Annotated in this window: 51 protein-coding genes and 1 pseudogene (1 of these 52 only partly in view); 18 read left to right on the plus strand and 34 right to left on the minus strand. The window is 66.6% G+C overall.

The window, feature by feature from the left end:
- Positions 1 to 116 precede the first annotated feature (116 nt).
- Positions 117 to 1,049 (plus strand): MerR family transcriptional regulator, encoded by a 933-nt coding sequence (locus ABZ293_RS34585; protein WP_355187666.1) that lies wholly within the window; start codon positions 117 to 119, stop codon positions 1,047 to 1,049.
- Positions 1,050 to 1,092: 43 nt separating this feature from the next.
- Here the strand turns inward: ABZ293_RS34585 and cysC are convergent, their stop codons facing one another.
- The 3 genes from cysC to ABZ293_RS34600 are packed head-to-tail and all read right to left on the minus strand — an operon-like array spanning position 1,093 to position 4,782.
- Positions 1,093 to 2,931 (minus strand): adenylyl-sulfate kinase, encoded by a 1,839-nt coding sequence (gene cysC, locus ABZ293_RS34590; protein ID WP_355187668.1) that lies wholly within the window; start codon positions 2,929 to 2,931, stop codon positions 1,093 to 1,095.
- A complete protein-coding gene (cysD, locus tag ABZ293_RS34595; protein ID WP_355187670.1) occupies positions 2,931 to 3,863 on the minus strand; it encodes a sulfate adenylyltransferase subunit CysD in 933 nt (310 codons plus the stop codon). Before cysD ends, cysC begins: the two co-directional genes overlap by 1 nt.
- A gap of 31 nt (positions 3,864 to 3,894) precedes the next feature.
- Positions 3,895 to 4,782: a helix-turn-helix domain-containing protein gene (locus tag ABZ293_RS34600; protein WP_355187672.1), complete on the minus strand. Its 888-nt coding sequence runs from the start codon at positions 4,780 to 4,782 to the stop codon at positions 3,895 to 3,897.
- Between the two features lie 123 nt (positions 4,783 to 4,905).
- On the opposite strand from ABZ293_RS34600, the gene ABZ293_RS34605 reads away from it, so the two are divergent.
- From ABZ293_RS34605 to ABZ293_RS34615, 3 genes are read left to right on the plus strand one after another with little or no spacing between them, the layout of a single operon-like run.
- Positions 4,906 to 6,069 carry a hypothetical protein gene (locus ABZ293_RS34605; RefSeq protein WP_355187674.1) on the plus strand — a complete coding sequence of 388 codons (1,164 nt, stop codon included), beginning with the start codon at positions 4,906 to 4,908 and terminating at the stop codon, positions 6,067 to 6,069.
- Positions 6,069 to 6,845: an SDR family oxidoreductase gene (locus ABZ293_RS34610; protein ID WP_355187676.1), complete on the plus strand. Its 777-nt coding sequence runs from the start codon at positions 6,069 to 6,071 to the stop codon at positions 6,843 to 6,845. Before ABZ293_RS34605 ends, ABZ293_RS34610 begins: the two co-directional genes overlap by 1 nt.
- 4 nt (positions 6,846 to 6,849) lie before the next feature.
- The gene (locus tag ABZ293_RS34615) at positions 6,850 to 8,019 is read left to right on the plus strand and encodes a sulfotransferase (protein ID WP_355187678.1); all 1,170 of its coding nucleotides are present in this window, start codon (positions 6,850 to 6,852) and stop codon (positions 8,017 to 8,019) included.
- 141 nt (positions 8,020 to 8,160) lie between these two features.
- Here ABZ293_RS34615 and ABZ293_RS34620 read toward each other — a convergent pair.
- Positions 8,161 to 8,382: pseudogene (locus ABZ293_RS34620) on the minus strand (AraC family transcriptional regulator ligand-binding domain-containing protein); the annotation flags it as partial.
- 75 nt (positions 8,383 to 8,457) lie between these two features.
- The gene (locus tag ABZ293_RS34625) at positions 8,458 to 8,610 is read right to left on the minus strand and encodes a hypothetical protein (protein WP_355187680.1); all 153 of its coding nucleotides are present in this window, start codon (positions 8,608 to 8,610) and stop codon (positions 8,458 to 8,460) included.
- 139 nt (positions 8,611 to 8,749) lie between these two features.
- Here ABZ293_RS34625 and ABZ293_RS34630 point away from each other — a divergent pair, with 139 nt between their 5' ends.
- Positions 8,750 to 10,210, plus strand: coding sequence for an NAD(P)/FAD-dependent oxidoreductase (locus ABZ293_RS34630; RefSeq protein WP_355187781.1), 1,461 nt, complete (start codon positions 8,750 to 8,752; stop codon positions 10,208 to 10,210).
- On the opposite strand, the gene ABZ293_RS34635 is transcribed toward ABZ293_RS34630, so the two are convergent.
- Positions 10,191 to 10,862, minus strand: coding sequence for a PaaI family thioesterase (locus ABZ293_RS34635; RefSeq protein WP_355187682.1), 672 nt, complete (start codon positions 10,860 to 10,862; stop codon positions 10,191 to 10,193). The two genes, ABZ293_RS34630 and ABZ293_RS34635, sit on opposite strands and share 20 nt — an antisense overlap.
- Before the next feature lie 71 nt (positions 10,863 to 10,933).
- Complete coding sequence (locus tag ABZ293_RS34640) at positions 10,934 to 12,355, minus strand: MFS transporter (RefSeq protein WP_355187683.1); 1,422 nt, start codon at positions 12,353 to 12,355, stop codon at positions 10,934 to 10,936.
- Between the two features lie 71 nt (positions 12,356 to 12,426).
- On the opposite strand from ABZ293_RS34640, the gene ABZ293_RS34645 reads away from it, so the two are divergent.
- Both ABZ293_RS34645 and ABZ293_RS34650 read left to right on the plus strand, forming a co-directional pair.
- Positions 12,427 to 13,440 (plus strand): helix-turn-helix domain-containing protein, encoded by a 1,014-nt coding sequence (locus tag ABZ293_RS34645; protein WP_355187685.1) that lies wholly within the window; start codon positions 12,427 to 12,429, stop codon positions 13,438 to 13,440.
- A 169-nt stretch (positions 13,441 to 13,609) separates the two neighbouring features.
- The gene (locus ABZ293_RS34650; protein ID WP_355187687.1) at positions 13,610 to 14,263 is read left to right on the plus strand and encodes an HAD family phosphatase; all 654 of its coding nucleotides are present in this window, start codon (positions 13,610 to 13,612) and stop codon (positions 14,261 to 14,263) included.
- Here ABZ293_RS34650 and ABZ293_RS34655 read toward each other — a convergent pair.
- Together ABZ293_RS34655 and ABZ293_RS34660 are read right to left on the minus strand one after the other, a co-directional pair.
- The gene (locus ABZ293_RS34655) at positions 14,260 to 15,243 is read right to left on the minus strand and encodes a nitronate monooxygenase (RefSeq protein WP_355187689.1); all 984 of its coding nucleotides are present in this window, start codon (positions 15,241 to 15,243) and stop codon (positions 14,260 to 14,262) included. The genes ABZ293_RS34650 and ABZ293_RS34655 overlap by 4 nt on opposite strands.
- Before the next feature lie 65 nt (positions 15,244 to 15,308).
- On the minus strand, positions 15,309 to 15,902 hold the full coding sequence (locus ABZ293_RS34660) for a TetR/AcrR family transcriptional regulator (protein WP_355187691.1): 594 nt from the start codon (positions 15,900 to 15,902) through the stop codon (positions 15,309 to 15,311).
- Positions 15,903 to 15,923: 21 nt separating this feature from the next.
- On the opposite strand from ABZ293_RS34660, the gene ABZ293_RS34665 reads away from it, so the two are divergent.
- Positions 15,924 to 16,292, plus strand: a complete 369-nt coding sequence (locus ABZ293_RS34665) for a hypothetical protein (protein WP_355187693.1) — start codon at positions 15,924 to 15,926, stop codon at positions 16,290 to 16,292.
- Complete coding sequence (locus ABZ293_RS34670; RefSeq protein WP_355187695.1) at positions 16,289 to 16,795, plus strand: hypothetical protein; 507 nt, start codon at positions 16,289 to 16,291, stop codon at positions 16,793 to 16,795. The genes ABZ293_RS34665 and ABZ293_RS34670 overlap by 4 nt, the downstream gene beginning before the upstream one ends.
- A gap of 355 nt (positions 16,796 to 17,150) precedes the next feature.
- Here the strand turns inward: ABZ293_RS34670 and ABZ293_RS34675 are convergent, their stop codons facing one another.
- The 4 genes from ABZ293_RS34675 to ABZ293_RS34690 form a co-directional block, all read right to left on the minus strand.
- Positions 17,151 to 18,365 (minus strand): sigma-70 family RNA polymerase sigma factor, encoded by a 1,215-nt coding sequence (locus tag ABZ293_RS34675; RefSeq protein ID WP_355187697.1) that lies wholly within the window; start codon positions 18,363 to 18,365, stop codon positions 17,151 to 17,153.
- 58 nt (positions 18,366 to 18,423) lie between these two features.
- Positions 18,424 to 18,771, minus strand: coding sequence for a YciI family protein (locus ABZ293_RS34680; protein ID WP_355187699.1), 348 nt, complete (start codon positions 18,769 to 18,771; stop codon positions 18,424 to 18,426).
- Positions 18,772 to 18,878: 107 nt separating this feature from the next.
- Positions 18,879 to 19,682 (minus strand): ATP-binding cassette domain-containing protein, encoded by an 804-nt coding sequence (locus ABZ293_RS34685; protein ID WP_355187701.1) that lies wholly within the window; start codon positions 19,680 to 19,682, stop codon positions 18,879 to 18,881.
- Between the two features lie 73 nt (positions 19,683 to 19,755).
- Positions 19,756 to 20,427 carry an FCD domain-containing protein gene (locus tag ABZ293_RS34690; protein ID WP_355187703.1) on the minus strand — a complete coding sequence of 224 codons (672 nt, stop codon included), beginning with the start codon at positions 20,425 to 20,427 and terminating at the stop codon, positions 19,756 to 19,758.
- Positions 20,428 to 20,679: 252 nt separating this feature from the next.
- Between ABZ293_RS34690 and ABZ293_RS34695 the strand changes: the two genes are divergently transcribed.
- Both ABZ293_RS34695 and ABZ293_RS34700 read left to right on the plus strand, forming a co-directional pair.
- Positions 20,680 to 22,353 carry a 2-isopropylmalate synthase gene (locus tag ABZ293_RS34695; protein ID WP_355187783.1) on the plus strand — a complete coding sequence of 558 codons (1,674 nt, stop codon included), beginning with the start codon at positions 20,680 to 20,682 and terminating at the stop codon, positions 22,351 to 22,353.
- Between the two features lie 72 nt (positions 22,354 to 22,425).
- On the plus strand, positions 22,426 to 24,729 hold the full coding sequence (locus ABZ293_RS34700; RefSeq protein WP_355187705.1) for a LuxR C-terminal-related transcriptional regulator: 2,304 nt from the start codon (positions 22,426 to 22,428) through the stop codon (positions 24,727 to 24,729).
- A gap of 6 nt (positions 24,730 to 24,735) precedes the next feature.
- Here the strand turns inward: ABZ293_RS34700 and ABZ293_RS34705 are convergent, their stop codons facing one another.
- From ABZ293_RS34705 to ABZ293_RS34725, 5 genes are all read right to left on the minus strand, one after another.
- Positions 24,736 to 25,251 carry a DinB family protein gene (locus tag ABZ293_RS34705; protein ID WP_355187707.1) on the minus strand — a complete coding sequence of 172 codons (516 nt, stop codon included), beginning with the start codon at positions 25,249 to 25,251 and terminating at the stop codon, positions 24,736 to 24,738.
- Between the two features lie 90 nt (positions 25,252 to 25,341).
- The gene (locus ABZ293_RS34710) at positions 25,342 to 26,190 is read right to left on the minus strand and encodes an alpha/beta fold hydrolase (protein WP_355187709.1); all 849 of its coding nucleotides are present in this window, start codon (positions 26,188 to 26,190) and stop codon (positions 25,342 to 25,344) included.
- Positions 26,190 to 27,410, minus strand: coding sequence for a 3-hydroxy-9,10-secoandrosta-1,3,5(10)-triene-9,17-dione monooxygenase oxygenase subunit (hsaA, locus tag ABZ293_RS34715; protein WP_355187711.1), 1,221 nt, complete (start codon positions 27,408 to 27,410; stop codon positions 26,190 to 26,192). Before hsaA ends, ABZ293_RS34710 begins: the two co-directional genes overlap by 1 nt.
- A gap of 121 nt (positions 27,411 to 27,531) precedes the next feature.
- Positions 27,532 to 28,236: a response regulator transcription factor gene (locus tag ABZ293_RS34720; RefSeq protein ID WP_355187713.1), complete on the minus strand. Its 705-nt coding sequence runs from the start codon at positions 28,234 to 28,236 to the stop codon at positions 27,532 to 27,534.
- A 131-nt stretch (positions 28,237 to 28,367) separates the two neighbouring features.
- Positions 28,368 to 29,858, minus strand: coding sequence for an FAD-dependent oxidoreductase (locus ABZ293_RS34725; protein ID WP_355187715.1), 1,491 nt, complete (start codon positions 29,856 to 29,858; stop codon positions 28,368 to 28,370).
- Positions 29,859 to 30,027: 169 nt separating this feature from the next.
- Here ABZ293_RS34725 and ABZ293_RS34730 point away from each other — a divergent pair, with 169 nt between their 5' ends.
- Positions 30,028 to 32,457, plus strand: coding sequence for a PEP-utilizing enzyme (locus tag ABZ293_RS34730; RefSeq protein WP_355187716.1), 2,430 nt, complete (start codon positions 30,028 to 30,030; stop codon positions 32,455 to 32,457).
- 60 nt (positions 32,458 to 32,517) lie between these two features.
- On the plus strand, positions 32,518 to 33,456 hold the full coding sequence (locus tag ABZ293_RS34735) for a tyrosine-protein phosphatase (protein WP_355187718.1): 939 nt from the start codon (positions 32,518 to 32,520) through the stop codon (positions 33,454 to 33,456).
- Positions 33,457 to 33,535: 79 nt separating this feature from the next.
- Here ABZ293_RS34735 and ABZ293_RS34740 read toward each other — a convergent pair whose 3' ends face one another.
- The 4 genes from ABZ293_RS34740 to ABZ293_RS34755 all read right to left on the minus strand — a co-directional run bounded on the left by ABZ293_RS34740 (position 33,536) and on the right by ABZ293_RS34755 (position 38,176).
- Complete coding sequence (locus ABZ293_RS34740; RefSeq protein ID WP_355187720.1) at positions 33,536 to 34,165, minus strand: maleylpyruvate isomerase family mycothiol-dependent enzyme; 630 nt, start codon at positions 34,163 to 34,165, stop codon at positions 33,536 to 33,538.
- Positions 34,166 to 34,448: 283 nt separating this feature from the next.
- Positions 34,449 to 36,047, minus strand: coding sequence for a hypothetical protein (locus ABZ293_RS34745; protein WP_355187722.1), 1,599 nt, complete (start codon positions 36,045 to 36,047; stop codon positions 34,449 to 34,451).
- Positions 36,048 to 36,176: 129 nt separating this feature from the next.
- A complete protein-coding gene (gene xylB / locus ABZ293_RS34750; RefSeq protein WP_355187724.1) occupies positions 36,177 to 37,589 on the minus strand; it encodes a xylulokinase in 1,413 nt (470 codons plus the stop codon).
- Positions 37,589 to 38,176, minus strand: a complete 588-nt coding sequence (locus ABZ293_RS34755) for an alcohol dehydrogenase catalytic domain-containing protein (protein ID WP_355187726.1) — start codon at positions 38,174 to 38,176, stop codon at positions 37,589 to 37,591. Before ABZ293_RS34755 ends, xylB begins: the two co-directional genes overlap by 1 nt.
- A gap of 67 nt (positions 38,177 to 38,243) precedes the next feature.
- Here ABZ293_RS34755 and ABZ293_RS34760 point away from each other — a divergent pair, with 67 nt between their 5' ends.
- Complete coding sequence (locus tag ABZ293_RS34760; protein ID WP_355187728.1) at positions 38,244 to 38,759, plus strand: hypothetical protein; 516 nt, start codon at positions 38,244 to 38,246, stop codon at positions 38,757 to 38,759.
- On the opposite strand, the gene ABZ293_RS34765 is transcribed toward ABZ293_RS34760, so the two are convergent.
- The 5 genes from ABZ293_RS34765 to ABZ293_RS34785 all read right to left on the minus strand — a co-directional run bounded on the left by ABZ293_RS34765 (position 38,756) and on the right by ABZ293_RS34785 (position 44,167).
- Positions 38,756 to 39,787, minus strand: coding sequence for a glycoside hydrolase family 172 protein (locus ABZ293_RS34765; protein WP_355187730.1), 1,032 nt, complete (start codon positions 39,785 to 39,787; stop codon positions 38,756 to 38,758). The two genes, ABZ293_RS34760 and ABZ293_RS34765, sit on opposite strands and share 4 nt — an antisense overlap.
- Positions 39,784 to 40,248, minus strand: a complete 465-nt coding sequence (locus ABZ293_RS34770) for a thioredoxin family protein (protein WP_355187732.1) — start codon at positions 40,246 to 40,248, stop codon at positions 39,784 to 39,786. Before ABZ293_RS34770 ends, ABZ293_RS34765 begins: the two co-directional genes overlap by 4 nt.
- A 59-nt stretch (positions 40,249 to 40,307) precedes the next feature.
- The gene (locus ABZ293_RS34775) at positions 40,308 to 41,789 is read right to left on the minus strand and encodes an FGGY-family carbohydrate kinase (RefSeq protein ID WP_355187733.1); all 1,482 of its coding nucleotides are present in this window, start codon (positions 41,787 to 41,789) and stop codon (positions 40,308 to 40,310) included.
- A gap of 27 nt (positions 41,790 to 41,816) precedes the next feature.
- Positions 41,817 to 43,229, minus strand: coding sequence for an L-fucose/L-arabinose isomerase family protein (locus tag ABZ293_RS34780; protein WP_355187735.1), 1,413 nt, complete (start codon positions 43,227 to 43,229; stop codon positions 41,817 to 41,819).
- 83 nt (positions 43,230 to 43,312) lie between these two features.
- Positions 43,313 to 44,167 (minus strand): SDR family NAD(P)-dependent oxidoreductase, encoded by an 855-nt coding sequence (locus ABZ293_RS34785; protein ID WP_355187737.1) that lies wholly within the window; start codon positions 44,165 to 44,167, stop codon positions 43,313 to 43,315.
- A 107-nt stretch (positions 44,168 to 44,274) separates the two neighbouring features.
- On the opposite strand from ABZ293_RS34785, the gene ABZ293_RS34790 reads away from it, so the two are divergent.
- Positions 44,275 to 44,865: a TetR family transcriptional regulator gene (locus ABZ293_RS34790; protein WP_355187739.1), complete on the plus strand. Its 591-nt coding sequence runs from the start codon at positions 44,275 to 44,277 to the stop codon at positions 44,863 to 44,865.
- Here the strand turns inward: ABZ293_RS34790 and ABZ293_RS34795 are convergent.
- Together ABZ293_RS34795 and ABZ293_RS34800 are read right to left on the minus strand one after the other, a co-directional pair.
- A complete protein-coding gene (locus ABZ293_RS34795; protein WP_355187741.1) occupies positions 44,843 to 45,724 on the minus strand; it encodes a glycosyl hydrolase family 32 in 882 nt (293 codons plus the stop codon). The genes ABZ293_RS34790 and ABZ293_RS34795 overlap by 23 nt on opposite strands.
- Before the next feature lie 68 nt (positions 45,725 to 45,792).
- A complete protein-coding gene (locus tag ABZ293_RS34800; RefSeq protein WP_354956184.1) occupies positions 45,793 to 46,683 on the minus strand; it encodes a LysR family transcriptional regulator in 891 nt (296 codons plus the stop codon).
- A 110-nt stretch (positions 46,684 to 46,793) separates the two neighbouring features.
- Between ABZ293_RS34800 and ABZ293_RS34805 the strand changes: the two genes are divergently transcribed.
- Together ABZ293_RS34805 and ABZ293_RS34810 are read left to right on the plus strand one after the other, a co-directional pair.
- Positions 46,794 to 47,954, plus strand: coding sequence for an iron-containing alcohol dehydrogenase (locus ABZ293_RS34805; RefSeq protein WP_355187743.1), 1,161 nt, complete (start codon positions 46,794 to 46,796; stop codon positions 47,952 to 47,954).
- A gap of 31 nt (positions 47,955 to 47,985) precedes the next feature.
- Positions 47,986 to 48,612, plus strand: a complete 627-nt coding sequence (locus ABZ293_RS34810) for an NAD(P)H-dependent oxidoreductase (RefSeq protein WP_355187745.1) — start codon at positions 47,986 to 47,988, stop codon at positions 48,610 to 48,612.
- 38 nt (positions 48,613 to 48,650) lie between these two features.
- On the opposite strand, the gene ABZ293_RS34815 is transcribed toward ABZ293_RS34810, so the two are convergent.
- The 3 genes from ABZ293_RS34815 to ABZ293_RS34825 form a co-directional block, all read right to left on the minus strand.
- Complete coding sequence (locus tag ABZ293_RS34815; protein WP_355187747.1) at positions 48,651 to 49,421, minus strand: tyrosine-protein phosphatase; 771 nt, start codon at positions 49,419 to 49,421, stop codon at positions 48,651 to 48,653.
- 4 nt (positions 49,422 to 49,425) lie between these two features.
- A complete protein-coding gene (locus ABZ293_RS34820) occupies positions 49,426 to 51,669 on the minus strand; it encodes a pyruvate, phosphate dikinase (protein WP_355187749.1) in 2,244 nt (747 codons plus the stop codon).
- Between the two features lie 422 nt (positions 51,670 to 52,091).
- Positions 52,092 to 54,371, minus strand: coding sequence for an excinuclease ABC subunit UvrA (locus tag ABZ293_RS34825; protein ID WP_355187750.1), 2,280 nt, complete (start codon positions 54,369 to 54,371; stop codon positions 52,092 to 52,094).
- Positions 54,372 to 54,435: 64 nt separating this feature from the next.
- On the opposite strand from ABZ293_RS34825, the gene ABZ293_RS34830 reads away from it, so the two are divergent.
- Positions 54,436 to 55,404 carry a YafY family protein gene (locus ABZ293_RS34830; RefSeq protein ID WP_355187752.1) on the plus strand — a complete coding sequence of 323 codons (969 nt, stop codon included), beginning with the start codon at positions 54,436 to 54,438 and terminating at the stop codon, positions 55,402 to 55,404.
- A 241-nt stretch (positions 55,405 to 55,645) separates the two neighbouring features.
- On the opposite strand, the gene ABZ293_RS34835 is transcribed toward ABZ293_RS34830, so the two are convergent.
- Together ABZ293_RS34835 and ABZ293_RS34840 are read right to left on the minus strand one after the other, a co-directional pair.
- The gene (locus tag ABZ293_RS34835; RefSeq protein ID WP_355187754.1) at positions 55,646 to 56,464 is read right to left on the minus strand and encodes an SDR family NAD(P)-dependent oxidoreductase; all 819 of its coding nucleotides are present in this window, start codon (positions 56,462 to 56,464) and stop codon (positions 55,646 to 55,648) included.
- A 15-nt stretch (positions 56,465 to 56,479) separates the two neighbouring features.
- Positions 56,480 to 57,009, minus strand: the 3' portion of a protein-coding gene (locus ABZ293_RS34840) for a glucose 1-dehydrogenase (protein ID WP_354956199.1). 202 nt of this gene lie beyond the right edge of the window; only the last 530 of its 732 coding nucleotides appear in the window; the start codon falls outside the window, past its right edge; the stop codon is at positions 56,480 to 56,482.

Raw genomic sequence — 57,009 nt, forward strand, 5'->3', positions numbered from 1 at the left:
CCGGCGTTGGCGCGCCGGACTGATCAGATCCTGGATTCGAAGATCATCCGGGAAGGTACTCCTTCCCGGTCAACCACAGGTTCTGAGCATTGCTCGGGAGACAGGAGGGTAGGGGCATGGACGGCGACACGCTTTATCCGATCGGCACCATGGCCGAACGGACCGGCCTCTCGGTCAAGACAATCCGGTTCTATGCCGATACCGGTGTCGTGCCGCCGACCACCCACAGCCCCGCCGGCTACCGGCTCTACGACGACGACGCACTCGCCCGCCTGCAACTGGTGCGAACCCTGCGCGAACTCGGCATTGATCTGCCCGCCATCCGACAGGTGCTCGAACGCAAACTGTCGGTGCCCGAGGTGGCCTCCGCACATGCCGAAGCGCTGGAATTCCAGATCAGCGCACTTCGGGTGCGGCGCACGGTATTACGAGCGATCGCCGAGCGGGGCCCGACTCGCGAGGAAATGGAACTCATGCACAAGCTCGTCGAACTCTCCGACGCCGAAAAGCGCCGACTCATCGCCGATTTCGTCGAAGACACCTTCGGCGGTGCCGATGCCAACCCCGAATTCGTCGATCTCATCCGCTCGGCAATGCCGGAACTGCCCGACGATCCGGAACCTGCTCAGGTGCAGGCCTGGGTGGAGCTCGCCGAACTGACCCGAGACCCGGACTTTCGCGCATCGGTACGCCGCATGGCTCGATACCAGGCGACCCAGCGCGCCGAAGGCGATACCACCGGTCTGCACCACGAGTTGACCGAACTCGTGCGCGATCGGGTCGGGCAGGCTCTCACCTCGGGGATAGCGCCGAATTCCGATGCGGCCGAACCCATTGTCGACGAGTTGACGGCCGCATACGCGACAACCTTCGATCGCCCCGATGACTCCGAGCTACGAGGCTGGCTGCTGGCCCGGCTCGAGGTCGCGGGAGACCCGCGCTCCGAACGCTATTGGCAGCTGCTCGCGGTCATCAATGGCTGGCCGGTCCCACCGACACTCGTGCCGGTGTTCGACTGGCTCGGTGCCGCATTGCGTGCACATCCCTGAACCGATGCCGGGCCCCCGCGGTGGCGGCCCGGCATCTGCTCGGTCAGTCCAGGTCGGCCAGCTTGGCGAGAATGGCCGCGGCCATGGCGGCCGGGTCGCCGTCCTCGGGACGCAGCACGAGTTCGGCACCGGTGGGCGCCTCATAGGGATCATCGATGCCGGTGAAGCCACGGATTTCACCGGCCCGCGCCTTGGCGTACATGCCCTTGGGATCGCGGGATTCGCAGATCTCGAGGGGGGTGTCCACGAAGACCTCGATGAACGGGATGCCGGCTGCCCCGTGGACGGCGCGGACTTTGTTGCGGTCGGCGGCATAGGGGCTGATGAGGGAAACCACCGCCACCACACCGGCCTCGGCGAACAGTCGCGCCACTTCGCCGACGCGACGGATATTTTCGGCGCGGTCCGCGGCGCCGAAGCCGAGGTCGGCATTGAGGCCGTGGCGCAGATTGTCGCCGTCGAGCAGGAAGGCGGGGCGTCCCGCCGCAACCAGACGACGCTCCAATTCGACTGCGACAGAGGACTTTCCGGAGCCGGACAGACCGGTCAACCAGACCGTCAGTCCGGTGGTCGGGCGCTCGTCGCGGCCGACGGCGGTGCCATGCCAGACGACGCGGGACGAGGGCAGGGTAGGGCCGGTGATCATGCCAGCGGCGACGGTGTTGTTGGTGGTGTCGTCGACGAGGATGAAGCTGCCGGTGGTGCGGTTGCGCCGGTAGGGATCGAAGAGCAGCGGCTGACGGGTGCGCAGCTGGATGCGCCCGATCTCGTTGAGCGACAGGGAATCCGCATTCTCATCGCGGTGCAGGGTATTGACGTCGAGCCGGTAGTCCAGGGAGCGCACCTCGGCGGTGGCGGTGCGGGTGGTGTGTCGGATCGTGTAGGTCGCGCCCGGGGTGAGTTCGCCGTCCTCGGCGAACCAGCACACCATGGCGTCGAGATCGCGTCCGACGTGCGGCCGGTTCGCCGGGCGGCAGATCAGATCACCGCGGGACACGTCGAGATGATCGGCCAGTTGGATGGTAACCGCCTGCGGCGGAAAGGCTTCCGCGATGGGTGTCCCGCCCGGACCCCAGATCGCCTCGACCGTGGTGGTGAATCCCGAAGGCAGCACCGCGACCTCATCTCCCGGCTTGAATACGCCACCGCATACGGTGCCGGCGTAGCCACGGAAATCCTCGGCGTGCCTGCGGGTTACGTACTGCACGGGGAAGCGCGCATCGATGAGATTGCGGTCCGAGGCGATGTGCACCTCCTCGAGATGGTGCAGCAGCGGCGAGCCCTCGTACCAGGGCATGCTCGCGCCGCGATGCACGATATTGTCCCCGTGCAGTGCCGACATCGGAATGAAGGTCAGGTCGGCGACGTCGAGTTTCGTTGCGAAGCCGACGAATTCCTCCTTGATCTCTTCGAACCGGTCCTGTGACCAGCCGGCCAGATCCATCTTGTTCACGCACAGCACCAGGTGCGGGATGCCGAGCAGACTGGCCAGGAAGGCATGCCGGCGGGTTTGTTCCACGATGCCCTTGCGCGCGTCCACCAGGATCAGCGCGAGATCGGCGGTGGAGGCGCCGGTGACCATATTGCGCGTGTACTGGATGTGACCGGGGGTGTCGGCAATGATGAACTTGCGCCGGGGCGTGGCGAAGTAGCGATGTGCCACATCGATGGTGATGCCCTGTTCGCGCTCGGCGCGCAGGCCGTCGGTCAGCAGCGCCAGATCCGGATAGTCGTCGCCGCGCGCCCGGCTGGTCCGCTCCACGGCGGCGAGTTGATCGGTGAAGATCGTCTTGGAGTCGAACAGCAGACGACCGATCAGGGTCGATTTACCATCGTCGACACTGCCCGCGGTGGCCAGCCGCAACAGGGTGGTGGTCGTCATCAGAAGTACCCTTCTCGTTTGCGGTCTTCCATGCCAGCCTCAGAAATACGGTCATCGGCGCGAGTCGCACCGCGTTCGGTGACGCGGGTGGCGGCGACCTCGGCGACCACCTCCGCGGGGGTGGTCGCGCTCGACTCGACACATCCGGTGCAGGTCGCATCGCCGACCGTGCGGAAGCGCACCGTGCTCTCATAGGGCTGCTCGCCATCGAGCAATTCGAGGAATCTGGTGTGCGCCAACAGCATTCCGTCGCGCTGGACCACCGTCCTGCGGTGCGCGTAGTACAGCGGCGGCAGCTCGATGCCCTCGGCGGCAATGTAGTGCCAGATATCGAGTTCGGTCCAGTTGGACAGCGGGAACACCCGGATGTGCTCGCCCTTGCGATGCCGACCGTTATAGAGGCTCCACAGTTCCGGTCGCTGATTGCGCGGATCCCACTGCCCGTATTCGTCGCGGAAACTGAAGACGCGCTCCTTGGCGCGCGCCTTCTCCTCATCCCGGCGCGCGCCGCCGAAGACCGCGTCGTATCCGCCCTCGCGGATCGATCGCAACAAAGTGGCTGTCTGCAAGCGGTTTCGGGAGGCGCGCGGCCCGGTCTCTTCGATCACCCGGCCCGCGTCGATATCCTCCTGCACACTGCCCACCACGAGTCGCAGACCGAATCGTTCCACGGTGTGGTCGCGGTATTCGATGACCTCGTCGAAATTGTGCCCGGTGTCGATGTGCAGTACCGGGAACGGCAGCGGGGCGGGCCAGAAGGCCTTGGCCGCGAGGTGCAGCATGACCACCGAATCCTTGCCGCCGGAAAACAGCAGCACCGGCCGTTCGAAGGTGGCGGCGACTTCGCGGAATATATGTGCCGACTCGGCCTCGAGCGCGTCCAGATGAGGCAGCTCGTAGGTGCTCGCCGTCGACTTTGCGTACTGGCTCACGTCACAAAACTAGAACACGTTTCGGTCGTGGTCAATGGTCTGTGCCCGGCTTGCGACCGCCCGATTGCGTGGTCACCCGGTCGGCCGCGGCCACGAGTGCCGTTCCGCGACGGTCGATTTCGGCGCCGGTGATGGACGCGCCGACGTACATCGTGAGCACCATGTTCTGCCTGCCGTCCCCGCTGTAGGTCGGCGCCGCGAGCAGGCTGACCGGGTGCTCCTTGCGCGGTCGCAGATCGGTGCCGACGTAGACCCGCTCCCCGAGGCTGGTCACCAGCTCGCCGACGAGTTCGCGCACCTCTTTGGGCAGCTCATGGGCGGCGACCCCGGCGAGCAAGGAGTACAGTCGCCGACCGGCCGCGGTCAGGCTCTCGACCAGGTAGCCGCGCTCGCGGCACTCCGCGACGACCTGGCGCAGCCGGGCCTCGTCCTGCTGTAGCGGCACCGTCGGCGGCTTGTTGAGCCAGCCGTCGAAGGCCGCATCGGTATCCCACAGCACATACATCAGCCCGACCGGGGGTGCGAAATGGTAGGCCGCACCCACCTTGACCAGGCCGGGCCCCGTGCTCTCCAACACCATGATCTGCTCGCCGACGACGGCGGAGGCCGTACAGGTGGTGCGGTAGAGCGCGGTGAGTTGCTCGAGTTCGGCGCGGGCGATGGCGGAGCTGGCGAAGCTGTCCTGCGCGATCCGACCCGCGGCGATAAGCGCAGGTCCGAGGCCATAGGTGCGGGTGTCCGCAGCGCGCACCAGATAGCCGCCCGCGGTCAGTTCGGTGAGGATGCCGAGGCAGGTCGGCTTGGCCAGATCGAGTTCGCGGGCCAGTTCGGACAGGCCGAAGCGTTTGCCGCGCTGCTCGACGAAGAAATCCAGCACTTGGACCACGCGGGCGGTCGGGGCGGATCTGCGGGCAACCATGGACAACTCCTAGAACACGTTCTAATCTTGCTCATATCGAAATGTACCAGAGCGGTACATATTTGGAACAGTGGTCAACGGTAGCGACCGCCTGTGGGTCGCTCGAAAGGATCGGAAAGCCTCTTGCTGACACAGCCGTTCGCGGAAGCCATCGCCGCCGCCGAGCAGATCATCACCGACGCACCGCATATTCGGACCGAACAGGACCTCGTCGAGGGCTATGACTACCTCGCGGGCAGTATTCGCGCCTCCATCCAGATGGCCTGGGCCTATGAGCGGGACTTTCCGTTCTTCGTCATGTCCACCGGGCCCTATACGAAGATGGGCCTGGACAACCCCGACACCCTCTACTTCCACTCGTACCTGCGTCCCGACGCCGAATATGTGGTGACCGGAACCCGCGGCACCACCCGCGACCTCAGCTTCCAGGTGCTCAACGGCAACTATTCGCCGGTGGACGTCCCCGACAGCGAGACCGCCTTCGATGCCCGCGCCCTCGATATCGCGGCCGACGGCTCCTACGAACTCCGTCTCGGCCCGGGCGCGGCCCGGCCCGGCTATGTCCATCTCGCGCCCGACTCCGCCATGCTCGTGGTGCGCGAGGTGTATAGCGACTGGGCCACCGAGCAGGCGGGCACGATTCGCATTCAGCGGGTGGACACGATCGGTCAGGCACCGCCGCCGCTGACCAAGGACCTGATGAGCAAGCGCTATGACATCGCGGGGAAGATGCTGGTCTCGCGGCTGAATACCTTCCTGGCGTTTCCGAAGTGGTTCTATCTCAACCTGCCGGTCAATACGATGACCGAGCCGCGCTCCACTCCGGGTGGACTCACCACCCAGTTCTCCTCGGTCGGCCATTACGAACTCGATGACGATCAGGCGATGATCCTCACGGTGCCGAAATCGGATGCGCCTTATCAGGGGTTCCAACTCGGCAGCATGTGGTACCTGTCGCTGGACTACATCAACCACCAGACCAGCCTCACCGCCGACCAGGCGCGCGTGGATCCGGACGGGATGATCCGGCTCGTGATCAGCGAGCGCGACCCCGGACTGACCAACTGGATCGAGCGCACCGGGCATGCGCGCGGATATCTGCAGTTCCGCTGGCAGCAGCTGTCGCGGGATCTCAAACCCGAGGACGGGCCGACGGTTGAGGTGGTCTCGGTTGCCGAATTGCCCGAGCGGCTGCCGTACTACCAGGAGGCTCGGGTCACACCCGAGGAATGGCGGGCGCGGATCGCGGCGCGTCAGGTCGCCGTGGCGGAAAGGATGCTTGGCTGATGTTGTTGCAGGACAAGGTTGTTGTGGTCTCCGGGGTCGGTCCGGGTCTGGGCCGGGCCATTGCGGTGCAGAGCGCGCGGGCCGGAGCGGATGTGGTGTTGGCCTCGCGTACCGAATCGCGGCTGACCGAGGTGGCCAAGGAGATCACCGAACTCGGCAGGCGCGCGGTGGTAGTGCCGACCGATATCAATGACGAAGCCGCGGTGGCGAATCTGGTCGAGACCGCGCAGAGTGCGTTCGGGCGGGTGGACACGCTGGTGAACAATGCCTTCGCGATTCCGCCGATCTCCGATCTGGCCGATGTCGACCTCGATGATGTGCGCGCCGGATTCGAGACCAATGTGCTTGCCGCACTGCGGTTGACGCGACTGTTCGTGCCCGCGCTGACCGAGTCGAAAGGTTCGGTGGTCATGATCAATTCGGCGGTGCTGCGGCATTCGCGGCGCACGTTCGGGCCGTACAAAATGGCCAAGGCGAGTCTGCTCGCGCTGGCGCAGAGCCTGGCCACCGAACTCGGGCCGAAGGGAATTCGGGTGAATACCATTGCGCCCGGCTATATCTGGGCCGACAACTTGAAGTGGTACTTCAACTACCTGGCCCAGCAGCGCGGGATCACGGCCGAAGAGGTGTACGCCGAGACCGCCAAGACCATCGATCTGCGCAAGCTGCCCGAACCCGATGAGATCGCCGACGCCGTCGTCTTCTTCGCCTCGCATCTGGCACGCGCGATCACCGGCGCATGTCTGGATGTCAACGGCGGCGAATACCACCACTAGGAGAATGACTGTGATCGGCAGAGACGACGTCGGAACCATCGACGATCTGCACGCCTCGGCGACCAAGGTCGTCGGGTTGAGCGATTTCGGCGACGACGGTTACCGCGAAGGTCTGCAGGTGCTGCTCGAGTCCTATGCCAAGGACGCCGAGTTGACGCCCTTCGGCAATAAGGTCAATCGGGCATTCCTGCGCGGGGCCCTGATCGCGCGATTGCTCAGTGAGTCGGCGTGGCAACGCTTTCCGGAGCACGCCGAGGTGGCGATCGAGCGCCCGATCTTCGTGACCGGACTGCCGCGCTCGGGCACGACCGCGGTGCATCGACTGCTCAATGCGGATCCGGCGCATCAGGGCCTGGAAATGTGGCTGACCGAGATGCCGCAGCCGCGCCCGCCGCGCGAGACGTGGGCGACCGATCCGGTCTATCAGCGGATCGAGGCCGCCTTCGAAAAGCATCATGTGGAACATCCGGAATTCATGGGCGTGCACCATATTTCGGCGGATCAGGTGGAGGAGTGCTGGCAGCTGCTGCGGCAGTCGGCGATGTCGGTGTCCTATGAGTGCCTCGGCCATCTGCCCGGGTACTCGGAGTGGCTGCGCGAACAGGATTGGACCGATGCCTATCGCAGGCATCGGCGGAATCTGCAATTGATCGGGCTGCCGGACGCCGGACGGCGGTGGGTTTTGAAGAATCCGAGCCATCTGTTCGCACTGGACGCGATCTTCGAGGTGTATCCGGATGCGCTGGTGATCCAGATGCACCGGGATCCGCGCACGATCATCGCCTCGGTCTGCAGTCTCAATGAGCAGGCCTCGGCGGGGTGGTCGGAGAAGTTCCGCGGTCCGGTCGTCGGTGCGGCCCAGTTGGATCTGTGGGCCAGGGGAGCGGATAGGTTCCTCGCGGATCGCGAGCGACACAACGCCGCTCAGTTCTGCGATGTGTACTACGACGACTTCGTCGCGGATCCGATCGGCACCGTCGCGTCGATCTACCGCCACTTCGATCTGTCATTGAGCCCGGAGGCCGAAGCAGCGATGACGCAGTTGCATTCGGAAAGCACCTCCGGTGCGGCCCGCCCCGCGCACCGCTACACTCTCGAGGATTTCGGCCTCACCTCGGCCCAGGTCGACACCCGCTTCGCCGAGTACCGCAATAAGCACTTCCCGGCCAGCTAGGGACGATCGAGATCGGGTGGAAGCCGTGGCGGCGCCGGTTCCACCTGATCTCGGTCGGTCAGTGGGATCGGCGGTAGCGGCCGGGGGCGATGCCGTCCCAGCGCATGAAGGCGTGGGCGAAACTCGCGGGACGACCGCGCCGATATCGCGTTCGACGAGGAATTCGCGGACATCCACAGGCGCGCTACCTCGCCCGCGCTCGGTCAGGGTGAGATGTACGAAGGCCGAGCTGAGGTCGATATGGCGCAGGCCGGTGATGATCGCCTCGCGCATCGTCGGACTCGACAGCAGCGCGAAGCCGAGGATTCCGGCGGTACCGAGGGTGTAGCGCAGGCCGGTCCCACACCCGAGGCATGGGTTCATCGCCGAGCGCCGCGAGCAGATTTCTCAGAATGTTGGCGTCATTCATGGACAGGCGCGCTACCTCGCCGCGCTGGGTCAGGGTGATATGTAGGTGGCGACGGTGAGTTCCTGCTCGGCGGCGACCTCGGGGTCGGGATCTTCGACGGAGGCCGGGGTGAGCCCGGTACCGCAAGCAGACGGCCGGGTCGCGACCGTGATCGCGGCCGGTTGCCAGCATGATGCGCACACCGTGCGATCGAAGGCCTACGCGACACCGGAGCCAAGGTCGGAACCGCAGCGAACAGCCGGATGTCCGAAAAGGTCATGAAAATGTCGGGTCGACGCATTCTGTCGGCGGACCGAGTCATAGCCTTGAAGTATGGCGGGAATGCGACGGCGCAACCCACGCGTCGCCATTATCGGGGCCGGGATGTCGGGCATCTGCATGGCCGTGATGCTGCAGCGCGACGGCATCGACGACTTCACGATCTTCGAGAAGGCCGATCGGTTCGGCGGGACCTGGCGCGACAACACCTATCCGGGATTGAGCTGCGATGTGCCCTCGCGCTTCTATCAGTTCACCTTCGCCAAGAACCCGCGGTGGTCGCATTTCTTCTCCCCGGGCGCGGAGATCCGCGATTACTTCGCGAAGGTCGCCCACGATCGCGGCCTGGCGAGCCGCACCCGGTTCGGTACCGAGGTGGTCGGGGCCGAATTCGACGGTGCGCGGTGGGACGTGACGACCTCGGACGGCGCATCGGAGCGGTTCGATTTCGTGCTCTGTGCGACCGGCATCCTGCACCACCCGCGCATGCCGGATATCGGCGGTCTCGGCGATTTCGCGGGGGCGATATTCCATTCGGCGCGGTGGGATCACGATGTCGACTTGACGGGCAAGCGGGTCGGCGTGCTCGGCACCGGTTCCACCGGTGTGCAGATCGTGACGGCGCTCGCCGGAAATGTCGCGCACCTGAGCATGTTCCAGCGCACGGCACAGTGGATCCTGCCGCTGCGCAATCGCCGATACTCGCGGCTCACCATTGCCGCGCACCGCAGATTGCCGGCGCTCGACGAATTCAGCTACGCGGTAACGCGGCACATTTTCGAATTCTTCCTCGACGCCGTCACCAAGCCCGGACTCAAGCGTGACCTGGTCGGCCGGATGTGCCGGGCGAACCTGCGCACCGTGCGCGATCCGGCGCTGCGTGCCGCACTGACACCGGATTACCAGCCGATGTGCAAGCGGCTCGTGGTGTCGAGTGACTTCTATCGCGCCGTGCAGCGTGACGGTGTCGAGATCGTCACCGATGCGATCGACCATATCGAGCCGCGCGGCATCGTCACCGCAGACGGGCGGCTGCACGAACTCGATGTGCTCGTGCTGGCAACGGGATTCGACGCGCACGCGTTCATGCGGCCCATGGGCATCACCGGAACCGATGGCCGCACCCTGGATCAGGTCTGGGCGGACGGTCCGCGTGCCTTCGAAACCGTTGCGATGCCGGGCTTTCCGAATATGTTCCTGCTGATCGGCCCGCACAGTCCGGTCGGCAACTATCCGCTGACACTGATCGCGGAGACCCAGGCCGAGCACATCCTGGGCTGGATCCGGCGTTGGCGCGACGGTGAATTCGATACGGTGGAGCCGACCGTCGAGGCCACCAGCAGCTACTACGCAGAACTGCGGGCCGCGATGCCGAATACGGTGTGGGCGACCGGCTGTCAGAGCTGGTATCTCGGCAAGGACGGCGTTCCGGAACTGTGGCCGTGGACTCCGGCTCGGCATCGCGCATTGATGGCGCGCCGACCGGACCCGGCGAACTACCGGATCACTGCTGCCCGGGTTTGAGCACGATGAACAGGCCGCTCGCTTCGGCGCAGAGCCGATCGCCGTCGTGCAGGGTGCCCCGCACGTAGACCTTGCGGCCCTCCTGCCGCTCGGCCCAGGTGTGCACCCGCAGTTCGGTGTTCAGCGGGGTGATGGACCGGTAGTCGACGGTGAGCGATGCGGTGCGGGTGACCGCACCCGCGTGCACCGCCGCGGCCATGCCGAGCAGATCATCGAAGCCAACCGCCACCTGTCCGCCGTGGGCGGCGTTATTGCCGCCCAGGTGGAAGGTGCGGAAGGTGATGCGGGCCTCGACGCCGTCCTTGCCCGCCTTGTCGACGACGAACGGCGGCAGCGTGATATTGCCGCGGGCGGGCAGGTCGACCCTGGTCCAGGTGGGCGCGGACCATTCGTCGACGACCGCCGCGTCCAGTTTGTCGTTGAGCTGTTTGAGGACGGCGATCGTCTCCAGCGCCAGCTCATCGGACGGGCAAGCCAGCCGGGCCCGATCCATCAGGCCGCGTACCTGCTCGACGAATGCGCCGTAGTGCGGCCCACCGCGGGAAATATCGAGCTCGTCCAGCTGTGCGTTGATCAACGCCGACATCGGCCGGAACCCGCCCTCATGGTGCTCCTCGCTCGGCAGCGAGTTGCCGACCTGCTGTTCGCTCATATGGAACACGTTATCGGTTGCCCGCTGAATGCTCGCGACGGGCTCAGGTGAAGTGCCCGGCGAGCGGGCCGTCAGGCCCGGTGATCGCGCGGGTGGCCGGGGCGGTAGGCAATGCCGGCGACGGTGGCCAGCGCACCGACCGCCACCATGTACAGCCACCCCAGGCGGAAATCGGACAGGTCCGGATGGGCGGTGCGGCCGATGATCGCGGTGAGGATGGCGACGCCGAGGGCGGAACTGGTCTGGCGGGCCATCATGAGGGTGCCCGATGCCAGGGAGAGCTGGTCGGCGGACAACAGGGCCGAGGCACCGAACAGCGGCGGCTGCAGCAGCGCGGTGCTCGCGCCCGCGAGGACGGCGCCGGGCAGGAACATCGCGAAGTAGTCGGTTGTCGTGCCCGCGGTCAGCGCCCACCATCCGGAACCGGCCGCGATGGTGGCGCCGCCGAGGGCGGCCGACAAGCGCGCGCCGAAGCGGTTGACGAAACGGCCCGAAAAAGGTGAGAGCACAAGGCAACTGAGCGGAACGGGCGTCACCGCCAGGCTGGCCCGCAGGATCGAGTAGTGCCAGTATTCGGTGAGAAATATGGTGGCCTCGAGGATCATGGCCGCGAAAGCCAGGTAGTAGCAGAAGACGCCGAGGGTGGCGATGCGGAACATCCTGTGCCGCAGAACGACCGGGCTCACCACGGGATTCGGATGGCGGCGCACGTGCGCGGCGAACAGTGCCGTCAGCAGTATTGCGGCGAGTAGACAGGCCAGGGTGGCGGCGCCGGTGTATCCCCAGTCCGATGCCTGTACGAACGCCGTCGTGAACGCTGCGGTGGCGCCGAGAATCAGTGCGGCACCGAGCATGTCGAGTCTGCGGTCGGCGTGCTGGCGGATATCGGGGAGCACGCGCAATCCGAAGAGGAAGGCCGCGACGGTGAACGGCACATTCAGAAAGAAGATCCAGCGCCACCCGGCCTGGAGCAGTAGGCCGCCGAGTACCGGCCCGCTGCTCGCGCCCGCGGCCGCGATGGCGGTCCATATGCCCATGACGGTCGGATGTTCGCGTTTGGCGAAGGACGGCAGTACGAGACCGAGTCCGGTCGGGATCAGTATCGCGGCGGCGATGGCCTGGACCACCCGGGCGGCTATGAGCGCGGCCAGATTCGGCGCGAGCCCACAGGCGATGGACGCCAACCCGAACAGTGCGATGCCCGCGAGGAAGCCGCGCTTGCGGCTGGTGTCGTCGGCTAGGCGTCCGGCCGGGACCAATAGCGCCGCCATCACGATCGTGTAGGCGTTGAGGACCCAGGAGACCGCGCTCACCGTGGCATTGCCGAACGCGGATTGTAGCGTCGGAAAGGCCACGGTGACCGCGAGCAGGTCGAGGATGGCCAGATATTGGGCTATGGATGCGACCGCGAGCACGCGCCAACGACGCGGATTCGGTGATTCGACTGGTGTATTCGCTTCGCGTAGCGCTTGGTCCGCGGTGATCGTTTGCATGAAATCGACTATGTGCGGAGGCGATTCACCGGACGAGTGTCAGAAATGCCAACATGCGCTAGATTACTGCCATGGAGTCGAACGCGACCGGTCCGGGAACCCTGGCTGTTGCCGTTGCACCCGGTCAGCCGGTGTTCGAGGTGGCGATCCCGTATCAGGTGTTCTTCGAGCCACCGCCGGGTGTCGACGGGGCGCGGTGGTACGAGTTCAAGCTGTGCGGCCCGCGTGACTCCCGGCATGCGACGCTGCGGGATCCGTTCGTGGCATTGACCGATTACGACTACGACGACCTGATCGCGGCCGATACGGTGATCGTTCCCTCGATCCCCGACGTGCGCCGAGACCCACCCGCCGACCTGGTCGAGGCGGTACGCGCCGCCTACGAGCGAGGCGCCCGGATCGTGTCATTGTGCTCCGGTGCGTTCATCCTCGCCGCTGCCGGATTGCTCGAGGGTCGGCGCGCGGCCACGCACTGGAAGCATGTGCCAGCGCTGATCGAGCGATATCCGGAGATCGATGTCGATCCCACGGTGCTCTACATCGATGACGGCCAGATCTGCACCAGCGCGGGCACCATGGCGGGCATGGATCTGTGCATCCACCTCATCCGCAAGGATCTCGGCTCACAGGCCGCCAATGCGGCGGCGCGAAATATGGTGGTGCCGCCGCACCGTGCGGGCGGCCAAGCACAGTACCTCGAATCCCCGGTGCCCGCCTATGCGAGCGACTCCGGCCTCGCCGCGACACTGCAATGGGCTCTGCAACGACTCGACGAACCGCTGACGGTCGCCGATCTCGCCGAACATGCCAGTATGAGCGAACGCACACTGGCCCGCCGTTTCCACGCCGAACTCGGTGGCACACCCCTGCAGTGGCTGCTGACCCAAAGGCTCATCCGCGCAAGGGAATTCCTCGAGGGCACCGACCTACCGGTCGATGCGGTCGCGGCGCGCTGTGGGTTGGGGAGTGCGGCCAATTTGCGTGCGCATTTCGGTCGCGAGGTGGGCATATCGCCCAGTGAGTACCGGCGATCGCATCGGGCCGACCGGCATGAGGTGGTGATCGGGACGGTCGAGGGTGCGTGAGGCTCGCCCGGCGCGGATGCGGTGGGCGGGTGCGCGGGCGGGGTGGCTGGCCTAAGGTGGGGGTCGTTGCTCATCAGGTCTAGGCGAAACCCCCACCGCGGGGCGGGTCGATGGGTTGGCCATCGGGTCGTCACCTGTTCGGTGTTGTCGGCGAAAGGCTATGTCCCGGATGCACATTGCGGCAGTTGTCTTCGATATGGACGGTGTTCTGATCGATTCGGAGCCGGTATGGGAGCAGGTGCGCCGCGGCTATGTCGCGGAGCAGGGCGGGCGGTGGCTACCGGATACCCAGCAGCGGTTGATGGGGATGAGCACGGGGGAGTGGTCGGACTATCTCAGTACCGAGCTCGGGGTCGGTGTGCCACCGGACACCGTGGCCAATGATGTGATCGAGCGGATGGCCGAGCGTTACGAGCAGGCCGTACCGCTGCTGCCGGGTGCGGTCGAGGCGGTGCAGCGCCTCAGCGAGCATTGGCCGCTGGCCGTCGCGAGTTCGTCACCGCGAACATTGATCAATACCGTGCTCGGCCGCACCGGGCTGATCGAATTCTTCGGCGTCACCTTCTCGACCGAGGAGGTGGATCGCGGGAAACCCGCACCCGACGTCTACGTGGCAGCCGCCGCGTTCCTTCGGCACAAGTCCACCGAGTGCGCGGCGGTGGAGGACTCCAGCAACGGGTTGCGCGCGGCACACGCCGCCGGAATGCGCGTCATCGCCGCCCCGCGCCCGGAATATCCGCCCGCCCCCGACGCCCTCGCCTTGGCCGCCGAGGTCATCGACACCCTCGACAAACTCACCCCCGAACTCGTCGCCGGGACCTAACGCCCAGCCAGTTCGGCCACCGCCTGCTTCGCGGAGACGATGTCGGTGATCCGCAGTGCGGATTCACCCGCATACAGCGCTGTCCGATCCACCCACGATCCCGGCATGCTCTCCAGTGGCGCCACCAGGCTGAACAGCGGAAGCGATGGCCGCTGCATGCGCGCCACGGACCCCGCACTGCTTTCCGGCACCAGCCGCGCCAGCGGGGCACTGCCCGCGTTGATCAGTGCAGGCAAGCGTCGAGCCGTGCCGTCCGGATGGCACCACCGCTGGGTGGCGCCATTCGGAATCACTCGATGCCGAGCGGGCCAGCCCAGCCCGAACAGCGTGGTCTCGATGGTCCTTTCCGCGGATAGCACTCGCTGCCGATAGCTGTCATGAGCCTCGGATTCCGCCGTCAGGAGGAAGCGGGTGCCAGCGACAACCCCCGACGCGCCGGCTGCCAAGGCGGCGGCAGTGTCGGCCGACGTGGCCACTCCGCCGGCAAGCAGCACCGGACGCCCCTGGGCGAGCTCGATCGCGTGCGGCAGAAATCGCAGTGCCGCAACGGTTCCCACCAGATGGCCACCGGCTTCGCGGCCCTGCGCGATCAGTCCGTCGACACCCCAGGCCACTGCATCCCGGGCTTGGTCTTCGGTGCCCACCATCATGAACACGAACACACCGGCATCTCGAAGTTCACGCACCAATCGCGCGTCGCCGCCGAAAGCGATCACCGCCGCGTCGACACCCTCGCTCAGACATGCCTCGACATGCCCTCGCCGTAGGAACTGCATCAGCAGATTGACCACCGCCGCCCGCCCCGCGGCCTCGTCCCGCACCCGCCGAATCGCGGCACGCAGTTCCTCCGGCGGATGCAACCCGATCGTCCCGAGTCCGCCAGCACTCGCGACCGCCGCGGCCAATCGGCCGCCCGAGACGCTGCCCATTCCCGCCTGCGCGACCGGAACATCCAACCGAAGCCTGTCCAGAAGATCCACGAACCGACCCTAATCCGATCCATCGCAAGCTGAAGACATCTGATTTGGGGGTTTGCGGGCGAGGGTCAGGGGCGGTAGGACTCGAGGAGGGCGCGGGCGGCGGCGGTCAGGTCGGTTTCGAGCCAGTCGGGGAGGGTGGGGGCGTGGGCATGGCGGCGCAGGGCGGCGTAGGGGAGGTCGACTACGGCGCGGCTGATGGCGTCGATTTCGCGGGCGCCGTCGCGGCCGAAGAGGGCGGCCGCGATGCGGCGCACGTGTTCGATGAGTGGTGCGTTCATGCGGTCGAGGCGGGCGCGGAATTCCGCGTCCGGTCCGCCGTCCAGTAGGTCGCTGGGGCGCAGGTTCAGCAAAAGCTTTGCGTCATCCGGTAATTCGCGTCCGAACTGGACGCTGGCCACGGCCATCGCGACTCCGGCCCCGATCGGGTCCGGATCGGTGGCGGCGGCTTTGATCCGATCCTGGAAGCGTTCGAGTGCGCGCAGCCAGGCCGCGGTCAGTACGCCGTTGCGATTGCCGAAGCGGTGGTAGAGCGTGCCGACCGGGGCCCCGCTTGCCGCCGCGATCGCCGCCACGCTGGCGGCGCGGGGACCGTCGGTTAGCACCAGGGTGCGCGCTGCGTCGAGGATCACGTCGGTGTCGTGCTTGCGGGGTGGCGCCATCTACTAGTACGTTCCTTCTATATGGAGCGATTGCCCTACATAGATGAGCATGCCAGATCGGTCGACGCGAATCGCGATCGGGCGTGGAAAGCCTTGCTGAAAGTTGTCTGCAAGGATCCACACGATCCATCGACGGCCCCGACCGGTTTCGTACTCGATGCGGCCGAGGAGCCCAGTCGGCTGGCGCTGCGGGGGCGGCACTGGTTCTCGCGCTATGCGCTGGTCTTCGAACTCGACGAGCAGGGGCCGAGCCGGACGCTGGTCCGGGCGCGCAGCTGGGCCGAATTTCCGGGCCTGCACGGCAAGATCTATCGGGCATTGGTGATCGGCAGCGGCGGTCACAAGATCGTGGTGCGCGATATGCTCCGGCGAATCGCGGCCGCGGCATGATTTCGGGATTGGTCTGGGGTGCGACCGAGGCCGAACGCGAGCATCCGCTGCCCTGTGACAATCTGCAACCCGGCGGGGTGCAGGCGGACCGGGCCATCAGTATCGATGCGCCGCCGAGTGTGGTCTATGCCTGGCTGTGTCAATTGCGCGTCGCGCCTTACAGCTACGACCTGCTCGACCATTTCGGCAGGCGGAGTCCGCGGCGGCGCGATCCGGCGCTGACCGAACTCGAAGTCGGACAGCGGTTCATGTCCGCGTTCACGCTCGTCTCGTTCATATCGTGCCGCCATATCACCCTGGTATCCGGCAAGATCTGCGTCACCTACGCCGTGCGGCCGGAGGGGACCGGCACCCGTCTGACGGTCCGAATGCATTGTGGCGGACCGTGGATCATCGCCCGCGCCCTGGCGCTCGGCGATGTGGTGATGATGCGAAAGCAACTGTTGACGCTGAAGGAGCTGGCGGAGGCCGAAGCGCGCCCTTCCAGCCTATCTGCCACCTGAGCGCTAATGCCGCCTCCACATAGCTCCTGCCGTATCCGCCTGGGTCCAGGGGCGGTCGAAGGTAGTCGAATGGTGGTTGCCAACGCGGATTCGACCGCATTATGACTACGCTGGGCGGGCCGGCGGAGTGGGTGGGGCGGCAACCTATCTGGGCGGGGCGCTGGGTTTCTGCGATCGCTGCCCTGCATTTTCGTATTCGGCGAGTTTCGTGATGGACGCACCGGCCGCGAGGATATCTGGCTGGACGTCGCGGTGATCGTGCAGCAGTTGGACGTGTAACGGGGAATGTGTCCATTGTCGGGTGTGGGTACGCGGTTTTATGTTGTCGGCGTGCGGAGTTGGCGTCCGCGCGCCCTTATTCACATTCGGCCATGCGGTCGAGTAACAGCGCCTGTTCGGCGTTATTGCCGGTCAGCTGCGCCGCGCGGGCGAATTCGGCGCGCGCCTCGTCCAGGCGGCCGAGCCGTTCGAGCAGATCGCCGCGAACGGCGGGCAGCAGGTGATAGGTGTCCAACGCGCCGGTGGCGGCCAGTGCATCGACCAGTTCGAGTCCGGCGGCCGGGCCGTGCACCATGCCGACCGCGACGGCTCGGTTCAGATCCACGATCGGCGACGGAAAGCGTTCGGCAAGAACGGCATACAGTCCGGCGATGCGCCGCCAATCGGTCTCCTCGGTGCTGGGCGCCATGGCGTGCACCGCGGCGATCGCGGCCTGCAGCGCGTACCGGCCCGGCGGCAGCCCATGATTGCGGCTGACCGCATGGGCGCGCCCGAGTGCGGCGAAACCGCGGCGGATCAATAGCTGATCCCAGTGTGAACGCTCCTGATCCGCCAGCAGGACAACGGTTTTCGTGGGTCCGATGCGCGCCGCGGAGCGCGAGGCCTGTAGCTCCAGCAGCGCGGCGAGGCCGTGCGTCTCGGCTGCATCGGGCATCAGCTGCGCCAGCATCCGCGCCAATCGCAGTGCGTCCTGGCACAATTCGACGCGAATCCAATCATCACCGGCGGTCGCCGAATAGCCTTCATTGAAGATCAGGTAGACGACCTCCAGGACCGAATCCAAGCGCTCGGCCAGCTCATCCCCGTGCGGCACCGCATAGGGCACCCGCCGAGCGGCGATGGTGCGCTTGGCCCGGACAATGCGCTGGGCGACAGTCGATTCCGGTACGACGAAGGCGCGTGCGATCTCCTCGGTGGTCAACCCGCCGAGCAACCGCAGCGTCAATGCCACCCTGGCGGGTGCGGACAGCACCGGATGGCATGCCGTGAAGATCATCCGCAGCAGATCGTCCTCGATGTCCTCATCCGCGGATTCGGGCTCGTGACCTTGGTCGGTCCGCAGTTCGTGCCCGACCAAGGTCAGCTTGCGCGCCAGATTCTGGTTGCGCCGCACCAGATCGATCGCCCGATGTTTCGCGGTGAGCATGAGCCAGCCGCCCGGATTCGGCGGGACACCGTCGCGCGGCCACTGCTCCAGGGCCGCGACCAGCGCGTCCTGGGCGAGTTCCTCGGCGGCGTCGATATCGCCGACGATCCGGATGAGTCCGGCGACCAGGCGCGGCCACTCCATCCGCCAGACCGTTGCGACGGATTCTCGGATCTGTTCGGGCGACCGGCTCATCCGCAGATCAGCCCTCCTGCAGCTCGCGAATTTCCACCTCGATATCCCATTCCGGCCCGTGCACGGCCAGGAAGCGCGAGGTCCATTCCACTGCCTCCTCCTTCGACTTCGTCTGCAGGATGCAGTACCCGCCGACGACCTCCTTGGATTCGGTGAACGGACCGTCGAGCACGGTCTGCTTCCCGCCGGACTGGGCGATCTTGGTGGCTTCGGTGATCGAGTGCAGACCGGCGGTATCGAGCAGCACCCCGGCCTTCGTCATCTCCTCGATCACCTTGGTGACCTGTTCGATCAGTGCCTCGTCCGGCTCCGGCGCATTCGTCGGGTCGACTCGGATCAGCATCATGTGTCGCATCTGGCCATCCTTCGCTCGGTGGTCGGCATTGTCCGACCCTCACCTCAACGCATCGAACGGCGCGGGCTCGAATCGACATGCTCGGCGAAAATTCTTCCGGAACCTGCTCATGCCGGCCAGGCGCGGACCGCGGCACGCGCTGTCCAGCGGCCGCCGTCGTAGCGCACGGTCACTGGGTGGTCGAAGGCGGTGGATACGGTCTGTGTCGTGACCGTATCGACCGCGGGTCCGGCGGCGACCGTGCGCCCACCGGCGATCAGCAGCGCGTGGGTTGTGGTGCTCGGCAGCTCCTCCAAATGATGCGTGACCAGTATCGATGCGACCTCAGGATGGGTTTCGCCGAGCGCGTCGATGGTCTCGAGCAGTTGTTCGCGCGCCGCCACATCGAGTCCGGTGGAGGGCTCGTCGAACAGCAGTAGGCGCGGTTCGGCGATGAGGGCCCGGGCGATCAGGGTTCGGCCGCGTTCGCCCTGCGACAGCGTCGGCCAGATCTCGTCGGCCTTGCCCTCCAGACCGACGGTATCGATCATGGTGTCCGCGCGGCGCAGGTCATCGGGTGTCGGCGTCCAGCGCATCGGGGTGTCGATGGTGGCAGTGAGGCCGGTGAGCACGACCTCGCGGACGGTCAGCGCAGAGCGCAGTGGGTGGCGGGGATTGACATGCCCGATCGAGTGGCGCAATGCGGCGAGGTCGATGCGGCCCATGCGCTGGCCGAGGATATCGACGGTGCCCGAGGTCGGGAAGGTGACCGCGGCGCAGAAGCCGAGCAGGGTGCTCTTACCCGCGCCATTGGGGCCGAGCAGTGCCCAGTGTTGGCCCGCGCGCACGGTCAGCGAGATGCCGTCGATGATCTGTTTGCCCTCGCGGCGGAAGGTGACATCGGTGAGTTGGAGTACGGGGGGTTCGGTCACGGGAGATCTCCGTTCGGGTCGAACGCTGTCGTTTCGGCGATGCGCGCCGTAGTGCAATGCGACCGCCGGGTGATCACGAGAACGCTTGTTTGAGGGTCGTCAGGTGGGAGCGGCTGAATTCGGCTGCGGCACTGGGATTTCGGTGTGCGATCGCATCGGTGAGCCGAATGTGCGCGTCGTGGTCGGCGGGTTCGGACGGGACCGGGCGGATTTTGAGCATGTCGATCATGGCCACCCGCAGCCGGGGCAGGAAGGTGTCGAAGAGTTGGGTCAGCACATCGTTGTGCGCGGCAACGATGACGGCGCGGTGGAAGGCCATATCGGCATCCACATGGTCGGCGATCGGTTCGCCGTGTGCCTCCCGCGCGGCCAGTGCCCGGCGGATGGCGCGCAGATCGCCGGGGGTGCGGCGCTGTGCGGCCAGGGCGGCGGCCTCGGCCTCGATGGCGATGCGGGCCTCGATAACCGCGGCGATGGTGGCGCGGCGCAGTACGACGTCCCATTCCTCGGTGACGTCGAGGGCGGTGACGAAAACCCCGGCGCCCTGACGACTGTCGAGCACGCCCTTGCCGGCCAATTCGCGGATCGCCTCGCGCAGTGTGGATCTGCCGACACCGAGCTGTGCGGCCAAGGTCGTCTCGCCCGGAAGGCGATGTCCCAGTGGCCATTCCCCGTCCCGGATGCGGGTGAGCAGCAGTTCGGCCGCCTGCGCCGCCAGCGGCTGGCGCCGTACCTGCGAGACCATCGCAACCTCTCTACTTGTCTGAGGAGTTGTGTATAGTCTAGCAATCATGCGCACCATGCTTCTGCTCAGCCGCCACGGCGGGGCCTAACGACCGGCCTCCCCACCGTGGGGCTGCGTCGTGGCCGGTCACCTCTCCGTGACGGCCGCGACGGCCAGGAAGCAGTAATCATGAGCACTTTCCCCACCATTGCCACGCCGTCCGGTGCGCTGGCGGCCGATGCCCCGGTGTGGAACCGGCAGCGGCATTCGCGAATGCCCTCGCACCGCTATCGCGATATCTACGATCGCGTGGAAGTGCCACTGACCCAGCGCGATTGGCCCGATGCCCGGCTCACCGATGCGCCGCTGTGGGTGCCGGTCGATCTGCGTGACGGCAACCAGGCGCTGGCCGAGCCGATGGATCCGGTGCGCAAACGGCGGTTCTTCGAACTGTTGGTCGCCATGGGCTACAAGGAGATCGAGGTCGGCTACCCCTCCGCATCGCAGACCGATTTCGACTTCGTCCGGCTGCTCGCCCGCACCGATATCGCGCCGGCGGATGTCGCGATCGTCGTCTTCACCCCGGCCCGCCGCGATCTCATCGAGCGCACGGTGGCGTCGGTGCGCGGCATCCGCAACGAGGTCGTCATCCACATGTACACGGCGACCGCACCAACCTGGCGAAATGTGGTGCTGGACAAGGACACTGCCGAGTTGCGCGAGCTGATCCTGTCCGGCGGGCGTGATGTCCTCGAATTCGCCGGTGACCTGCCGAATGTGCGATTCGAATTCTCGCCCGAGGTCTTCAACCTGACCGAGCCGGATTTCGTACTCGATATCTGTGACCGCATGACGACGCTGTGGGACGCCACGCCGCGGCGCCCGGTGATCCTGAATCTGCCCGCCACCGTGGAGGTCGCGACGCCGAATGTCTATGCCGACCAGATCGAATATATGCACAAGAATCTGGCCAGGCGCGCGAGCGTGATCCTGTCCGTACATCCGCACAACGACCGCGGCACCGGCATCGCGTGTGCGGAACTGGCCGTACTCGCGGGTGCCCAGCGCGTGGAGGGCTGTGTCTTCGGCAATGGTGAACGCACCGGCAATGTCGATATCGCCACCCTGGCGCTGAATCTGCATGCCCAGGGTGTGGATCCGATGATCGACTTCTCCGATATCGATGAGATCCGCCGGACCGTCGAGTACTGCACGCGCATGTCCATCCACGAAAGGCATCCGTACGTAGGCGATCTCGTGCACACCGCGTTCTCCGGCACCCATCAGGACGCGATCAAGAAGGGGATGGCCGAACACCGCGACCGGGCCGCCGCCACCGGGATCGCCGAACACGAACTCGACTGGCGGGTTCCGTATCTGCCGATCGATCCGGCCGATATCGGCCGTAGCTACGACGCGGTCATCCGGGTGAATTCCCAGTCCGGTAAGGGTGGTATCGCGTATCTGCTGCACACCGAATACGGTCTGGATCTGCCACGCCGACTGCAGATCGATTTCGCCCGACACGTCCAGGCACGAGCCGACGACACCGGTCTGGAGATCACCGCCGCCGAACTGTACGAGTTGTTCGAGGCGAGATACCTGGGCACTATGGCGGAGTCGGTCGGTTTGCGGGCATGGCGAACCACCGGCGCGGCGGACGACGCGGTCACCGAGGTCACGCTCACCATCGGCGGCGCGACCGAATTTCGCGGTGTCGGTCCGATCGAGGCGCTCACCGCGGCATTGGCTCGGGTCGGCTATCCGGTCGAGGTGCTCGGCCTGATCCAGCAGTCGATCGGCTCGGGGAACAGCGGCACCGCGATCACCTACCTGGAATACCGCCGCGGCGAGCGCACCGGATGGGCCTGCGGACGCAGTGATTCCGTACTCGCGGCCTCGATGGCCGCGGTCATGCGCGCGGCGAATACGCTGGTGGTCGACTAGCGAACTGGCCGCGAATCCGACATCTCGGTCAAAATGCCCGAGACGGCGGCCACACGTGAAAAGGTATGCAGCGTGGTGCGGCACGAGACAGGGAACCTCCCCGCTGAGGTGACGAGCTTCGTCGGTCGTGGCGCCGAGGTCGCCATGGCGCGCAAGCTGCTGTCCAGCACGCGTGTGCTCACGCTGACCGGGCCGGGTGGCGTCGGCAAGACCCGGCTCGGTCGGCGGGTCGGGGAGGCGGTGCGGCGCGCGTTTCCCGACGGCGTGTGGTTCGTCGAGGTCGCGCATGTGCACGACGGGGAACTGGTGGCGCTGAGCGTCGCGCAGACCTTGGGTCTGCGCGATGACACCCGTTCGCCGGTCGTGAGCCTGACCGACTATCTGGCGGACAAGAGTCTGCTGTTGATCCTGGACAACTGCGAGCACCTGATCGACGCGTGTGCGGCCTTGGTGGACCGGCTGATTCCGGCGACGACGAATGTGCGTATTCTCGCGACCAGCCGCGAACCGCTGGGGGTTTCGGGCGAGCAGGTCATGCCGGTGGCGCCGCTCGCGGTGCCGGAGGTGGACGGGGATGCCCAGGCACCGCACCCGGCGCAGGTCGATAGCGACGCGCTGCGGTTGCTGATCGATCGGGCGGTAGCGGCGAATCCGGACTTCCAGGTCACCGATGCCAATCGCGGGGCGCTCGCGGCGATCTGCCGTCGCCTCGAGGGCATTCCGCTGGCATTGGAACTTGCGGCCTTGCGGTTGCGGATGTTCACCCCGGATCAGGTGCTCGCGCGCCTGGACGATGCGATGCGGCTGCTCACCACCGGGTTGCGGACCGCGCCGGAGCGTCAGCAGACCCTGGAGGCCGCCATTCGGTGGAGCTATGACCTGTGCACACCCGATGAACAGCATCTATGGGAGCAGCTATCGGTGTTCGCCGGCGGCTTCGATCTCGAGGCCGCGGAGGCGGTCTGTATCGTCGATCCGGCCGATGCGCTGCTGGACGCGCTGACCGGGTTGGTCGACAAATCCGTCCTCGGTCATCGCCAGGACGCCGACGGCACCGGCCGGTACACCATGCTCGAGCCGCTGCGCCAGTTCGCCTTGGCGCGCCTGGTCGCGCACGGCGGTGAACGGGCGGTGCGAGTACGCCATCGCGACCACTATCACCGGGTCGCGCAGCGGGGGCGCACCGCGTACTGGGGTAGTGAGGATGTCACCTGGTTCCGCGACGTCACCCGGGAACATCCGAATATGCGTGCGGCACTGCAGTTCTCGCTCGCCGATTCGGACAGCGCACATCGCGCGCTGGAAATCGCGACGGAACTGCGGCCGTTCTGGGAGCACTACCGATTCCTGTTGGAGGGCTATCGCTGGCTGCTGGAGGCCTTGGACAAGGATCTCGACCATACGAAGGATCGGGCGCGGGCACTGGCCGCCGCCTCGGTGATCGCCGCCATGCTCGCCGATCCCGAGACGGCGACCCGATTCGCCGGTGAATGTCTGGAAATCGCCAACGAACTCGATACCGAGGACGTACTCGTCGAACATGCCCTGCTGTCCGCGCTGCTGGCATTCGCCAACGACGATCCGATGCGGGCACTCGATATCGCCGAGGCCGCCTCGGACCGCGCGCGAGCCTGCGCACACCACGGAGTCGAAATGGAGAGCCTGGCATTCGCCTATGTATGCGCGCTGGTGCTGGACGACGAACGCGCGGGTGCCATCGCGGATCGGTTCCTCGCCAAGACGAAGGAGTACGGCTCGCATCTGCTCGGCGGGTTGGGCTATTGGGCGGTCGGGACCTACCACTGGCGAGAAGGTGCGCAAGACAAGGCCATAAAGGATCTGCGCAAGGCGGTCGAGCTGTTCAGTCTGTTCGACCGGTGCGTGTGGACGGCCTCCGGATTCGACGGGCTGGCGTGGGCGGCGACCGCCGATGGCGATCTGCAGCGGGCGGCGCGGTTGATGGGTGCCGCATCGACGGTGCGGCGCGGCAGTACCCAGCGGCTCGCCCATGAGATGACCGAGGTCGTCGGCGATAAGGTGCGTCTGCAGGTGCGCGATGCGATGGGCGAGAGGGAGTTTCGCACCGCCTTCGACGCGGGCGCGGCCCTTGGGCTGGAGGATGCGGTCGGCTATGCCCTCGGCACCGAGCCGCGTCCGGCCGCGCAACCGGTGAAATCCGTTGCGGCAGACGTTCTTACCCGTCGTGAGCGGGATGTGGCGCGGTTGGTCGCGGCGGGCTACAGCAATAAGAACATCGCGAGCGAACTGGTGATTTCGATCCGGACCGCGGAGAGCCACGTCGATCACATACTCACCAAACTCGGCTTCACCTCGCGCACCCAGATCGCCGGGTGGGTCAGCCACAATCAGCTCTGAGCCGGTTCAGTCACCGGTCGCGCCGTCGATGCGTTCGCGCAGAAAATCGGCGTGACCATTGTGTCGCGCGTATTCCTCGATCATGTGCACATAGACCCAGCGCAGGTTGTATTCGGTGGCGCGATAGCTGAAGACGTGCTCGAGCGGCAGGTCGGCGACGGCGGCGTCGGCCAGTTCGATTTCGGACCGCAGCGCCGCGAGATCCGCGGCGGCGTCGGCATCGGCGATATCGTCGAGATCGCCGTCGGGGTTGCCCTCGCTGCAGTAGAGATAGTCCAGCGATGCACCACAGGCGGCGATGCGGAACCAGCCGCGTTCGCATTCGGTGAGATGGCGGACCAGGCCGAGCAGCGAGAGCGTCGACGGTGCGACACATCGACGTTTCAACTGCTCGGCCGCTAGTCCGGCGCATTTCCACTGTAGGGTCCGACGGTGCAGGTCGAGCCATGATTGCAGCATGATCCGCTCGTCGGCAATCAGCGGCGGCTTGGTTCTAGTGATTTCGGGTGCGGTCCATGTCACGGGGCGACTCTAACGCCGGACCCGCGACCGATGCCCCCGAATTCCCGCAACGTCGACCGGACACCATGCTGGTGACGCTGCGGTAGGGCGCTACAGACCTGAGGTCAGGAAATCGATGACCGCACGCTCGAACGCGTCCTTGCGTTCGATCTGCACCCAATGTCCGCACCGTCCGAACAGCCGCAGATCGGCACGGGGCAGCTGACGCGACGGCAGCAGCGCGCCCTCGACCGGGGTGACCCGATCATCGCGACCCCACAGCATCAACACCTCGTGGCGCAGTGCGCGCAGCCGCGCCCACAGCGGAACCGCCTCCGCGAAAGCGGGATTCGCGAAGGTCGCATAGGCGTCGCGGATAGCCGCGATGGCGGCCGGATCCGCGGCCGTGGCCAATCGGTTGTCGACGAGTTCATCGGTGAGCACCGCGTCGTCGAACACCATGGTCCGCAGCCAGGCCAGCACCCGCTCCCGGGTGGGTTCGGCGGTGAAGTCGAGCAACCGCCGAATCCCCTCGGACGGTTCGGGTCCCAGCACATTGACCCCGACGCCGCCGGGCGCCATGAGCACCAGCCGATCGACCCGCTGACCGTGTTCGAGCGCCACCAGCGTCGCCACCGCGCCGCCCATGGAGTTGCCGAGCAGGTGCACGCTGGGCAGGGCGAGCTGATCGAGCAGCCCGACCACCGCATCGGCGGAGATGCGCAGGTAGTTGCGCTCGTACACCTCGGGGCGCTCGCTCGCGCCGAAACCCGGCTGGTCCAGGATCAGGCAGCGGAAATGCTGGGCGAGTACGGGCAGGTTCGCACCGAAGTTGGCCCAACCCGACACACCGGGACCGGATCCGTGCAGCAGCACCAGCGGTGGACCCGAACCCGCCTCGTGATAGCGAAGTTTCAGCCCGTCGACGGTGATATGGCGACTGGTATCCGCCGCGTCCATCAGACCATCCGATCTTCGACCGGCAGTCCGAATTCACCGCGGCCGAACATGGCCAGGGCCCGTTCGACATCGTTGATCACGTGCACACTGCCCGCGTGTGCGTCGCGCCAGTGTCGTTCGATCGGATTGGGTTTGCGGATCGAGTGCCCACCGGAGTTGTCGAACAGCAATTCGATGGCCTGGATCGCGCGCTCGGTGCCGCGCACCTGATCGCGCCGGGTGCGCAGCCGGACCTCGTACGGAATCTCTTCGCCCGCTTCGGCATAACGCAATTGTTCGGAGATATTGTGCTCCATCTGCAGGATGGCCGCGTCGATCTCCGAACCCGCGCGGGCGACCCGCACATGCGCGAATCCGTCCTCGGCGACCTTCTGCCCGCCGTAGGACAGCCGCACCCGTTCGCGCATCCGCTCGATATGCGCCTCGTAGGCGCCCTGTGCGGCGCCGATAATGGGCGCGGTAATGGTGTTGGAGAACACACCTGCGAACGGAATCTTGTACAGCGCAGCGGGATTGGCCTCCTGGCCCGGTCCGCGCAGCTGCGATTGTTCGGTGGCGCTGTAGGCGCGGTGATGCGGTACGAAGGCCTTCTCGATGACGATATCGTTGCTGCCGGTGCCGGACAGGCCGACCACATGCCAGACGTCATCGATCTGATAGTCCTTGCGCGGCACCAGGATTGTCAGATAGTCCTTGGGATTGCCGTGCTCATCCGGTGCGAGTGCGCCGAGGAACGCCCATTGGGCGTGATCGCAGCCGGAGGAGAAACTCCACCGTCCGCTGACCTCATAACCGCCTTCAACCGGGGTGAGGCGGCCGGTCGGTGCATAGGACGAGGAGATGAGCGTATCGGAGTCCAGACCCCACACCTCCTCCTGCGCCGCCAGCGGAAACAGCGCGAGCTGCCACGGGTGCACGCCGAGCACCGATGACACCCAGCCGGTGGACGGGCACGCCGATGCGATCGCGCGAATGACCTCGTAGAACGCCACCGGCGAGGCTTCCTCACCACCGAAGCGGGACGGCTGCAGCATGCGGAACACCCCCGCCTCGGTCAGTTCCCGGATGCTCGCCACGGGAACCCGCCGCGCCAGATCGGTCTCCGCGGCCCGCTCCCGAATCGCCGGGAGCAGATCCCGGACCCGATCGAGCACCTTATTGGGCCCACCCGTCACCCGGCCACCACCCCTCATCGAATCGCTGCGCGATGCTGAGCTCATGCGGGACTCCTCCTGTGTTCCTGGGTTCGCCGAACGGCGCCGTGGTTTCGACGCTATGGCGACCGCGGCGGCAACGCGGGGAGCAGTCCCGGTGATCGGAATACCGGGCAGGAGTGCTGCGCTATACCGCTTTCAGGAGCTTCGCCGCTTCGGCGGTCTCGTAGGGGTCCGGACCCCATCGGTAGCCGTAGCCGCGGATATTCGTGATCAGTTCGGGGCGGTCCAGTTTGGCGCGCAATGCGGCCATATGCACGTAGAGCTTGCGCGATACGGCGAGCAGCGAATCGCCCCAGACGCAATCCATCAACTGTTCCCGGCTCACCGCGATGCCGGGCCGCTCGACCAGCACCCGCAACAGCTCGAACTCCAGCCGGGTGAGTGGAACCAGCTCCCCGGCCACCTCGACCCGCCGCGCCGCCAGATCCACCCGGACGTCATCGCTGACGACCGTCTTACCGCGCGCGACGGTGGCGACGCCGACCCGGCGCGTCACCGCTTCCAGCCGGGCCGCCAATTCGGCGACACGCGCCGGTTTCACGATGTAATCGTCTGCGCCGCTGTGCAATCCGAGCACGATCGAACGCTCGTCGGCCTGATCGCCGAGAATCACCACCGGCATCGAGCTGACCTCGCGCAGTTTGCGCAGCACCTGCAGGCCGTCCATATCCGGCAGTTCGAGGCCGAGGATGACGGCGTGATAGCCGTGGTGGGCCAGTAGCAGGTCGGCGCCGCGGTGTTTGCGATCGACCTGATGGCCGTGCAGTTCGAGCGCCTCCGCTAGGGCGTCGCCGCCTTGGGCGTCATCGTCGATCATGATAAGCCGCATCCGTCTCACCTTCCCGCACCGTCCCGCCGAAGAGCAGCGATTCTGCATCGTCGCCGCAGATGACGCCGTGTGCAAAGTGATTGCTTCCATTCTTGGGAAGAAAAGGTGGACGAACTCACCTGGACGGATGATCAGGTGTGAGCTTTGTTGCGCGCTGCGGCGGCTCCGGCCTTGCGGCCGAAGAAGGTGCCGTCGCCGAGCGAGGTGCCGCTGATATAGCCCTCGCCGTGCAAGCCGGAGCTGGCTCGGCCCGCGGCGAAGAGATTGGGGATGGGGCTGCCGTTGAGATCGAGGACCTGGCCGTCGAGGGTGGTGTGCAGCCCGCCGAGGGTGAATACGGAGGCTCCGGTGCCGCGGCGATCACCGGACTCCGAGGGAGGACGCACGCCCGCTCTGATATCGATGGCGGCCAGCGGCGGCGTCAGCGGGCGCAGCCAACGCTGCGCCTTGTGGAAGTCGGGATCGGTTCCGCGCGAAGCGAATTCGTTGTAGCGGGTGATGCTGGCGGCGAGTGCACCCGGCGGCAGGGCCACCAGTTCGTCGAGTTCGTCGACCGACTCGGCGACATGGGTCGGGCGCACACCCCAGCGCTCGCGCTCGGGCACCTCCTCGTAGCCCTGCTCGTCGAGCACTACCCATACGTTCATATCCTGGCGGAACAGCGCGGCCTGGCCGATGCGGCCGGGATAGGTGTCCTCGTTGACGAAGCGCTGGCCGCGATTGTTGACAATGATGCCGCGTGCCGCGAAGCCGGGGATCAACGAGGCACCGACCTGACCGGCCGACATATGCCGCACGGCGGCGCCAGCGGCCTGCGCGATCCGGATGCCGCTGCCATCATCGGTGCCAGCGCTCACCTTGGTATGGCCGAGCAGCCGGGGCGCGTGGGCGGCGAGCATATCGTCGTTATCGATGAAGCCGCCGGTGCTGAGCACACAGCCACGGCGCGCCCGAATGGTGAGTTCGCGGCCGTAGCGACGGGCCACGACACCGACCACCGCACCGTCGGCATCCAGGATCAGATTCGTCACATAGGTGTCGTATTGTGCTGTCACACCGACGGATTCGGTGGCATGCACCAGGCAGTCCAGCAATAGCTTGCCGCCGAAATCATTGGCGGTCGGCCGGTGGCCACGCGGGGCCGGGGTGGCGAGTTCGGTAAAGGGCCAACTGTTCTCGCCGAGCCACATCAGCCCGTCATCGGTGGGCGGCACCCAGGCGGGCGCGTCCCAGAGACTCGGTTTGAACGGCACACCCCGATCGACGAGCCAGTGGAAATGTTCGACACTGTGCTCGCTGTAGTGCGCGATCTTCTGCTGGTCTGCGCCCGGTCCGAGCGCGGCCACCAGGAATGCCGCCATCTGCTCGGGGCTGTCGTCGAATCCGCACGCCCGCTGAATCGGCGTACCGCCACCGAGGTAGATCTCACCACCCGACATTGCCGATGCGCCGCCCGGCCCACCGGCCCGATCGACCACCAGCACCTCGGCTCCCGCGGTCGCCGCCTCGTGGGCGGCGCAGGCCCCCGCACAGCCGTATCCGACAATGAGCACGTCGGTCTCGATGTCGTAGGACTTCACCTCGGACGCCGCGCGTGGCGCGACCGGATTGCGGACCGTCATGGCCTCGAGGTTGCGCTGGCCGACCAGGTGGCGGAAACGATGATCTCGGTGGTCGAGTCGGATGCTCCCGGTCAGTGGGACTGGAACCGGTCGCCGAGCCCCGCACTCGCGATGGTGTGTGAACGGCGTCACGTTTGCCTGTTCCGGCGCCAGTGAGGAGAGGAAATCGATGCGGGTTCTGGTCACCGGAATCACCGAGCCGAGCGGTCGCGCGGTGGCGCGCATGCTGTTGGCCGCCGGACACGAAGTGGCCGGACTGGACCAGCGGTGGCATCGCGGCATCGATCCGCGGGTGCAGTTCACGGCCGGAGATCCCGCGAACCGCGCGGCCTGCGCGCAAGCGGTCGAGGGCTGCGCGAGCGTCGTGCATCTGGCCCGACGTGGCATCGCCGAGGTCGCCGCTGCGGCACGCAATGCCGGTGCGCGCGTGGTGGTTCCGGTGATCGCGGGTGCGCGCTCGGCGCGGCGATCCGAGGTCGAGGCCGCAGTGCGGGGTGCGGACGGTGTGCTGGTGCGCACCGCGCCGATAGCGGGCCGCCGGATCGATCACGAAACCCGCCGCGCACTGGAGCCGATCCTCGGTTCGAAATCCGCGGACGGGTTCCAGCTGCTGCACAGCGATGACCTGGACCGCTTCCTGGTACTGGCCGCCACCGCACTGCCGCCCGGCGGGGCGGATGGGCTGGAGATCGTCGAGCTCGCGGCCTCGGGAGTGGTCACCACTGCGGAAGTGCGCCGCATGTTGCGCGAAGCGGGCGTGCGGTACCCGTCCCGGGTGCCCGGCCGGTCCGGCCCGCAGCAGCTGTTGGATCCGACTGTCGCACAGGAGAAATGGGGCTTCCGCTGCGGCTGGACCGCCCGCGAGGTGATCGCCGATCTGATGCGCGGCATGATCGGCCGCAAGCCCGACGGCGCCGGGTTCCGCACCCGTCGCGGCGCTATCCCGTTGCCGTCGCATGTGATTCCCGCCCGTGCCGCCACCTCTGACAACCACCCGCTGGCCGATATCGCGCCCGACGGGCTGGAGGGTGAGTTCGACGATCGGGTCGACGAGCGCTATCCGGTGCACACCGCAACCAATACCTCCGAGGCGCTGCCCGGCCCGCTGACCCCGCTGACCATCGACCTGCAGGCCGGTGCGATCCGCCTCAGCAACGAGGCCATGGGCGAGATGATCGCGCTCGACGGAATCGCCTTGGAGCACTGGACGAGTCGGGTCACCACCGTCCTCGGCCATCACATCTACATCAATGCCTCGATCGGTGTGCTGGCCGCGGAGAATATGCCGGGCTGGGACGAGGAGAGCATCCGTCGCGATGCCTACGGCAATATTCCGGCCGAGATCGCCCTACAGCCGCACGGAAAGCCGCCGATGCCGACCGGGCTCGCCAGCTCCCTGGCGACGGCGCGCGCGACCTCCCGTGTCATTGCCACCGCGCGCCGCTTCGCGAAGACGGCGGAGCTGATCAATGCCGCTTCGCATGCGGAAGCGTTGAGTGCCAGCGATATTCGCGCACTCACCGATGAACAGCTGCACGTGCGCGCCCTGCTCTGGCGCGATCGCCTGCACCAGGCCTGGCAGGCCGCGGCGATCGGCGTGATGATGACCGGCGCCGCCACCGCCATCCATGCGCGCGGCAAGGACGCGGGCGAGGTTCCCATCGACCTGAACCGTTTGGAATCGGCCAAACCCATGCTCGCGGTGGAGCGACTGGCCGAATTGTGCCGTGCCGACGCGGATCTCGCCGAGGTGGCGCGCGCCGGCGATATCGCCGCGGCACGGGCGATATCGCCCGCCTTCGCGGCGGCGCTCGACGAGGAGCTGGTACGGATCGGCCACCGCGGTCCCGGCGAATGCGAGCTGATCAATCCGACCTTCGGTGACCGGCCCGCACTTCTGGTGAGCGCTGCCGCCCGCGCCGCACAAATGCCCGCGCCCAAGCGCGAACCCGTGGATCCGTCGCCGAGCCGCACCGCGCGAATGGCGGCTGGAGCCACCGTTGCGCGGGAACGAGCGCGCGATGGCGTCGTCCGGATCACCCACTGTCTGCGACTGGCCGTGCGCGAGCAGGCGGATCGGCTGGTTCGCGCCGGTCGGCTGGGTGAGCTCGATGACGCCTGCTACCTGACGCTGGACGAAATCTTCTGCCTCCCGGCCGATGCGGCCGACAAGGTCGCCCGCAGGCGCGCCGAACGGCTTCGGCTGCAGGCCATCCGGATGCCGGATGTCATTGCCGGACACTGGGAACCGGTCGCCGAGGCGGCCGCGCTCACCGCCGACGAGAGCCTGACCGGCATCGGTGTCTGCCCCGGTGTGGTGGAGGGCCGGGTGAAGCTGGTGCTGTCGCTGGACGACGATATCGAGCCCGGTGACATTCTGGTCGCCGCCGTGACCGATACCGGGCACACCGCCATGTTCGCCTACGCCGCCGCGGTGATCACCGATATCGGCGGCTCCGCTTCGCATGCCGCGATCGTCGCTCGCGAGTTCGGCATTCCGTGTGTCGTCGATACCAAGACCGCCACCACCCAGCTCGCCGATGGTCAGCGCGTGCGCGTGGACGGTGCGGCCGGGACGGTCACCCTGCTCGCCGACTGAGCCCGGCTCGAAGCTTGGGCCGCGGACCTCTTGCGGCCCATGATGAAAGGAACACCCCTCGTGAAGAATTCGCGCGCTTACCGCGGCGCTGTCGCGGCCGCCGCCGCAGTGCTCGTCGGCGTCCTCCCGGCGCTGGCCGGTCCGGCATCGGCGGGTCCGGCAATATCGGGTCCGGCCGCGCCCGTCCTGCTCTCCCCGGGCCAGGCCGATCGGCCGCTGGGTCTGGCGCATGCGCCGAATGCCCGCGATATCGGCGGCTATCCGGCCAAGGGCGGCAGCAAGCTCATGACCGGCGTCGTCTACCGCTCCGACGCGCTGGCCAAACTCGATGCGAGCGACCAGCAGAAACTGGTGTCGTTCAATATCAGTCAGGTCATCGACTTCCGCAGCCCGACCGAAACCGGTCGCGATCCGGATAAGCTCCCGGCCGCCATTCGCCGCACCGAGCAGCCGGTCTACGATCCCGCCAATGACTTCTACCTCATGGTGACGCGACTGATCCAGGCCGGACCGGCCGCGCAGCAGGAGGCGCTCGGCGGCGGCAAGGCCGCCCAGATCATGCGCGATTACTACGGCTGGTTCGTCTCGAATCCGTCCGCACGCGCCCAATTCGCGCAGGCGTTCAAGGATATTGCGACCGCGCAGGGTGCGGTGCTGTACCACTGCACAGCGGGCAAGGACCGCACCGGCTGGATGACCGCGATCCTGATGAGCGCACTGGATGTGCCGAAGGGGCAGATCTACAGCGACTTCCTGGATTCCAATGACAATCTGGCGGCCGGGAACAAGGCGCTGCTCGATGGGCTCGTCGCCCAGGGCCTGGTGACCGATCGCGCACTGTGGGAACCCATTCTCGGTGTGCAGCGCGACTTCCTGGACGCGGCCTTCGATCAGGTCCAGACGTCGTACGGGTCGTTCGACCGATTCCTTAGTGACGGTCTCGGGGTCGACGCTGCGACGCTCGACGCGCTGCGGGCGAAGCTGCTCACCAAGGACTGAGCCGCGGATGCCGTTGCTGGACACGGTGATCCAGCACGTGCCGGTGTCGCCGCGACGGCAACACCGGCACTCTCGCGGCCTACTCGGACGCGGTGAATCGCGCGGCCGCGTCGCCGCGCACACTCCCCGCGGGCAGTGTCCGCCCACACAACACCAGCAGCAGATCCTGAGCCGAGCCCGCGAGTACCGACCCGGTGCCGTAACTGAAGTCGAGATCGTCGGCCCGCAATTCGATCCCGTCCAGATCGACGCCGAAATACTTGACACTGCGCGGCGAGAGTGCGCCGAGCACCAAACGCATCCGATCCGCCGGAACCACCCGGTCCAGCCCCAACGCGACGGTGATATCCAAGCCGTGAATGACGTCATGACTCAGCGCACCCGCGAACCCGCCACCCGGCGGCTTCCACGGATGAGTCACGTTATCCCGCACCGCGGCTGTCAGGTCATCGGCCGTGAGCACCGAGGCGTCGGCTCGTGCTGTCTTATCCGCCATCTTGTTGAAATTCCCACGAGCCTTGAGCATTTCGAGTGCGAATCTCGGTGTGGTCAGCCGAAACGGCATGGTGATATGCGCGACGACCTCCCGCACCCGCCACCCCGCGCACAATGTCGCTTCATCCCACTGCCCGGCGTCCAGCCCACCGAGCAGATCCGCCAACTCACCCCGCTCGGCCTCGATCGCCTTACGCACCTCGGTATCTGTCATCGAGCCTCCTCCGCCCGTCCATACGGTCCGTTCATGACCTGAGACGGAACTGCGCCCGGAAACTCATCGGTTGGCGTTTCGCTGGGCGGTGCGGAAGGTGCCCGCCTGGATGGTGGTGCCGAAACCCGGGGCGAATTCGGCGTATTCGTAGAGGAGACGGCCGCCGACGATGGTGGCGGCGACGGCGCGGTCATCTCAGCACCTCGCATCCACTCGGGTATCCGGTACTACCGGTACCTCCTACGTGGTCGCACGGGCCAGAGGGCTCCCATGAAAACAAATATCAGGCGACCTTGAGTCCGGCATAGGTGGCCGCCAGCAGTCCGCCGACGATACCGAGGCCGAGCAGCGGGCCGAGCGTGGCGACGGTGAGGCAGCCAAGGCCGATCAGCGCCGCACCGGTCAGCGAGGTCACCATGGGAGCGGAACGCGACATCAGCCCGAAGAACTCGGTGGGCTCGGTGTGCTCGGGTTCGCAGGGCGGTTCGCCGTCGTGGACGAAACCGACCACACCGGGCAGCCGCCGGTTCACCAGGGCCGCACCGTGCCCGCCCTTGATGTAGCGCACCTGCAGCGTGCCGGGCGGAACGGAGTCGAATCCGGTGAATCCGCCGACACCGACATCGCGCATACCGAGCCCACGCAGGGCGCTGCACAGCCAGGCGACCGGTTTATCGGCGCTCGCGCACACATTGACCAGTGTGCGGATCTGCCCGTTGTCGGCGCATTTCACCCAGTCGAATTCGCGGGGCAGCACACTGCCCGCCAGGAAGACATTGTGGAATTCCAGCGCCGGAATCTGCTCCAGCGATTGTCCGAACAAATAGGTGCCGTTGCTGTGGCCGACGAAGTGGAACGGAACGTCGGGATGCCGGGCCCGATAGTAGCTGTACTGATCGGCGAACCAGCGCAGATTGCGGCGCCGGGTGAACGGCAACGCGAAGTCGTAGGCCGACAGCCGCCCGTACGACGGGGTCACCACCAGCACGTCCTTCTCGAACTCGTGCAGTTTGGACTCGAGTTGGGTCGGCCATTCACCATTGCCGGACCGAATTCCGTGCAGTGCGAACACAACCGACTTGATGGTTGCCTCGTGCTCGGGCAGTGGGCTCGGATCGGTAGCGGCGACATCCTCGGTAATGGCCCAGCGCAGGATGTCGTAGCGCTGCCCGGTGTAGTCCTCGCGGACCTTGCGTCCGGTGCACGCGATATCGCCGTGCGTCGAATTGGGCATCAACTTCTGTACGCCGGTGGGCAGCGATTCCAGATCGCGGCTGTCCTCGCGGTCCACCGCCCAATCATTCGTGGCGCGCACCTGCACGACGGTCGGCGCCTTTTTGCCGAGATCGGATATTTCGCGCAGCCATCGGATGCGCAGGTTGGTGATGAACGGTGTGCCGCAGAGCAGGTCGAGCACGGTGAACGTCCGCAGCAGCGGCGCCAGCAGCTTCGCCGCCATCCGGCACGGCCATGGCGCGCGGTTGAGATCTATGCCGCGGTTCGGCGCGGCCAGCAGCACGATGCGGGTGACCGCATCGGCCCAGGCCAATTGCGGGCCGTCGAGACCGCGCAGTGCCTGTAGGAAGGCGTAGCGGAGCATGACGCCGCCGATGCTGTGTCCGATGAGGACGATCTCCGAGGTCCGGCGCGGTCCGCTCCAGTACGCGTCGATGCGATCGGCGAGATCGCGGCAGCGTGCGGTCAGACTGCCCCGGCTCAGCCGGGTGACCGGCTCCGGGAACTGCCAGTAGACGGCCTCGTCGGGCCCGTATCCCGGCTCGTGTCGCAGCTTGTTGAACAGGTCCTTGGCCGCGTGCGGCGGTTCGGAAAGACCGGCGACGTAGACGACGAGCCGACGTCGCGGCGGGTGCGCGGATTCCATGATGATCCCCCGGGTACGGTGCCGCCGATCCTCACTCGACAGCAGTCGGAAAATGCTTGTACTACAACATCGCGAATTCGGCCACCTGCGTTTCGCGCGCTGTGGTATTTGCGCTGCTAGGCGGCGTTCTCATCGAGCGAAGACGGTCCGTTGTGCGCGCTCGTACTCGGCTCGGATGCGCCGACCGATCGCCCCGCCGTCGCCGGATACGTGAACCTCGGCGGCGGTGCGTGCGGTCCACTGCGGTGGCCGCTCCGAGCCGCCGAGGGCCCATGCCGCCTGCCGGGCGGCTCCGAGCGCAACGTACTCGTTCGGCTCGGGCACGATAACCGTGACCCCGATGATCTGGGCGGCGAGTTCGGCGACCAGACGGGAGCGGGCCGCACCGCCGATGAGCAGTACGCGGTGGATCGGTATTCCGATGGCGCGCAGGCGGTCGAGCGCGTCGGCCATATTGCAGAGCATGCCCTCGAACGCCGCGCGGGCAATATGGCTGGGGCGCAGGGTTTCCGGTCGCAGACCGTGCAGACTGCCGGTGGCGTGCGGCAGATTCGGGGTGCGTTCCCCGGACAGGTAGGGCAGGAATACCACCCCTTCCGCGCCCGGGGGTGCCTGGCGCGCAAGGGTTTCCAACCCGGGCAGGTCCACGCCGAGCAGGGCGGCGGTGGAATCCAGTATCCGGGCGGCATTGAGCGTGCAGACCAGCGGCAGGAAAGCGCCGGTCGCATCGGCGAATCCGGCGATTGCTCCGGCGGCGTCGGCGCTGGGCGCTGCGGCCCGGGTGTAGACCGTGCCGCTGGTGCCCAGTGACATCACGACGTCACCGTACTCGATGCCCAACCCGAGTGCGGCGCCGGCATTGTCACCGGTGCCCGCCGCGACCAGCGCGCCGGTGGGGGTGCGTCCGACCACTTCGGCCGGTCCGGCGACGCGGGGGAGTTCCGGCGTGCGGCCCCGGAAAGCAAGCGCCAGGAGGTCTTTGCGATAGGCCCCGGTTGCGGGCGACCAGTAGCCGGTGCCCGACGCCTCGCCGCGGTCGGTGGTCGGTTCGACCGTGCGATCGGATGGCCCACCTCGCAGCCGCCAGGTGAGATAGTCGTGTGGCAGCAGCACGCGGTGTGTCTGGTCGGCGTGTGTGGGTTCCTGATCGGCCAGCCAGCGCAGTTTGGCGACGATGAACGCGGCCAGCGGCACACTGCCGACGGCATCGGCCCATGCCTGCGGGCCGCCGAGTTCGGCGATCAACTCCTCGGCCGCGTGTGCCGAGCGAATATCGTTCCACAGCAACGCATCCCGTACCGGCCGGCCGTCGGCGTCGAGTGCGACCAGCCCCTGTTGCTGACCCGCCACCGCCACTGCATCGGCCCGATCGAGCAATCCGTCGCCCGCCGAACACAGTGCCTGCCACCAGGATTCCGCGGAAACCTCGGTGCCATCCGGGTGCGGGGCGTATGCCTGCGCCAAGATCTCGCCGGTATCGGCATCACAGCGAACGACCTTGCAGGATTGGGTGGAGCTGTCGACTCCGACGACGGTGGCCATCAGGCGGACACCCCGCCGGAATCCCGATCCGGTCGAATCTGGATCTTGCGACCGGTGCCGTCACGGAAAGTCTGTAGCGCATCGGCGAATTCGGGCAAACCGAAGCCGTGGGTGATCATGGTGTCGGCATCGATCACCCCCTTGCCCATCAGTTCGACCGCGCGCCCGAAACTGTGCAGCACCGCCATCGAACCCACGATGGTGATCTCGTCGTGGTAGATCCGAAACGGCGAAATCGATGCGGTCGCCGCCCCCGGCGCCACGCCGAACTGCTGGAACACCCCGCCTCGGCGCACCCGTCCGAGCCCATCCTCGATGGCGGCGATCGCGCCGGTGCAGTCGATGACCACCTCCCAGCCCTGCGGGCGGTCGAATTCGTCGGCGGTGGTCGCGGTGGCACCGGCGAACTCGTGGCCCGGCACGATCGGATAGGGCGTCGGCGGGAACTCGCCGTCGACAATGTGCACATCGGTACCGCAGATTCCGACCGCGTCCACCCGGACCACGACCTGGCCGGGACCGGGTGTCGGATCCGGCACCGTCCGCACCGAGAAATTCCCTGGCGTCTCGATCACGACCGCACGCATAGCACTACCTTGCACCCGGACACCGGCATCGCGTGGCATTTCGCCCCGCCGCACCGCGGATTCCCGGATGAGGCAGACTGTCGCGGTGAGCGACGACCCGGACCGGCACGCCGACGTGCACGTCCGCACGGGCGACGGAACCACATTGCCCGCCCTGACGGATCCGCTGCTGGACGATCTGCTGCACGCGCCACCCGACCTCGACTGCCCCGCGATCGTGGTCAGCCGCGGCGAGCACGCCTACATCCAGGCTCGCCTGCTGCCCGACAACGTCTACGAACTGGAGCACCGCGCGGACGGGGCGGACGACTGCTTCCAGATCTACACCCCCGACGCCCGGCTGGTGCGCGATGTGATGTGGGCGTGGATCGACGAGGACCCTTGGTGGTGTGCTGGCGTCGGGTGGTACCGCGTCGACCCGGCGGTCGCGGAATTGGAAGCCACCCGTCGCGAGTTGTCCGGCCTGCTGGACGGGTTGTCGGTGATGGATGGCATCGAATCGGCGATGGACGATGCCCTGTCCCGCGCCGATGAGCTACTCGCGATGGAACTGCCGGATGACGAGGACCTGAGCCCGCACTAGGCCCTGATACCCCGCACTGGGCCCTGATACCACAGCGCCGTCGTCGCGATATCCGCGTTTTCCAGCGGCAGGTACGTGCCGTCGTCATGCCAGCCGAGCGCCTGCATTGTCACGCGCAACTCCCGCTGGTAGCAGATCGGATCGCGGATATGCCAGCGATACATGCCGAATCGCTGCTGTGGCCGGTAGATCTCATCCGACGGCAGCACCTGGTGCAGTCCGAGGTAGGGCGTCGAATAGGTGCGGTACGCGCCGTCGAGGTCGAAGTTCCAGGCGCCGCCGAAGTAGTCCTCGGTGCCGGTGCCGCACAGCGTCGGATGGGTGGTGTCGCCGTCGAGGTAGAACTTCAGCTCGCCCTCACCCCACCAGCCCGGTGCGCCCGGCCGGATGGCCAGGTAGGTGCCGACATATCGGCCCGGTCCGGGCACCGTGTCGAGGATGGTGTGCACGGCGGGCGCGCCCAGCGGTGTGCCGGTGCGACGCAGCGCGTGCAGATATCCGGCGTCCGCAGGGACGTCCTGCTCGGTGTAGGTGAACTGGTAGTAGACCGGAACCGCACGCGCACCACCATTGTGCAGGGTGATCCTGGCATGCGCGCGAAAAGGCATGGGCCAGTAGCTGTTCAGGCCTCCGGCCGGGGCGACGACCACCATTTCCGATCGCACCAGCGCCAATTCGTCCCAGCCATTGCAGAAGAAGTCGCCGAGCGGCAGCTCGATCGCGGGCTGCGGCTCGGCGTCCCAATACATGCGCAGGGTGATCAACCCCAGCGCGCTGCGGTCCGTGGTGAGCCAGCAGTGCCGGAGTACACCGGGGCCGGAAATATCTGCCAGCGTTGCGGTTTCGCCCGCCGCCAGGTGAATGGAGGGTGAGACTTTCCAGCCGGGGCCGAGCAGCCGCGCCGCGTGTGCGCCGGTGCCATCGGTCGCGCGAGCACCCGCACCAGGGGCACCGGTCGGATTCTCCGCACTGATCGAGCGGGTGCGCGCAGCATCCAGGCGCCAGAGTTCCGACCCCGGCGTGCTCACAGCCCCGGCCAGCCGTATCGGTCGGTCACCGCCGCGTGGCCCGCGCGCTTCTGGTAGGTGAAGCCGGTCTGCGGCTGTTCGGGCTCGCCGACCGACACGCTGGCCGAGAGCTCGGCCAGCTCGCGCCGGAACTGGTCCATATCCAGCCAGAGGATCTGCTGCACCAGTTCCTCCATCGATTCGGCGGCCATCGATCCGGCCTCCGAATACACCAGCAGGCCCTCGCGGAAGGCCATGAGGGTCGGATAGGCCTCGATCTTGGCCACCTGGGTCAGCTGCTGTTCGACGTCGATATCGACCGTGCCGTAGACGATCTCGGGGTGCAGATCCGAGGATGCCTCGAAGACTTCGGCGAAGCGGCGCGATGGCTCACACCATTGCGCGCCCCAGTCGATCAGCACGATATGACTGTTCGCGACGGTCGCGTCGAAGTTATTTCGGGTCAGGGTCATGGTCGGCATCGAGATCCCTCGCGATCACTGTCCTATCGGCAACATTGCATCCTCGCACAGGCACGGGCTTATGGGGGAGGTGCGGATCGGTGCTGTTCCGCCGCAAGGAAATGCGCGATATGCCTGGTGGACTCGTACATCTCGCGGTAGCGCTGGTAGTACGCAGCGTAAATTGCTCCGCGCTCCGGATCGGGTTCCACCACGCCGATGACGGGGTTCCAGCCCGCGGTATCGACGCCGACGGCCGCCGCCGCGAGCAGGGCGTCGCCGAGGCAGGCCCCGACGGTATCGGCCGGGAGTTGCTGCGGCAGGCCGGTCGCATCGGTGACGATCTGGGTCCAGAGCCCGCCCTTGGTGCCGCCGCCTACCGCGACCAGCCGTTGCGCCTGCCCGCCCGCGGCGGTCATTGCCTCGAGGTTGTGCCGCACGCCGTAGGCAATGCCCTCCAGCACCGCCCGATACAGCTCCGCACGTCCGTGTCCGAGGGTGAGACCGGCGATTATGCCCCTGGCGTCCGGATCGAACAGCGGTGTGCGCTCGCCCGCGAAATAGGGCAACACGAGCAGGCCGCGACTGCCCGCGGGGACCTCGGCGGCCTCGGCCACGAGTTCGGCGAAGTCGCCGCCGACGAGTCTGCGCAGCCAATCCGTGACCGCGCCCGAGGTCGCCATGCCCGCCGCCGATGTGTAGGTGCCCGGCCAGGCTCCGCAGGTGAGCCACAGTCCGGGATGCGGTCGCGGATCGGTGAGCACCTGCACGAGGAACATGGTGGTGCCGTACATGATCATCGCATCGCCGGGTGCGCGGACGCCGACGCTGGCGGCCTCGGCCCAGGCGTCGATGGTTCCGGTGGTGACCGGGAGTCCGGCGGGTAGTCCGGTTGCTGCTGCGGCGGCCGCGCGCACCCGTCCGACAATCTCAGTGGGCCAGAACAATTCGGGCAATGCCAGACCCGGTGCGACGGCAGCCGCCCAGTCCCACGCCCAATTGCGTTGGCGCAGGTCATATATCGGCACGCACTGGCTCGCCGATTGATGGTCGAGCACATAGCGGCCGGTAAGTCGATGCACCAGAAATGAACTCGCCATCAACAGCATGGTGGTGCGGGCCGCGACCTGTGGCTCATGGCGGGCCAGCCAGCGCAATTTGGGGCCGACGGCCTGGCTGGTCAAAGGGGAACCACCGCGCTCGAGCACCGCGGCTGCGCCGAATTCCCGGTTCAGTTCGGCGATTTCGGCGGTAGCCCTGGTATCTACGCCATACAGGATGGCCGGGCGCAGCGGAGTTCCGTTGGCGTCGGCGGGCAGCAGGCAGGGGCCGATCCCGGATACGCCGAGTGCGTCGAGGGGCGCGCCGCCGGCCGCATCGAGGAGTTCGCGGATGATCGCGCAGAATTCCGCCCACCAAATCCCTTCGGCATCATGTTCGACCCAACCCGGTCGCGGCGTCGAAACGCCGTGCGTACATTCGGATCTGGCGATGACGGTGCCGTCCGGCCGGACCAGCACGCCCTTGGAACTGGAGGTTCCGATATCAACTCCGAGGAACATATCCGGCCCTCCTGTTCGTGGAGCTCGTCATCGGGTGAATTCGTCGACGGTGATATCGAGGAGATCGCAGGCGGCTCGGACCGGGGCCCGATGATCGCCGGGAACCGCGTGAATATGGTTGGCGCCGAAGCGGGACAGGAAATCTCCGGCATGTGCGTCCAAGCGGGCGAAGGCATGTGGCCATTCCCAGGTGGACTGCTTCATCAATGCTTCGTTGGTCGCCGGGTCGTAGGTTTCGAAATCGCCCAGCATCAACTGCATTCGATAGTCGCCGTCCTTGCGGGTGAGGCGGGCCAGGGTCATGCGGCCGGGTGCGGCCAGATGGTGCACGGAGGCACCGCCCGCCGGGAAGAAGAACACCTCCGGATATAGGTGCACATTGGCCAGGTTTTCGTGCGGATCCTCGCTGCGGGCCGCGAACCAGGTGGCGTGTTGGCCGGAGTTGCACAGATCCCAGATATCGCGGTCCGCGTGATAGTGCCGGACATCGGCGAAGAGCACCGGGGTGTGCGCGATTCGATGGAGCAGCTGCATGGTGAGCGCGCCGTCCATATCTGCTTCGGTCGCGCACACATGGGGTTGTTTGGGGCCGTTCCAATCGTAGGGATCATTGAGGAACGCCTCGGTGATATCCATGGTCGCGAAGTATTGGGTGAGTTCGGGCTGACCCTTGATACCGGAGAAGTCCAGGCGCCATTCGGCGATCAGTTCGCGCACCGCCAGATATGAGCGGATCTGTCGTTCCAGCAATTCCGGGGTGAGTTTCACGCCGTCGTAGTGCACACCAGCGGTATTGCGCTCCAACCACTCGCGCGCCCCCTTCGCCTCCCCGGCATCGGCCGATTCGGCGCGGCGCACGATCTCCCACTGGTCTATTTCCTCGACATCGACGCCGAACATGCGCTGCCACTGATCGGTATTGGCCACGGCCGTATTCATCCCCATCGGCCGACCGCCGAAGCGCCCGAAAGTGCTACCGCGCAAACTGGATACGGCCGCCGCCGCGGTGGCATGGATGCCGATCGCCGCGATCAGCTCGGTATCGGCCGGATCGCCCCATAACCGGGCGTGCGCGCGGCCGATCTGATCGAGTGCACCGCCCGCGGCCAGCATGCCGACCATGCCGGGCTGCACCGGATCGATATTGGACAGCAGCAGTAGCGGCCCCGGCGTTGCCCCCGCGGCCAGCATGGTGAAGTGCGGGAATGCCCACACCGCGTAGTGCAGCACGGTGAGATCCACACCGGCGGCGGCCACTTCGCGGGCCACCGATCCGGCCAATGCGTTCGTACTGATCGGCGCCGCGCCGCGGACCACCTCGTGTCCGGCCGCCTGCAATCCGGCGACCAGCCGATCCTCCGTCGATTCGATGAATTCCGCGATGCCGGCGTGCACGTAGTCACGCCCATCGGAAATGCTCATAACCCCGATCCGCGCCATCGCGACCGCCTCCCAACGCGCAGGCCCCCTCCAGGATTATCCATCCGGAGGGGGTGGCGGGTGGTCGGCTTCGGGTCAGCGGGTCAGCGGTCGTTATCCACCGGTGATGTTCGGTCGTCGACCAGCTCCGCGGTGATCGCGTCCAGGCGCCGGGCCCGGGCCGGATCGAAGTCCGTGCCAGCCAGGGGCAGTCGCGTGCGGCGCCGGAAGGCCGCGAGCGGTTCGGTCGGCGGATGGTCGATCAGCTCAGCGATGGGGACGATGGCCTTGTGCACCGGTTGCCCGGCCACCAGCAGCCACGCCTTGGTGAGCAGACGGTGCATCATTGGCAGCGGATCGGCCATGGCGGTGCGCACCATCAGCGGGTTGTAGAGCACATATCGGGTGCGTGCCCCGGGATGGCGTTGCGGAAATTGCGCGCCGAGCAGGTCGATGCAGCGCGAGGACTGCATGGACGCACGCATACCGCGATAGCCGTCGCGCAGTTGCAGGTCATCCCATTCGATGGTGCCGGGCAGTCCACCGGGGCCCGCGATATTCATGATGACCGGTACGGTGGCGCGTTCGAGTGCGTCGAACAGTCCGTGCCCGAGGACATACCGGCTCAGATACAACAGTGCGAAGGTGTATTCGAAACCGTCGGCGGTCTCCTGGCGTACCGACCGGAAGTTCTGCGCGCCGAATACCAGCCCGTCGACGGTGTCGGTGACGGCCTCGACCTCAGCGAGCACCTTTCGCATCCCGGCGACCGTGCTGAGATCGGCCTGTACGAAGACGGCCCGGTCGGCGGCGCCGAGCGCGGCGGCCTCGCTCAGGAACCGGGCGCCTTTGGCCGCACCGCTGGCCACCGCGAACACCCGGTCGCCGCGGCCGAGGAAGTGCAGCCCCAGCCCCTTGCCCATGCCGTCGGTCCCGCCGGTTATTACGTAGGTGCGCATCGAATCGCTTCTCCTCGAGTCAATTTCGGTTGAGTCACCGGCCGGTGATATCGAGGCTAGAAAGCGTGGATCGGGCAAGTCAACAACTGATGACTTACGCTGACTTCATGACCGAAACCGCAGCGCCGGGCCGTCGGCGCGACCGTGCCGCCACCCGATCCGCACTGCTGGACGCCGCCCGAATCCGGTTCGCCACCATCGGATTCGACCGCACCGGCGTCCGGGATATCGCAGGTGATGTCGGGGTGGATCCGGCGCTGGTGTTCCGCTACTTCGTTTCCAAGGAGCAGCTCTACGCCGAGGCGATGTACCTCGAGATCCCGAAAGGGGTTGCTGCCGACCCGCATCGACCGGTGGTGTCCATCGTCGATGCGCTGCTGCGCGATGTCGTGTTCGAGGATTGGCCCGCCTTCGGTGGTGAGCATCCGCTGCTGGCGATGTTGCGGTCTTCGGGCCATGCGGCCGTGCGCGACCAATTGCGCGCCCAGCTCTGCGATGGCTACCTGCGGGATATGACCGCGCGCCTGGACGGTCCCGATGCCGCCCTGCGCGCCGAATTGATCGGTGCGGTGCTGCTGGGTCTGGGGGTGATGCGCTCGGTGGTCGGCGCGCCCGCGGTGTCCGGGGCGACCTTCGAGCAGACCAGGGCGCTGGTGGCGGATATGGTCCGGGCGGTCAGCGGGGGACGGACGCGGTGACGGAGGGCGGGTTCGGGAAGGTGAGCGGTGCCAGATGCACACCGCCCTGGGCCCAGCCCGCGCTGGTGATCCACCAGCGGTCATCGTCGCGGACGAGTTCGGCGGCGTGGGCGGCGATATGGCCCGCTTTGTCGCCGATACGGAACTGGTAAGGGCTGTCGCTGCGGAATACGTCGGTTCCGAGGTAATGCGGGCGTGGACCGATGAACAGGTACCACCAGCCGCCGTGCTGCACGATGAACGGCGATTCGGTATTGCCCGCCTCGGTGCCGCTACTCGGGTCTGTATAGGCGATATGCCGATCGCCCCAGTGCACCAGGTCCCCGGAGGTGCGATAGGCGACCACATGGTGACCGCCGCGCGGTGCGCTGGTGGCGCAGTAGTACATGACCCACTGCTCGCCGATCCGCAAAACCATCGGATCCCTGGCGTCGTAGCCGTCGCGGAACAGTGGCCCGGACCGGCTGCGGGTCCAGTGGTACAGGTCGCGCGAGGTGGCCAGATTCATCGCGGCAGCGGTCCGATCGACGCCGCCGCCCGCGTAGAACATGTAGTACCGGCCGTCGACGCCGATGACATGCGGTGCCCACAGATGTGTCTCGCCGTAATCGCGATCCACGGTCAGGGCGGGCGCCTGCTTGGTCCATGGTCCGTGCAGCCGGTGTGCGGTGGCGTGGGCGAATTCGATTTCGTGGAACGGGTCGGCCGGTTCCGGATGGGTGATGCCGAACAGGTGCCAGCGACCCGATGCATCGCGAACCACGGTGTGGTCGTTGATGTACCACGGGTGCGGCTCACCGGCACTGGGGTCGTACACCCTCGCGAACGCGCCGGCCCGCACCACCTCGCGCGTTGCCATACGCTCATGATGCCGGGGACAGGCCCCGCCGAGGCGGGGTCCGAGACATTGAGATGTGGTGTCACTATTTAGGTGCCAGGTATCAGGCCGTCGTGGGTCGCCACGATGGTGCGCAGCATCGCGACCGCGGTTCGCACCCGGGCGAGCCGGTGCAGGTCCCGCGGCACGACCAGCCAATATTTCCGGGTCACCGTGACCTCCTCGGCGAGAACGCGGTCGAGCCGCGGATCGGAATCGCCGATATAGAGCGGCAGCACGGCGACGCCCAAGCCGCTGGCAACGGCGTTCCACTGGCCGGTGATGTTATTGGTCTGAATGCTCACGCGATGGCCCGGCAGGATGTCATCGAGAATCCGAAGGGCGGGAATGTCGAGCAACGCGTCGACATAGCCGATCAAACGATGGTCGCGCAGGTCGGGGACGCGAGTGATGGGCGGATGCGCGGCAAGGTAGCCGCGCGCCGCGAACAAACCCAACCGGTAGTCCGCGAGTTCGCTGACTTCCACGGACCTCGGCGACGGGGGCTCGAGGGTGACCGCGATATCGAATTCCCGGGTCGCGACGACGTCCTGCCTTGTCGCGGTGACGATTTGGATATCGAGGTCCGGATGCTGCGCGCACAATTCGGCCAGATTCGGTGCGAGGAGAAACGCGCCGAAACCATCCGGGGTGGCGATCCGGACCGTGCCCGACAACCGGCCACCCGCCGCAATGCTCTCCATGGCGGCCAGCAGGGTCGACTCGACCGCCTCGGCGTGGGCCAGCAGGCGGTACCCCGCGTCGGTGAGCACCCATCCGCTCGGGGCCCGATCGAATAGGCGGATTCCGAGTGAGCGCTCGAGCGCGGCGATTCGGCGGCTCACCGTCGTGTGATTGACACCTAGCCGCTGCCCGGCGCTCACCAGCCGGCGGGTTCGGGCAACCTCGAGGAAGTACCGGAGGGCATCCGCATCGATCATCGACGCATGCTACCGGCTCTGTGCGAATACGCACAGCAATGTGCCGATTTGATGCTTGCGATCTGCGACATGTCGCACGAGACTCGACCGCTGTAGGAAGGAGATCAACAGTGATCGCACACCTCGCACTACCTCGCATCCTGCGCATCGGCGGCGGCGCAGTCCGCGAAATCGCTGACGTGGTTGTAACTCTCGGGCTGACCCGCCCGCTCGTGGTCACCGACTCGTTCCTCGTCGGTACCGGCGCGGCGGAGCGAATGATCAAAGACCTCACGGCGGCCGGACTGTCACCGAGGCTGTTCCCAGATACCGTCCCCGATCCGACCACCGATTCGCTGGCCGCCGGCCTGCTCGCCATCCGCGAGCACGGCTCGGACTCGGTGATCGGATTCGGCGGCGGCAGTCCGATGGACACCGCCAAGGCGCTGGGTTTGCTCGGCCGGCAGGGCGGGCAGATGCGCGACTACAAGGCTCCGCGCACCAATGTCGGCCCCGCGCTGCCGGTCATCGCTGTCCCGACGACCGCCGGAAGCGGTTCGGAGGCAACGCAATTCGCGGTGATCAGCGACAGCGATAGCGACGAGAAGATGCTGTGTGTCGGGCCCGCGTTCCTGCCCGTCGCCGCGGTGATCGACTACGAGCTGACGGTCTCGATGCCGCCGCGGCTGACGGCCGACACCGGCGTGGACGCGCTCACCCACGCCATCGAGGCCTACGTCAGCAGGAGGGCGAATCCCTTCGCCGACAATCTCGCGCTCGTCGCCGTCGGAGCCATCGGCCGCGTCCTGCGGCGCGCCTACGCCGACGGAGACGATATCGAGGCCCGCGAGCAGATGATGCTCGCCGCCACCACCGCGGGGATGGCGTTCTCGAATTCGAGTGTCGCGCTCGTACATGGGATGAGCCGGCCGATCGGCGCGCATTTCGGTGTCGCGCACGGTCTTTCCAACGCCATGCTGCTGCCGGCCGTCACCGCGTTCTCGGTCGGAGCGGCAGCGGACCGCTACGCCGACTGCGCCCGCGCGTTCGGGGTGGCCACCAGCCTCGACGGCAACGCCACCGCTGCAGGCAATCTCGTCTCGGCGCTGACCGAGCTGTGCCGAGACCTACAGGTGCCCACGCCCGAGGCATACGGCATCGACAGACAACGGTGGCATGAGCTGATCCCGGTCATGGCCGAGCAGGCGCTGATCTCGGGTTCACCCGCCAACAATCCGCGCGTGCCGGCCGATGCCGAGATTCGCGGTCTCTATGAACAGATTTACAGCTGAACCAGCACCCGCCGACATCTCGAGGATGGTCATGACACGTTTGCTCCACATCTCGGCTTCGCCGCGCGGCGAGCAGTCAGAGTCGATCGCATTGGCCGACAGCTTCCTGGCCACCTATCGGGAAGCGCATCCGGACGCGGTGATCGATGAATGGAATCTCTGGGAGACCGACCTGCCGGACATGGGACCAGCCGCCGCGCAGGCGAAGATGAACGCCCTCACCGGCACTCCTCTCACCGACGCTCAGAACACGAGCTGGAATCGGGTGCTGGACACCTTCCGCCGCTTCGACAGCTACGAGCACTACTTGTTCAGTGTGCCCATGTGGAACCATGGGCTGCCCTATGTCCTCAAGCATTTCATCGACGTGATCTCGCAGAACGGTCTGCTGTTCGCCATCGACCAGCAGACCGGCTACCGCGGCCTGCTCGCCGGCAAGAAGGCCGCTGTCGTCTACACGGCCGCCGTCTACCACCCCAGCAGCCCGGACGAATTCGGCGTCGACTTCCACGCCACGTACTTCGACTACTGGCTGCGGTTCGCGGGCATTACCGATGTGGCGCGAATTACCTTCCATGCCAATATGTTCGATGACAATGCTGGCGCGCTCCGGGAGCAGTCGCACCGAGCGGCCGCCATTCTCGGCAAAGGCTTCTGAATCAAACTGGGACACGACCTCAGGTATTAAAACTCGAGCTAGTCGGCGTCCACGAGTACCTTGCGGAGTTGAGCCAGTTCGGCAGCGGAAAGGCCATGTGCGCGCAGCCATTCGCCCGCGCCACCGTGCGTGGTGCGCAATTCGTCGAGGAACCGCATGATCACATCGGGATCGACCCCGAGTATGCCGGTACGCACCGGGGGCAGTCCGTGATACGACGGCAGCGCATCGAGGCGTTGCCGAATGCGTTCCAGCCGTTCGCCGGTGAGCGCGTAATCGGCGGCGATCACCTCGGCGGGCACACCCACCGCATCCAGCACCACGGCCGCCAGCACGCCGGTGCGGTCTTTTCCTGCGGCGCAATGGAAGACGACCGAGTGACGCGCGGAATCGGCAATGATGCGTGCCGCCGCAACGATGGATTCGCCACTGTCGGAGAGGAGTTCGCGGTAGAGGGCGACGAGATCATATTGTCTGCCGTCGGGAACGAGTTCGGCGGCAGTCGCGGCGACGGTGCTCGCCTTGCGCACCGGCAGGTTGACCATCCGCACGGCCGCATTGCCGGTCAGCCTGCCGTAGCCCTCGCGCAGCACCTCGTCCGGGTTGCGCAGGTCGATCAGGGTGCGCAGGCCGACCGGGCCGATGAGTCTGCTCAGGTCGTCCTCAGTGAGATGCTGGGGCGTGCTCGCGCGGTAGACGACGCCGAATCGGGTGGTGCCGCCGCCGACTACCGGAAGACCGCCGAGGTCGCGGACATTGTCGATTTCGGCGAAGTCCACCCATCGCCGCTGCGCATTATCGGTGAACATGGCGCTAGTGGGCTCGGCCCGCGGCGGCTTCATCGGCGCGGCTCAGGCCGCACAGGCCGATGAGGTCTTCGTGCAATTCGAACCACACCGTGTGATAGCTGTCCATGATCGGCCGGGCCACCCAGCTGTGGTCGCCACCGTTCATGCGCTCGACGGCGCGGGTCAGCCGATCGGTGTAGGGCGTGAGGCGGGGCGCGATCGCGCCGATGCGTTCGACCAGCGGTGCGACGCGGTGGTGCAGCGTGCTGAGCCGCGCCAAAATCGCTGCGTCATAGGCATGGTCGGAGTGATCGTTCACCGTACTCGCGTCCTTCATCTGCCATGCCGTGATGACTTCTTTGAGCTCGGCATTGAACTGGCAGAATTCATCGTAGGCCGCGGCGATGACGGTCCGGTCGATGTCGGCGCGCTCGTGTGCCAAGAGTTGGGTCAGTTGTTCGCGGCCGTGCGGGGTCAATCGCACGCCGACCGGTGTGCTGGCACATAGCCCGCGAGTGACGAAATCACCACTGCGGGAGACGGCTTCGGTCTCAGCGATATCGAGGCTCGCGGCGACGGCGTTCGGCTGCACGCGGCCCTTGATGCCGATCAAGCGCAGTATCGCGAGCTCGGAAACCTCGGGTTTCGCCTGGATGGCATTGTGCGCGCCGGTATCCGGAGGGGCTGCTGGTAGTCGCAACACTTCGGCCTCGGAATGCCCTGCTGTTGACGCGGATTCGGTTCGATCGCGGTCGGCCAGGAACTCGGGCAGGCCGGTGGCATCGACCCGCGCCCACTGTGCCAGGCGATCGACGTCCTCGAGCACCGCGGCATCCACCGCCTTTCCGGCCACCTGGCCCGGCCAGACCGTGCCCGCTCCGCCGTCGACGGTGACGAGGCGACCGGCCAGCGCCTCGACAACCCCTGGGCCGCAGCCGACAACACATGGGCGGCCCAGTTCGCGGCTCACCAGCGCGGCATGCGAGGTCGCGCCGCCGAGTTCGGTGACGATGGCCTGCGCCGCGATCATGCCGTGCAGATCGTCCGGGCTGGTCGTCGGGCGCGCCAAGATCACCTGTTCGCCAGCGGCGGAACGTGCTTCGGCTTCGTCCGGATCGGTGACCACCACACCGGCGGCGAGGCCGGGGCAGGCGGATTCACCATGGGCGAGCGGGGTCAGCCCGGTGTCATCGCCGGATGCGGGGCGCAGGACCGTCCGCAGTTGGTCGGCGCTGACCCGGCGCAATGCCTCGTTCACATCGATGAGGCCCTCGTCGACCATCCCGACGGCGGCGCGAACCGCCGCGCGCGCGGAGCGCTTCGCCGGCCGCGACTGCAACAACCACAGCCGGCCGGACTCGACCGTGAATTCGATGTCTTGAATATCGCGGCCGTCGCGCTCGAGGAGTTCGGCGGCGGCGAGCAATTCCCGATGCACATCGGGCAGCGTCGCCGCGAGTTCGTCCAGCGGACGCGGGGTGGTGCGCCCGGACACGACATCCTCGCCCTGTCCGCCGATCAGCCATTCACCGAAGACCGCGCGTTCGCCGGTATTCGGGTTCCGGCTGAACAGCACGCCCGTCCCCGAGTGCGCGTCGAGATTGCCGAACACCATGGCCTGCACCGTGACCGCCGTACCGAGCGTGTCGGAAACGCCACGGGTGCGTCGATAGGTCTTGGCGCGCGCGGAATCCCACGATCGGAACACCGCGGTGATGGCACCGCGCAACTGTTCCCACGGATCCTCGGGCACAATGCCATTCGCATCGCCCAGCACGATTTCCCGATACTGGGTGCTGAACCTGCGCCGAGTGTCACTGGCATACACCGGATTTCGGGTCTCATCGGTCAGTGCCCGCTCGACCGCGTCGGTCATCCCCAGATTCAGGACGGTATCCATCATTCCGGGCATGCTCACCGCGGCCCCGGAACGCACCGAGACCAGCAGCGGCCGCTGCTCGGAACCGAACCGCCGTCCCGTCCCACGCTCCAGTGCGGCGATACCCTCGCGTACCCCGGCCCAGATCTCCGCACCGAGCACCCCGCCATTGGCTCCGAATTCCGCCCAGGCCTCGGTCGTCAGCACGAACGCTGGCGGCACCGGCAGTCCCAGCCCCCGCATGTGATCGACGCTCCACGCCTTCCCGCCGATCCGCTCCCGCGAAAGTCGACACGTCCCATCGAGCTCGACAATGGATGCGTGCCGATCGGAATCGAGCCCTCCGAAGACCGCCTCCGGTCGCTCCACCGACTCCACTCCGATCGTCATGTCACTCCTCACGTTGTCGACAGCCACCAACCCAGCAGGTGACAAGGGCAGATCATCGGTTCGCCGGACCGAGGCTCGGCCGTCCGATCGCCCTGGCGAATACCGCCCCGTTTCCGCGCGCCGCGGGGCAGCGCAATCCCAGATTGCCGCCGCGTAGCGCTGCGGCGTACCGGACGTCCCGGTCAGCAGGATGTGCCGCAGCGATCGCGGCGCCGGATCCGCGGACTACCACGACAAGCCTCGGACACTCCAGCGCACCGGCCAGCCTGGCCGAGGACTGGCGGTTTGCCGCGGTCTTCGCGTGCATGGAGGAGTGGGCCCGAGCCACCGGATGGCGTTCGCGCTGATCAAAACCGCGAGCATGTGCTCACCGGATCACCGCGGCAAACCTGGCCGCTTCAGCGCGCCGACCGGGTCCACGATCAATGCGTCACGCTGCGCCGCAGGTAGTCGGCGGTGATGGAGCGGTGGTCGTCGAGCAGTGCCGTGGGAGTTCCGGTGAAGACGATTTCGCCGCCGTGCTTACCGCCATCGGGCCCGAGATCGATCACCCAGTCGGCCCGCTTGACCACCTCCAAGTCGTGTTCGATGACGATCACCGTATTGCCCGCGTCGACCAGTCGGTCCAGCAGTGCGAGCAGCGTGTCGACGTCGGCCATATGCAATCCGGTCGTCGGCTCGTCGAGCACGTAGATGCCGCCCCTGCGGTGCAGGTGGTCGGCGAGTTTGAGGCGCTGGCGCTCACCGCCGGACAGTGAACTCAGCGAGCGTCCCAGCGTCAGGTAGCCGAGGCCGACCTCGTTCAGTGCACGCAGCGGCAGGTGAATCTTGCTGCCCGCGTTGCCGTTCCAGAAGTCGAGCGCCTGCTCGGCCGTCATATCCAGAATATCGGCGATGGATGCGCCGCGAATCGTGTAGCCGAGCACCTCGGGTCGGTAGCGGCGGCCATGGCAGCTCTGGCAGACGGTGGTGATCGGGTCCATGTACGCCAGATCCGTGAAAATAACGCCAGCGCCGCCGCATTCGCCGCACGCACCCTCGGAGTTGAAGCTGAACAAGCCGGGCTTTACGCCGTATTCCTTGGCGAACAATTGCCGCATCGGGTCCATGATGCCGATGTAGGTGGCGGGACTTGAGCGGCGGGAGGCGGCAATGGCCGACTGGTCGATGGCGATGGTCTGCGGATAGGCGGTGACGAATGCGCAGGACACCAAGGTGCTCTTGCCCGAACCCGCCACTCCGGTGACCGCGGTGAGCACACCGGTGGGGAACCGTGCGGTGACGTTCTTCAGATTGTAGGAGTCTGCGTCGGCGACGGTGAGCCAGCCGGTCGGGGTTCGGTTGCCGCGCTTGATCGGCCGGACGAGACGCAGCCGCTCACCGGTCAGTGTGCCCGAGGTACGCAGCTTTGTGAGCGCGCCCTCGAAGACGACCTGACCGCCGTGTCCGCCCGCGCCCGGCCCCATATCCACGATATGGTCCGCGACGGCGATGACATCGGGGGAGTGCTCGACCACCAGCACGGTATTTCCCTTGTCCCGCAACTGGATCAGCAGCTGGTTCAGCCGCCCGACATCGCGCGGGTGCATGCCGACGCTGGGTTCGTCGAAGATATAGGTCATTCCGGTGAGACTGGAGCCGAGATGCCGAACGACCTTGAGCCGCTGGGCTTCACCGCCGGAAAGCGTGGACGTCTCACGGTCGAGTGAGAGATAGCCGAGGCCCACCTCCGCGATCCGCCGCAACCGGGCAATGGCGGCAGCGGCGATCGGCGCGGCGGGGGTCTGCGCGAGTGCGCTCAGCACCTCGATCAGGTCGGACACCTCGAGGCGGCCGTATTCGGCAATGCCGAGACCATTGATCCGGCTCGCCAATGCGGCGGAGTTCAGTCGTGCGCCACCGCATTCCGGGCAGATCTCCTCGCTGATCACTGCCGTCGCGGCCGCGCGATTCTTATCGCTCAATGCACCGAGGTCGCGTTTGATATAGAGCCGGTCGAAACGTTCCAGCAGCCCCTCGTAGGCATTGCTGCCCATCGATCCGGTCCTATTGAGTCGCGGCACCCGGAACCCGTTGCCGTGCAGGAACAGTTGCCATTGCTCGGCGGTGAAATCGCGTAATGGCATATCCGGATCGAAGAGTCCGGATTCCGCATAGAGCTGCCACTGAAAAGTGCCCACCGCGAAGGGTGCGAAGTTGATGGCGCCCGCATTGAGCGATTTGTCGGTATCGAGCAGCTTGTCCAGATCCGGCCGCACGACATGTCCGAGCCCGCCGCACTCCGGGCACATGCCCAATGGGTCGTTGAACGAATAGTGGGTCGCCGCACCGGCACTGGGCTCGCCGTAGCGCGAGAACAGCACTCGGATGATCGACTGGATATCGGTCATCGTGCCGACGGTGGAGCGGGAGTTGCCACCGATCGGCTTCTGGTCGACCACCACCGCGGGCGCGAGATTGTCGATCACGTCGGCCTCGGGCCGCTCGTACTTGGGCAGCCGGTTACGGATGAACCAGGTGAAGGTCTCATTGAGTTGGCGCTGCGATTCGACGGCGACGGTGCCGAAGACCACCGACGATTTGCCCGATCCGGATACCCCGGTGAAGACGACGATCTTGCCTTTGGGGATGGCCAGGGAGATATTGCGCAGGTTGTTGGCACGGGCCCCGATGATCTGGATGGTGTCTCGGTCTGCGTTCACAATCGCCACGGTAGAGCCGAATGAGGTCAGGATCGGTCCTCATTGGGGGGTCATACTGGGAGCTGTGACCGAAACCGCCGCCCGCCTGCTGCAACTGCTGTCCCTACTGCAGACCCGTCGCGAGTGGACCGGTCCGGAACTGGCCGAACGCCTCGGTGTGACTGTGCGGACGGTGCGGCGCGATATCGAACGGCTGCGTGAATTGGGGTATCCGGTGCACGCGAGCCTCGGCTCGATCGGCGGCTACCGCCTGGCTGCGGGGACCGCGCTCCCGCCGCTGCTGCTCGACGACGACGAAGCGGTCGCGATCACGCTCGGGCTGCGCAATGCCGCACTCGGCGCGGTCGAGGGCATCGACGAGTCATCGGCACGCGCGCTGGTCAAACTCGAGCAGGTGCTGCCCACCCGGCTGCGCCGCCGCGTCGAGGCGGTGCGGTTCGCGACGCTCTCGCTCGGTGGACCCGCGGCCGGACCGCTCATCGACCCCGAAACCCTGGTTGTGCTGGCCGCCGCCTGCCGCGACGGCGAACGCATTCGCTTCCATTACCGCGATAAGGGCGATACCGAAACCCGCCGACTGGCCGAACCGCACAACCTCGTCTCCGCGGGCCGCCGCTGGTACCTGGTCGCCTGGGATATCGACCGCGCCGACTGGCGCACCTTCCGAGTCGACCGCATCGAATCCGCACAACCGATCGGAATACGCAGTACGCCAAGGAAATTACCCACCGAGGACGCCGCAGCCTTCGTCACCGAATCGCTCGCGGAATCCCGCCCGATACGCCGAGTCGTCTTCATCGTGCACGCCCCGGCCCCGGAACTGATCGAAAGCTTCCGCGTCCGCCCCGAGGAAATCGAGCCGATCGACACCAAGACCTGCCTCCTGCGCACCACTGCCGACTCATTGGAATGGACCGCCCTCCGAATCGCCCACCTGGGCCTGGAATTCGAGGTCAGGGAACCACCGGAGATGGCGGAAATGCTCCGCGACCTCGGCGCGAAGTTACTGCGCGCGGCCCACGCGAGCGGATGAAACGGGACATGCTGTGCCGCAATCGGAATCAGCGGCACCGCATCGGCCGAGGCCGAAAGGTCGGGCAGGACCGCCGAGGCGGGGCGGTGCTGGTCAAATCCCACGTCATGCCGAGGCCGCCGACGGTGCCCGGGAGATCGGGCCCCGCCGAGCAGGCCACGACCTCCCGGCCAGCGCGGGCTGCGGCAACGGCGGGCACGAAGTCGGTGGTCGGTGTGCGAATCACCAGCGGGTCATGGTCTCACTCGACTTCTTTTTTCATCTGCGCCGTCAGGATGCGCTGGTAGCCGGAGCCGAAAATTCGGGGCAGCAAATCGATTACGCGGGCGTCGGCACCGATGAGAATCTTGGCCTTGTCCTTGCGGATGCCGCGCAGGATGGTCTTCGCGGCGGATTCGGGTGTCGTCTTGGCCAATTTGTCGAAGTTGGCGGCCAGGGCGTCGCGGTCGCGGTCGCCGCCCGCGCGGGCCTTCCAGGCGATGTCGGTCTTGATCATGCCGGGATGGACGCTGCTGACGCCGACCGGGTAACCTGCGATCTTCATCTCCTGGCGCAGTGCGTCGGTGAAGCCGCGGATACCGAATTTGGTTGCGTTATAAGCGCCCTGGCTCGGACAGGCAGCCAGTCCGAACATGCTGGAGACATTGGCGATATGGCCGTCACCGGATGCGATGACCTGCGGCAGAAAGGCTTTCGTGCCGTACATGACGCCCCAGAAATTGATGCCGACGATCCACTCGAAGTCTTCCCAGCTCAACTCCTCGACATTGGCGGTCAGCGAGACGCCCGCATTGTTGACCACGAGATTGGCCGGGCCGAAATCGGATCGGACCTCGTCGGCGTGTGCGTAGACGGCGGCGCGATCGGTGACATCGAGCCGATAGGCGCGTGCCTCGGCCCCAGCCTGTTCACACAGTGCGACGGTTTCGCTGACATTGGCCAGGTTTCGCCCGGACAACGCCAATCTGGCGCCCTGGCCCGCCAACTCCAGCGCGAGCGCGCGACCGATGCCAGCACCCGCGCCGGTAATGACGACGACCTTGTCCTCAAAGTTCTTCACAGCAGGTGTCCTTGGTTATTTGGTGGTGTAGCCGCCGTCGGCGACGAATTCGGAGCCGGTGCAGAAGCTGGACTCGTCGGAAATGAGGAACAGCACGAGGTTGGCCAGCTCACCCGGCGCCGCGGCACGGGGGAGCGGCTGGTCGTGCACCATCGAGTTGGAGCGGTCGGAGTCGGCGGTCATCTCGGTGGCCACGACACCGGGATGGACCGAATTGACTCGGATTCCGTCGGCGCCGAACTCCTGGGCGGCGGCCTTGGTCATCCCGCGCACCGCCCACTTGGACGCGACATAGCCGAGGATATTGCTGAAGGCGATGATGCCGCCGATCGAGGAGATATTGACGATCGAGCCGCCACCGGCCCGGCGCATCGACGGCACAACGGCCTTCATGCCGAGGAAGACCCCGACCTGGTTCACATCGATGACGCGGCGGTAGTCCGCCTCCGCCAGCCGCTCGATCGGATCGACATGCACGATCCCCGCATTGTTGACCAGACCCCAGACCGGTCCGAAGGTGCGCTCGGCCTCGGCAACAACTGCCG

It is taken from the genome of Nocardia sp. NPDC005998, assembly GCF_040614395.1.
Lineage (GTDB): Bacteria > Actinomycetota > Actinomycetes > Mycobacteriales > Mycobacteriaceae > Nocardia.

Coding starts and splice junctions, on each gene's coding strand:
- ABZ293_RS34585 (WP_355187666.1), top strand. CDS start 117: ATGGACGGCGACACGCTTTATCCGATCGGCACCATGGCCGAACGGACC.
- cysC (WP_355187668.1), bottom strand. CDS start 2,931: ATGACGACCACCACCCTGTTGCGGCTGGCCACCGCGGGCAGTGTCGAC.
- ABZ293_RS34600 (WP_355187672.1), bottom strand. CDS start 4,782: ATGGTTGCCCGCAGATCCGCCCCGACCGCCCGCGTGGTCCAAGTGCTG.
- ABZ293_RS34610 (WP_355187676.1), top strand. CDS start 6,069: ATGTTGTTGCAGGACAAGGTTGTTGTGGTCTCCGGGGTCGGTCCGGGT.
- ABZ293_RS34615 (WP_355187678.1), top strand. CDS start 6,850: ATGACTGTGATCGGCAGAGACGACGTCGGAACCATCGACGATCTGCAC.
- ABZ293_RS34630 (WP_355187781.1), top strand. CDS start 8,750: ATGCGACGGCGCAACCCACGCGTCGCCATTATCGGGGCCGGGATGTCG.
- ABZ293_RS34635 (WP_355187682.1), bottom strand. CDS start 10,862: ATGAGCGAACAGCAGGTCGGCAACTCGCTGCCGAGCGAGGAGCACCAT.
- ABZ293_RS34640 (WP_355187683.1), bottom strand. CDS start 12,355: ATGCAAACGATCACCGCGGACCAAGCGCTACGCGAAGCGAATACACCA.
- ABZ293_RS34645 (WP_355187685.1), top strand. CDS start 12,427: ATGGAGTCGAACGCGACCGGTCCGGGAACCCTGGCTGTTGCCGTTGCA.
- ABZ293_RS34650 (WP_355187687.1), top strand. CDS start 13,610: ATGCACATTGCGGCAGTTGTCTTCGATATGGACGGTGTTCTGATCGAT.
- ABZ293_RS34660 (WP_355187691.1), bottom strand. CDS start 15,902: ATGGCGCCACCCCGCAAGCACGACACCGACGTGATCCTCGACGCAGCG.
- ABZ293_RS34665 (WP_355187693.1), top strand. CDS start 15,924: ATGGAGCGATTGCCCTACATAGATGAGCATGCCAGATCGGTCGACGCG.
- ABZ293_RS34670 (WP_355187695.1), top strand. CDS start 16,289: ATGATTTCGGGATTGGTCTGGGGTGCGACCGAGGCCGAACGCGAGCAT.
- ABZ293_RS34675 (WP_355187697.1), bottom strand. CDS start 18,365: ATGGAGTGGCCGCGCCTGGTCGCCGGACTCATCCGGATCGTCGGCGAT.
- ABZ293_RS34680 (WP_355187699.1), bottom strand. CDS start 18,771: ATGCGACACATGATGCTGATCCGAGTCGACCCGACGAATGCGCCGGAG.
- ABZ293_RS34690 (WP_355187703.1), bottom strand. CDS start 20,427: ATGGTCTCGCAGGTACGGCGCCAGCCGCTGGCGGCGCAGGCGGCCGAA.
- ABZ293_RS34695 (WP_355187783.1), top strand. CDS start 20,680: ATGCCCTCGCACCGCTATCGCGATATCTACGATCGCGTGGAAGTGCCA.
- ABZ293_RS34710 (WP_355187709.1), bottom strand. CDS start 26,190: ATGGACGCGGCGGATACCAGTCGCCATATCACCGTCGACGGGCTGAAA.
- hsaA (WP_355187711.1), bottom strand. CDS start 27,410: ATGAGCTCAGCATCGCGCAGCGATTCGATGAGGGGTGGTGGCCGGGTG.
- ABZ293_RS34720 (WP_355187713.1), bottom strand. CDS start 28,236: ATGCGGCTTATCATGATCGACGATGACGCCCAAGGCGGCGACGCCCTA.
- ABZ293_RS34725 (WP_355187715.1), bottom strand. CDS start 29,858: ATGACGGTCCGCAATCCGGTCGCGCCACGCGCGGCGTCCGAGGTGAAG.
- ABZ293_RS34730 (WP_355187716.1), top strand. CDS start 30,028: ATGCGGGTTCTGGTCACCGGAATCACCGAGCCGAGCGGTCGCGCGGTG.
- ABZ293_RS34740 (WP_355187720.1), bottom strand. CDS start 34,165: ATGACAGATACCGAGGTGCGTAAGGCGATCGAGGCCGAGCGGGGTGAG.
- ABZ293_RS34745 (WP_355187722.1), bottom strand. CDS start 36,047: ATGGAATCCGCGCACCCGCCGCGACGTCGGCTCGTCGTCTACGTCGCC.
- xylB (WP_355187724.1), bottom strand. CDS start 37,589: ATGGCCACCGTCGTCGGAGTCGACAGCTCCACCCAATCCTGCAAGGTC.
- ABZ293_RS34755 (WP_355187726.1), bottom strand. CDS start 38,176: ATGCGTGCGGTCGTGATCGAGACGCCAGGGAATTTCTCGGTGCGGACG.
- ABZ293_RS34760 (WP_355187728.1), top strand. CDS start 38,244: ATGAGGCAGACTGTCGCGGTGAGCGACGACCCGGACCGGCACGCCGAC.
- ABZ293_RS34770 (WP_355187732.1), bottom strand. CDS start 40,248: ATGCCGACCATGACCCTGACCCGAAATAACTTCGACGCGACCGTCGCG.
- ABZ293_RS34775 (WP_355187733.1), bottom strand. CDS start 41,789: ATGTTCCTCGGAGTTGATATCGGAACCTCCAGTTCCAAGGGCGTGCTG.
- ABZ293_RS34780 (WP_355187735.1), bottom strand. CDS start 43,229: ATGGCGCGGATCGGGGTTATGAGCATTTCCGATGGGCGTGACTACGTG.
- ABZ293_RS34785 (WP_355187737.1), bottom strand. CDS start 44,167: ATGCGCACCTACGTAATAACCGGCGGGACCGACGGCATGGGCAAGGGG.
- ABZ293_RS34790 (WP_355187739.1), top strand. CDS start 44,275: ATGACCGAAACCGCAGCGCCGGGCCGTCGGCGCGACCGTGCCGCCACC.
- ABZ293_RS34795 (WP_355187741.1), bottom strand. CDS start 45,724: ATGGCAACGCGCGAGGTGGTGCGGGCCGGCGCGTTCGCGAGGGTGTAC.
- ABZ293_RS34800 (WP_354956184.1), bottom strand. CDS start 46,683: ATGATCGATGCGGATGCCCTCCGGTACTTCCTCGAGGTTGCCCGAACC.
- ABZ293_RS34810 (WP_355187745.1), top strand. CDS start 47,986: ATGACACGTTTGCTCCACATCTCGGCTTCGCCGCGCGGCGAGCAGTCA.
- ABZ293_RS34815 (WP_355187747.1), bottom strand. CDS start 49,421: ATGTTCACCGATAATGCGCAGCGGCGATGGGTGGACTTCGCCGAAATC.
- ABZ293_RS34820 (WP_355187749.1), bottom strand. CDS start 51,669: ATGACGATCGGAGTGGAGTCGGTGGAGCGACCGGAGGCGGTCTTCGGA.